Raw genomic sequence first — 43,241 nt, forward strand, 5'->3', positions numbered from 1 at the left:
CGATCAGCAGCAATGGAACAGGGGATTCGTGGCTCGCGGCACCGTGACTATGAGCGACGTGGCCGAGCTCGCCGGCGTCTCGAAGATGACCGTCTCGAACGTCGTCAACGACCGGCCCGGCGTCTCGGGCGAGGTCCGCGAGCGGGTGCTCAAGGCGATCCGCAAGTCCGGCTACCGGCTCAACGTCTCGGCCCGGACCCTCAAGTCGGGGCGCACCGGGGTCATCGGACTGGCGGTTCCCGAGGTCGACCGGCCCTACTTCGGACTGCTCGCCGCCCAGGTGATCGCCGAGGCCGACCGGCGCGGCTTCCACGTCGCCGTCGAGCAGACCGGCGCCGCCATCGCGGGTGAGCTCGACGCGATCGCCCAGTCCCACCGGCTCCAGTTCGACGGCCTCATCCTCTCGGCCGTCGGGTTCGACCCCCGCACCTGGCGCCTGCCGAGCGGCGACCTGCCGCTGGTCATGCTCGGAGAGCAGGATCTCGGCATGAGCATCGACCACGTCATGATGCCCAACGAGGAGGGCACCGAGGCCGCCACCGGCCACCTGGTCGAGGCCGGATGCCGCAAGATCGCGATCGTGACCGGCGCCTCCGGCGACGAGGACACGAACGCCTCCTCTCGCCGTTACAAGGGCTACCTGTCCGCGTTGGAGCGCCACGGCCTCACCCCGGACCCGGCGCTGCGGGTGACCGCCCCGGGTTGGGACCTCGAGGGCGGCCGCGCCGCCGGACACCGGCTGGCCGAGGCCGGAGCGGCCGTCGACGGCGTCGTCGCGGTGACCGACACGGTCGCCCAGGGCGTGCTGCGGGGCCTCGCCGACAAGGGCGTGCGGGTCCCGGACCAGGTGCGGCTCATCGGATTCGACGATATCCCCGAGGCCGCCTACATGACCCCTTCGCTGTCGACCGTGGCGCCCGACCACCAGTGGATGGCCGCCAAGGCCGTGGAACTGGTGGCGGCCCGGATCGCCGATCCGGACCGCGAAGCTACCCAGCACACCGCCCCCTACGCGATCATGGCTCGCGAAACCACCCGCTGAGAGTCCTTGTGGGACCGGATGGGTGGTCGCCGATTGGGGAGGTCCGCAGTGCCCGAGGATATTTTTCCGCTCCCGCGGCGGCCGAACGTCCGCCTACCGAAAGTTGTAAACGGACGTTCGATAACAACGGGAGCGGAAAAATAGACCGGGCAATGCTCCTGCGCAATCGGCGACCACCCATCCAGCATTCCCGGCATTAGGGACATCGACAGGCGTCGCTTGAGACGGGGTCATGGGATGAATTCGGGGACTGAGTGGAATACTCCTCGCAAACCCCGGTTCTGCGTAAGGAGCAACCCCGCCATGCCACTCGACCGCCGATCCCTCCTCTCCACCTCAGCGGCGGCCGCCGCCGGCGCGGGCGCCGCGTTGGCCGCCGCCTCCCCCGCGTCCGCCGAGTCCGACCGGCGCCAGTCCAAGCGGTACTCGTTCACCGTCCTGGGCACCACCGACCTCCACGGTCACGTCTTCAATTGGGACTACTTCGCCGACGCCGAGTACTCCGACGCGAACGGCAACGCCAAGGGCCTCTCGCGCATCGCCACGCTGGTGAAGCGGATCCGCGAGGAGGAGGGCCGCGAGAACACCATCCTCATCGACGCCGGCGACACCATCCAGGGCACGCCCCTGGCCTACTACTACGCCCGCGTCGACCCCATCACCGGTGCGGCCGGGCCGGTCCACCCGATAGCGCAGGCCATGAACGAGATCGGCTTCGACGCCGCCGCGCTGGGCAACCACGAGTTCAACTACGGCCTGGACACGCTGCGCGTCTTCGAGTCGCAGCTGGACTTCCCGCTCCTGGGCGCCAATGTCATCGAGACCGCCACGGGCGAGCCGGCCTTCCCGCCGTACCACTTCGTCAAGCTCGATGCCCCTCACGGCCGCGATGTCAAGGTCGCGATTCTGGGCCTGTGCACGCCCGGCGTCCAGATCTGGGACAAGGCCTATGTGGAGGGCGTGCTGGAGTTCCCGAGCCTGGAATCGCAGGCCGCGTACTGGGTGCCGAAGCTGCGCGAGATGGGCGCCGACGTCGTCATCGTCTCGGCCCACTCCGGTACCTCCGGCACCTCGGCCTACGACCCCGAGGTCGTGCCCGCGATCGAGAACGCCTCGAAGCTGGTGGCCGAGCAGGTCGCCGGGATCGACGCGATCCTGGTGGGCCACGCGCACATCGAGATCGAGGAGGAACTGGTCACCGGCCCCGACGGCGGCACCGTGGTCATCTCCGAACCGCACTTCCACGGCCAGCGCCTGACCCGGTTCGACTTCGAGCTGGAGTGGAAGCGGGGCTGCTGGAAGGTCGAGTCGGCCGGGGCGACGATCCTCAACTCGAACAGCGTCGAGGACGACCCGCGCATCACCGAGATCCTCTCCGACGAGCACAACGAGGTCGTCACCTACGTCAATCAGGTGGTGGGCCAGGCGACCGAGGACCTGGACACCGTCGCCGCCCGCTACACCGACGCGCCGATCATCGACCTGATCACGACGGTGCAGGCCGAGACGGTCGCGAACGCCCTGGCGGGCACCGAGTACGCCCAGCTGCCGGTGCTGGCGCAGGCCTCGCCGTTCTCGCGGACCTCGAAGATCCCCGCCGGCGACGTGACGATCCGGGCCCTGTCGGGCCTGTACATCTACGACAACACCCTGGTCGCGAAGCTGCTGACGGGCGCGCAGGTCCGGGCCTACCTGGAGTACTCCGCGGAGTACTACGTACAGACGGCACCCGACGCGGCGGTCACCCCCGACGCGATCACCAATGCGGGCGGCAAGCCCGACTACAACTACGACTACGTCTCGGGGCTGACCTACGAGATCGACATCGCCCAGGCGGCGGGTTCGCGCATCGTGAACCTCCAGTTCGAGGGCGCCGAGGTGGACGACGCGCAGCAGTTCGTGCTGGCGGTGAACAACTACCGCGCCAATGGCGGCGGCGCGTTCCCGCACGTGGCCGATGCCGAGGAGCTGTGGAGCGAGTCGATCGAGATCCGCACCCGGATCATCGAGTGGGCGACCGCCAAGGGCGTGCTGGATCCGGCCGACTTCGCCTCGTCGGACTGGTTCCTCACCCGCGAGGGCACCCCGATCGAATTCGCGTAACGGCGAGCCGAGGCCCGCCCGGCCCACTAGGTCCGGGCGGGCCTTTTGTATTCGCGGGACGCTACCTACCGGTCGGCTAGTCGGCGTGGCACTATTGCCGGGAACCGACCCCGTTTCGACGATGCCGCTAAAGACGCCCAGGAGCGCAAATGAACCTTCGCGAAGAGGCCGCCGCGATCGCCCCCGAGCTGATCGCGCTGCGGCGAGCGCTGCACCGGATCCCCGAGATCGGCCTCCACCTGCCCGAGACGCAGGCGGCCGTGCTCGAAGCGCTCGAGGGCCTGCCGCTGGAGATCAGCACCGGGACGAACTCGACGTCGGTGACGGCGGTACTGCGCGGCGGTAAGCGCGGTCCGGCCGTGCTGCTGCGCGGGGACATGGACGCCCTGCCGGTCACCGAGGAGACCGAGGTGGACTTCGTCTCCGGGCACGTCGGGACCATGCACGCCTGCGGCCACGACCTGCACACCGCCGGCCTCGTCGGCGCCGCGAGGCTGCTCAGCGCCCACCAGTCCGAGCTCGCCGGGGACGTCGTGTTCATGTTCCAGCCCGGCGAAGAGGGCGATGACGGGGCCGGGCACATGATCGCCGAGGGCGTGCTCGAAGCGGCGGGCCGCCAGGTCGACGCCGCCTACGGGCTGCACGTCCTCTCGGACATGGTGCCGCGCGGGGTCTTCACCACCAGGCCCGGCCCGATGATGGCCGCGTCCTCGGGACTGTTCGTGAACGTCATCGGCAAGGGCGGACACGGCTCGCGCCCGCAGGCCACGCTCGACCCGATCCCGGTCGCCGCCGAGATCGTCACGGCGCTCCAGAACCTGATCACGCGCAGGTTCTCGGTGTTCGAGCCGATCGTGATCACCGTGGGCACCTTCCACGCCGGGACGCGGTACAACATCATCCCCGACAACGCCAGGTTCGAGGCCACCGTCCGAACCTTCTCCGAGGCGGCCCTCACGCAGGTCGAAAAGGAGTCGGTGAGGCTCGCCGAGGACATCGCGACCGCCCACGGCCTCACCGCCGAGGTGCGGTTCGACCGCGAGTACCCCGCGACGGTCAACAATGCCGACGAGGCCGCCTTCGTGGCCGAGACCGTGGCCGACCTGTTCGGCTCCGAGCGCTACACCGAGATGCCCGATCCCGTCATGGGCTCGGAGGACTTCTCTCGGGTGCTGGAGGCCGTGCCGGGTTCGTACCTGTTCTACGGCGCCACCGTCCAGGACGACCCCGCCGAGGCGGCCTCGAACCACTCGCCGCGGGCCGCCTTCGACGACAGCGTCCTGGCCGACGGCGCGGCGCTGCTGGCGGAACTGGCGGTCCGCCGCATGAATCGCGGCTGATCACCGCGCAGAGTCCGGATTCGGGTCAGCTCATCTCGGCTGTCGCCTTCTCCATTCGCCGCTGCATCTCCTCAGGCGGCACGTCCTCGACGTGTGAGGCGACGCTCCAGCGGTGACCCCAGGGGTCCTCGAAGGTTCCTATCCGGTCGCCGTAGAACTCGTTCTTGACCTCTTGCAACTGCTTGGCGCCGGAGGCCAGCGCCGATGCGAAGACGGCGTCGACGTCCTCGACATAGACGTGGAGCATGACCGACGTGCCTCCGACGTTCTTGGGGCCGATCGCCCCCATGTCGGGGAATTCGTCGGCCATCATGACGACCGATTCACCGAGTTTGAGCTCGGCATGGCCGACCTTGCCTCCCGGCGCTTCCATCCGCATCCGCTCCTCGGCCCCGAGCACGCTCTTGTAGAACTCGATGGCGTCGGTGGCGCCGTCGATGAAGAGGTAGGGCATTACTCGCGGAGAGTCGGTGGGGATCGGTTGCACTTCTGGCATGGCTGTTCCTCCTTGGTCGATTGGACGGTGCGCCGGGTCTGGGCCGCGGCGTCTTTTCCAGAAAACCATCAGGACCGGCAGGGCGCAGCCGACCGGGCAGGAAAGCGCTCTACCGCTTTCGCGCCGGCGTGGCCACGGATGGATGACGTCAGACCTGCCGGTCGATGGCTATAGCGCGCCGTTTTCCAGGGCAACTCGGGCAAATCGCTACCCACCCTGGACATCGATGTTTCTATGTCTGTAACTTTGTTGGAAGGTGTTCGCGCACGTCCCCGGCAATGCGCGCGGCCACCGCTCCGCCATTCGAACGCATTGGAGCGAACATGCGAAAACTGAAGCGCCCGAAGCTCATCGCGCTCGCGGCCGTGGCCGCCCTCGCCACGGCGAGCCTGCTCACCACGCTGCCCTCCCAGGCCGCCGAGCCGGATGATGACGGCCCCCAGGCCAGCCAGACCGGCGGCTACCTCTTCACCTACTTCACCGGCGAGGGCAGCGCCGACGGCGAGCAGGTCTACTTCGCGCTCAGCGACGGCGAGAACCCGACCTCCTTCACCGAGCTCAACGGCGGCCAGCCGGTGCTCACCTCCACCCAGGGCGAGCAGGGGGTGCGCGACCCGTTCATCATCCGGGCCCCCGAGGGTGACAAGTTCTACCTCATCGCCACCGACCTGAAGATCCACGGCAATGGCGACTGGGACGGCGCGCAGCGCCACGGCAGCCTCTCGATCATGGTGTGGGAATCGGAGAACCTCGTCGATTGGGGCGAGGGTCGCCTCGTCCAGGTCTCGCCCGAATCGGCCGGCAATACCTGGGCGCCCGAGGCCTACTGGGACCCGGAGCAGAACGCCTTCGTCGTCTTCTGGGCCTCGAAGCTCTATGAGACCGAGGACCACTCCGAAGACACGTACAACCGGATGATGTACGCCACGACCACCGACTTCGTGAACTTCTCGCAGCCGCAGGTGTGGGTCGACAAGGGCTACTCCACCATCGACTCGACCCTCATCGAGGATGACGGGACCTATTACCGCTACACCAAGGACGAGCGCAGCGGCACCTCTTGCGGCAAGTTCATCATGTCTGAGACCTCGACCTCGCTGACGAACACCGAATGGGACTTCCAGACCGAGTGCATCGGCTCCGGATCCATCAACCAGGGCGAGGGCCCGCTGGTGTTCAAGTCCAGCACCGAGGAGAAGTGGTACCTGTTCATCGACGAGTACGGCGGCCGGGGCTATGTCCCCTTCGAGACCACCGACCTCTCCAGCGGCGAGTGGACCCCGGCGTCGGACTACGACCTCCCGGCGAGCCCGCGCCACGGCACCGTCCTGCCGATCACGGCGGATGAGTACGAGGCGCTGACGGAGGTCTACGCCGACGTCGATTAGCGGACGAGACAAAGGAACGCCCGGCAGGACCGAATGGCCTTGCCGGGCGCTCCCCCGCCGCTTGACGTTTCCTATGCCGCTCCGGCGACCACGAAGATCACGCTCGCCAGGCCGAAGCCGATGACTCCGACCAGGGTCTCCAGGACCGTCCACGTCTTGAGCGTCGTCTTGACGTCCATCTCAAGGAACCGGCCGACCAGCCAGAAGCCGGAGTCGTTGACGTGGCTGGTCATCACCGAACCGGCGGCCAGCGCGAGCACGACCGCGGCGAGTTCGACGCCGTTGTAGCCGGCGTCGGCCACCAGCGGCTGGACCAGGCCCGCGGCGGTGATGAGCGCGACGGTCGCCGAGCCCTGGGCGATGCGCAGCGCGGTGGCGATGACGAAGGCGGCCACGATGACCGGCAGTCCGATGCCCTCGAGGGCGTCGGAGAGCGCGTCGCCGATGCCGCTGCCGCGCAGGACGCCGCCGAACATGCCGCCGGCGCCGGTGATGAGGATGATCGCGCAGACCGGGGCGAGGGCCTTGTTGAGCAGGTCGTCGATGGTCTCGCGGGTCTTGCCGCGGCGGGTGCCGAGGACGTAGCTGGCGACGAACACGGTGACCAGGAGCGCGACGGTGGTCGAGCCGAGAGTCCGGGCGACCCAGAACCAGGTGGCCTCGTCGTCGACCCAGCCGGCGGAGCCGGCGGCATTGAGGCCGGTGTCGGCGAAGATCATGACCAGCGGGAGCAGGAGCATCGCGACGATGGTCCCGGCCTTCGGCGGGTTCTCCTTCTCATCGACCTGCGGGCCGCCCGAGAGGATGTCGGGGACGGGCAGGACGATGCGCCTGCCGGCCCACAGGCCGAACAGGTAGCTGGAGAGGTACCAGGTGGGGATGGCGACGAGGAGGCCGAGGGCCACGACGAGGCCGATGTCCGCGCCGAGCAGGCCGGTGGCGGAGACCGGTCCGGGGTGCGGGGGCACGTAGATGTGCATGACGGAGAACGCGCCCGCGACGGGGAGGGCGTACAGGAGGACGCCCCCGCCGAGCCGTCGCGCGACCGCGAAGACGATGGGCAGCATGACGATGAGCCCGGCGTCGAAGAAGATCGGGAAGCCGAAGATCAGCGAGGCGACGCCGAGGGCGAGCGGGGCGCGCTTCTCGCCGAAGCGCCGGATGAGCGCGTCGGTGAGAGCTTGGGCGCCGCCGGAGGCCTCCACGAGTCTGCCGAGCATGGCGCCGAGGCCGACCAGGATGGCGACGCTGGCGAGCGTCGTCCCGAAGCCCTCGGAGAGGGTCGGAAGGATGAACTCGGCCGGGATCTGGGCCGCGAAGGCGGTGGCGATGCTGACGGTGATGAGCGCCAGGAAGGCGTGCACGCGCAGCTTGATGATGAGGAACAGCAGCACGGCGATCGCGGCGGCCGCGATGCCGAGCAGCGGCCCGGTACCCAGGGTCTGGGTCCATTCGGTTTCCATTGAGGCAAAGCTCCTTTGCTTTACGGGCGGACGGGCGCCGATGGGTTAGCGCGCGTCCTCTTGCAGGCCTAGCGCCCGCAGGGCGGTGTCGGTGATCTGCTCGGGGGTGCCGCTGACATCCACGGCGGTCCCGTCCTCGTCGTCGGCGAGGGGTTCGAGGGCATCGAACTGGGACCCCAGCAGGCCCGGCGGCATGAAGTGGTCGCTGCGCTCGGCGAGCCGGTCGCCGATCACTTGGCCGGTGCCGCTGAGGTGGACGAACCGCACCCGGGCGGTGGACTCGCGGAGGAGGTCGCGGTACCGGCGCTTGAGTGCCGAGCAGGCGACGACGGTGTCCTCGCCGTGCTCGTCGTGCTCGGTGATCCAGTCCCGCAACTTCCGCAGCCAGGGCTCGCGGTCGTCGTCGGTGAGGGGGGTGCCCGCCCGCATCTTGGCGATATTGGCTTCGGGGTGGAACTCGTCGGCCTCGGCCATCTGCCAGCCGAGCCGGTCGGCGAGTTCCCGGGCGACGGTGCTCTTGCCCGAGCCCGAAACGCCCATCACCACCAGGCAGGTCGTGGTCATTCGACCCCTCCTCCTCGAAAGGTACTATCTTTGCTCGGAAAAGGTAGCACCATTAAAACCCGGCTGCAACACGGTCCGGATAGCATTCAGACATGAGCGACAGCGGACGGCCGATCGGCACAGGACTCCACGATCCGGTCCTGGAGACCATCGGCATGGAGATCACGTGCGGAGAGCTGCCCGCCGGCCACGTCCTGACGCTGGACGGGATCGGCGAGCGCTTCGGGGTCTCCCGCACCGTCGCGCGCGAAGCCATGCGGGTGCTGGAGTCGATGTGCCTGGTCCAGTCGCGGCGGCGCGTCGGGATCACGGTGCGACCCCGCGAGGAGTGGAATGTCTTCGACCCCAGGGTGATCTGGTGGCGCCTGTCGGGCTCGGACCGCGACGCCCAGCTGCGTTCGCTGACGGAGCTGCGCATCGCCGTCGAGCCGCTCGCCGCCGCCTCCGCGGCCCGGGGGGCCTCGGCCGCGGAGCGCTCACGGGTCGTGGAGCTGGCGACGAGCCTGCGCAAGCTCGGTGAGGCCGCCGAACTGACCGAGTTCATGGAGGCCGACGTCGAGTTCCACACACTTCTACTGCGGGCGGGGGGCAACGAGATGTTCGCCGCTCTGTCCAACGTGGTCGGATCGGTGCTGCGCGGGCGGACCCAGCTGGGCCTGATGCCGCACCAGCCGGTCCCCGAGGCGCTGGACCTGCACGAGGCCGTCGCGGAGGCGGTGGCCGCCGGACGGGCCGCCGACGCCGAGGACGCGATGCGCAAGCTCCTCGCAGAAGTGCGCACAGCGGTACTTCCGTCGTGAATCCCAGTACAATCCGTCACGACTTAACATGGCTCACAACTGCATCAGAACCGCACCCCGGTTCGTCATCCAGATCGGACAGCCATGCCCGAGTTCGACCCGGTTCCGCTCCCCCGCTACGACGGGCCCGAGACCGCACCCCAGTCCCTGATAGCGGACATCACCGCGTGGATAGGTTCAGATGCGCTCCGGCATTTGGTGAACGCGTTCGGCGGTGACCCGCTGGGCCGCGACCCGGATTCCTATCTGGACTACCTCGACGCGTTCTCGGCCGAGCACTGGGACTTCCGGGCCGGTCGGGAGCGCTTCGAGACTCGCGCGAAGGAGCTGTCCGCGCCGTGCGAGGCCGAAGTTCGGGCGGCCGCGCGGGCGCTCGGACTGGGCGGCATCGCGAGTCCTAATTGGGAGCGCTATACCCATGTGCTGGTGCTGGGCGGTCTTGCCGGCTCCTGCCTGCTGCGCGCCGACTTCGCCGCGCGGCTGCTGAAGTCGGGCGTCACCGCCGACCGGGTGACCGGGGTGGGCGGGTTCCGGCCGCTGACGGAGGCGGAGGTCGAGTCCGCCGCTCGGACCGGTCTGGACTGCGGCCGCTTCGAGGTCGACGCCATGGCCGCGGGACTCAAGCGCGCCTTCGGGATCGCCGCCGAGCCCGAGGTCGAGATCGGCGGTGATCCGCACCGCGAGCCCGAACGGGCCTGGCAGGTGGCCGCGTACGCCTCGGAGGGCCGCACGGTCCACGTGATCGCGGCGCCGTCCTCGCAGCCCGAACGGCGCCGGGCCGACACCGTCGACACCTGCCGGTTCTGGGCCGACCGGGTCGCGGGGCTCGTTCCGGGCGATCGCATCCTGGTCGTCACCTCGGCGCCGTTCGTGCCGTTCCAGCACTGCGAGGCCATCGCCCACATGGGACTGCCCCACGGATGCGGCATCGACACCGTCGGCGTCGACCACGCCTCGGCCCCCGAACCCCATCTGCGCCAGGAGTACACCGCCAGCGCCTATCTCCAGGAGGTCCGCTCGGCGATCAGGTCGATGCGAAGGCTCCACAGCGCCGCACAGCGGCATCGTTAAAGGGCAAAAGGCGACCCCCGGAGCGCCAGCATTCCGGGGGTCGCCTTGGAAGCCTCAGCACAAGAAGCGTGCGTAGGCCGGGAGGGTGAGGAAGGTTGGGTAGTCCTCGCCGAGTGCGACTTCGGTGAAGACCTCCTTCGCGTCGTCGAAGCGGTCGCCCTCGAACCGGTCGAGAGCGCCGAACTCCTCCTCCACGAGGGTGCCCACCCACTCACGCGTGATGGTGCGGCCGGTGTCGGTGCGGGCCTCGGAGTTGATCCACTGCCAGATCTGGGAACGGGAGATCTCGGCGGTCGCGGCGTCCTCCATCAGGTTGTTGATGGCGGCCGCGCCGTTGCCCCGCAGCCAGGACTCGATATAGCGGACGCCGACCTCCACATTGGCGCGGATCCCGCGCTCGGTGATGTCCCCTTCGGTCCCGGCGACATCGAGCAGCGCCGCCGCGTCGGGCACGACGTCCTCGCGGAGCCGCTCGATCTGGTTGGGGACGCCGCCCAGGGCCTCGTCGAAGACCGCCATCGCGACCGGGACGAGGTCGGGGTGGGCCACCCAGGAGCCGTCGAAGCCGTCGCCGGCCTCGCGGGTCTTGTCCGCCCGGACCTTCCCCATCGCCACCTCATTGGCCTCGGGGTCGCGTCGGCTCGGAATGAACGCGGCCATGCCGCCGATGGCGGAGGCGCTGCGGCGGTGGCAGGTTCGCACCAGCAGCTCGGTGTAGGCGCGCATGAACGGCGCGGTCATGGTGACACGGTCGCGGTCGGGCAGGACGAACCTCGGGCCCCGCTCGCGGAAGTTCTTGATCACCGAGAAGATGTAGTCCCAGCGGCCCGCGTTGAGCCCCGAGGAGTGGACCCGCAGTTCGTAGAGGATCTCCTCCATCTCGAATGCGGCGGTGATGGTCTCGATCAGGACGGTGGCCCGGATGGTCCCCTGGGGGATGCCGAGCAGGTCCTGGGCCAGGACGAACACGTCGTTCCACAGCCGCGCCTCGAGATGCGATTCGAGCTTGGGCAGGTAGAAGTACGGCCCGCGCCCGAGTTCGATGAGCCGCTTGGCGTTGTGGAAGAAGTAGAGCCCGAAGTCGACCAGGCTGCCGGCGATCGGGACGCCATCGATCTGGAGGTGCCGCTCGGGCAGGTGCCAGCCACGGGGGCGCACGATGATCGTCGGCAGGTCAGTCAGGGCCTGGCCGCCCAGGCGGTATTCCTTGCCGTTGTCCGCGGTGAAGTCGATGCGCCGCTCGATCGCGTCGATCAGGTTCACCTGGCCGCCGATGACATTGGACCAGCTGGGGGTCGAGGAGTCCTCCAGGTCGGCCATCCAGCACTTCGCGCCCGAGTTGAGGGCGTTGATCGTCATCTTCCGATCGCACGGGCCGGTGATCTCGACGCGGCGGTCCTCCAGGCCCGGAGCGAGCGGCGCGACGGACCAGGAGAAGTCGTCGCGGACCTCGGCTGTCTCGGGCAGGAAGTCGGGGTCGACCCCGTTGGAGATCCTGCCGCGCCGCTCCTGCCGGCGCTGCAGCAGCTCCTGACGGCGGCCGACGAAGGCCCGGTGCAGCTCGGCGAGGAACGCCAGCGCCTCGGGAGTCAGGATCTCCTCCTGTCGCTCGACTGCCGCTGCGGTGACGGCCACGGCCTCGCCGGTGCGGGCTTCGACGGTTGAACTCATTGCAGCCTCCTAATGGAGAGGTGGTCGTCGGATGAATGGTAATGGCCGCGGCGGGGCAGCGTCGCTGTTAGCGCGGACAAAATGCCCGACCTCAGTGGCTGCGGCCCTGTCGTCTCAGACAAATTGTCCGGCCTCGGTCGATCCCGCCAGGGCGAGCGTCGAGCCTTCGGGGTTGAGCGCGGACGTCACGTGGTCGAAGTAGCCGGTGCCGACCTCTCGCTGATGCTTCGTCGCCGTGTACCCGCGGTCCTCGGCGGCGAACTCGCGCTCCTGGAGGTCCACATAGGCGCTCATGCCCTCGCGGGCGTAGCCGTGGGCCAGGTCGAACATCGAGTAGTTGAGCGCGTGGAAGCCCGCGAGCGTGATGAACTGGAAGGTGAAGCCCATCGAGCCGAGCTCGCGCTGGAACTTCGCGATGGTGTCGTCGTCGAGGTGACGGCGCCAGTTGAACGAGGGCGAGCAGTTGTAGGCGAGCATCTGGTCCGGGTACTCGGCCTTGACGGCCTCGGCGAAGGCCTGGGCAGTCTCCAGGTCGGGCGTGCCGGTCTCCATCCACAGCAGATCGGAGTACGGCGCGTAGGCCTTGGCGCGGGCGATGCACGGCTCCAGGCCACCCCGGACCCGGTAGTAGCCTTCGGCGGTCCGCTCGCCGGTCAGGAACTCCTCGTCCCTCTCGTCGACATCGGAGGTCAGCAGCGTGGCGGCCTCGGCGTCGGTGCGGGCGATGATGAGGGTCGGGACGTTCTCGACGTCGGCGGCCAGCCGCGCGGCATTGAGCGTCCGCACGTGCTGCGAGGTCGGGATGAGGACCTTGCCGCCCAGGTGCCCGCACTTCTTCTCGGAGGCGAGCTGGTCCTCCCAGTGGACGGCGGCGGCGCCGGAGTTGATCATTCCCTTCATGAGCTCGTAGGCGTTGAGCGGGCCGCCGAAGCCGGCCTCGGCATCGGCGACGATCGGCACCAGCCAGTCGTCGACGGACTGGACGCCCTCGGCGGACTCAATCTGGTCGGCCCGCATGAGCGCGTTATTGATGCGGCGCACCACCTGCGGAACCGAGTTGGCCGGGTAGAGCGACTGGTCGGGATAGGTCTGGCCGGCCACGTTGGCGTCGGCGGCGACCTGCCAGCCGGACAGGTAGATCGCGCGAAGCCCGGCCTTGACCTGTTCGACGGCCTGGTTGCCGGTGAGCGCGCCGAGCGCGGCCGTGTAGCCGCCGGTGGCACGGTCGTCGTTCAACTGCATCCAGAGCCTCTCGGCCCCGCGGCGGGCCAGGGTGTGCTCCTCGGTGACGCGGCCCCGCAGACGGACCACGTCCTCGGGCCGGTAGTCACGGGCGGTGCCCTCCCAGCGCGGGTGGGTGGCCCAGGTGGCCGCCAGGCGCTCGGCGGCGAAGTTGGGGTCGCTGCTTGATTCGGACATCGTCTGCTCCTCGGTCGCGCGGGCCGTCCCACAGAACGGCGGTTACTTGCAGGTAATAGAAATCTTTCACCTTGATCAAGCGAAAGAAAGCCATTTGCTGTGGAAAGAACGGCCGTTCTTCGCTAATAATGAAGAAATGGCAAAGCAATCTCCATCCGAAGCCGCCGAGCACCGGCCGTGGGGCGCGGCCGAGGCGGCCGAACTGGCGGCCGCGGCCGACACCGCGATCGACCTCATCAGCCTGGGCAAGCAGATCAGGCACCTGCGCAAGCAGCGCGAATTGAGCCTCGACCAGCTCGGCGAGGCCGTCGGCACGGCGGCCTCGCAGCTGTCGCTGATCGAGAACGGCAAGCGCGAACCGAAGCTCTCGATGTTGCGGGCCCTGGCGCGCGAGCTCGGGGTGACCTCCGACCAGCTGCTGGGCGCCGACCCGCCCAACCGCCGCGTGGCCCTTGAGATCGAGCTCGAACGGGCGCAGCGCAGCGCGCAGTACGCGTCGCTCGGACTGCCCGCCGTCAAGCCCTCCTCGCGGCTCCCCACCGAGGCGCTCGAAGCGCTCGTCGGCCTCCACCACGAGGTCGACCGGCAGGTCAACCTCCACACCGCGACCCCCGAGGAGGCGCGGCGGGCCAATACCGAACTGCGCCGGCGGATGCGAGAGAAGGACAACTACTTCGGCGAGATCGAGGCCGAGGCCCGCTCGCTCCTCGCGCATGTCGAATACGAGTCCGGTCCCCTGTCCCAGCACCAGATCGCCGCGCTGGCCGCCTACCTCAGGTTCACCCTCCACCACGTCGACGACCTGCCGCACTCCACCCGCTCGGTCACCGACCTGCGCAATCGGCGGATCTACCTGACGCAGAACAAGTCCAGCTCCCACGACCCGCGCATGGTGCTGCTCCAAGCCCTCGCCAGCCACATCCTGCGCCACGAGGTCCCCCAGACCTACCTGGAGTTCCTGAGCCAGCGCGTGACCGCGAACTACCTGGCCGCGGCCCTGCTCATTCCCGAATCCAGCGCGGTCGAGCACCTGCGGCAGGCCATGGGCGAGAAGGAGATCGCAGTGGAGGACCTGCGGGACAACTTCGCGGTGTCCTATGAGGCCGCCGCGCACCGGTTCACGAACCTGGCCACGCACCACCTGGGCATCCGGACCCACTTCCAGAAGGTACACAAATCGGGGATCATCTTCAAGGCCTACGAGAACGACGACGTGGCCTTCCCGACCGACGCGACCGGCGCGATCGAGGGCCAGCCGATCTGCCGCAACTGGACCAGCCGCCAGGTCTTCGACGTGCTCGACAAGTTCTCGGCGTTCAACCAGTACACCGACACGGCCACCGGCACCTACTGGTGCACGGCCCGCACCGAGCGGGGCCCGGACGGGGAGTTCTCGCTGTCGATCGGCGTGCCGTACGAGTCCGCGAAGTGGTTCCGCGGCAAGGAGACCCAGGCCCGCTCGGTCTCGCGCTGCCCGGACCCGGAGTGCTGCCGCAGGCCTCCGCGCGAACTGGCCGAGCAGTGGGCGGGCCAGGCGTGGCCCACGGCCAGGGCGAACTCCTCCCAGCTGGCGGCCATGCCGCCGGGTTCGTTCCCGGGGGTGGACGAGACGGAGGTCTACCAGTTCCTGGAGAAGCACTCTCAGCACTAGGCGGGTGGTCGCGGATTGGGCAGGAGCCGCGAACGTCGCCGAACGGCGATCGCCCACCGCGGGCATATATTGACATTCTTGACTTTATGCCCCGGCTGTGGATACGGTGGCCGACAAGCGTTTGCACAAACGCTTTCCAATCGGCACCGGCACAACCGAGAGGCACCTTCCATGCAACCGAACCGATCCGCCCGCCGCGCCCTCGGCGCGGTGGCCCTGACCGCCGCGACCGGCATCGCCGTCACCGCCACCGCGCTGGCCTGGGCCGACGAACCCTCCGCGGAGCAGGACTCCACCCTCACCGTCGCCACGGACGGGGACGACGCGAACCCCGGCACCGTCGAGGCCCCGCTCCAGACCATCCAGGCCGCTGTCGATCTGGCCGAACCGGGCACCGTCATCCAGATCCGCGAGGGCACCTACGACCCCGAGACCAATGTCCAGATCCTCTCCGACGGCACCGCCGAAGCCCCGATCACCATGCGCCCCTTCGAGGGCGAGCAGGTGATCATCGACGGCGAGAACATGCCCCACACCCCCGCTCCACTCGACGGCTCCATCCCGCGCGCCGAACGGGGCGCGTTCCACATCGAGGGCGATCACTGGGTGTTCGAGGACCTGGAGATCATCAACGGCCCCTACGCGATCTTCGCGCTCGACTCCAACGGCAACGTCTACGACGGACTGACCACCCGCGACAACTACGAGTCGGGCCTGCACATCCAGGGCGCCTCCTCGAACAACCTCGTCCAGGACCTCGACGCCTACGGCAACCGGGACCCGCGCAAGAACGGCGAGAGCGCCGACGGTCTGGCCATCAAGGAGGGCTCGGGCGAGGGCAATACCGTCATCGGCGCCCGCCTGTGGGACAACTCCGACGACGGCTTCGACGCCTGGGAGTTCCTGTCCCCCATCACGATCCAGAACTCGGCCGCCTGGGGCAACGGCTACAACCGCTGGGACCTGCCCGATTACCAGGGCGACGGCAATGGCTTCAAGATGGGAGGCGGCGGCGAGGACACCGACCCGGCGGCCGACCACATCGTGGAGAACTCCGTCGCGTTCGAGAACTCCCAGCACGGCTTCACCGACAACGGCAATCCCGGCAACCTCTCGATCGAGCGCGGCACCGCCTGGGCCAACGAGGAGACCGGCTTCGACTTCGACGCCTCGACCTCGACCCTCCACGCCAATCTGGCCGTGGGCAATGCGGTCCCGGTCGCGCTCGGCTCCTCGACCGGCTCGGGCAACTCCTGGGACCTGGCCGACGACTGGAGCGACGCCGACCTGGCCTCGACCGATCCGGCCGAACTGACCGGGCCGCGCGAGGCGGACGGCTCGATCCCGGCCACGGACTTCCTGCGTCCCACCGACCATCCCGACCTCGGAGCCGACTTCGGCTAGGTTAATGCGAGGATTCCTCTATGAAACAACCGACGTTCGTGCTCATCCACGGCTCCAACGCCAACTCGTTCTCCTTCGCCCCGCTCCAGCGCGAACTCGCGCTGCTCGGGCACCGGTCCCTCGCGGTAGACCTGCCGGGGCACGGATTCGGAGCCACCTTCCCGGTGTCCTATCAGGCCCCGCAGGATCCCGGCGAGCTCGCCTCCGCTCCCTCCAATGCGGCGGGCAAGACGCTCGCCGACAATGTCGAGCATGTAACCGGAATCCTGCGCCGGGTCCGCGAGCACGGACCGGTGATCGCCTTGGCCCACAGCCGGGGCGGAATCACCCTGACCGCAGTCGGGAACACCTCGCCCGAGCTGCTCGACCACATGGTCTACGTCTCGGCCTGGTGCTGCGTCGAGAAGCAGCCGCAGGAGTACATGGCGGAGCCCGAGGCCGCCTCCAGCGTGCTGGGCGAAACGGCCGCCGTGCTGGCCACCAATCCGATGGAGCTGGGCGCGCTGCGCATGAACTGGCGCACCGCCGACAGCGGCCTGCTGTCGATCCTGAAGAAGTCCATGCTCCCCGAGGGCACGGACGACGAGTTCCGGACGTTCCTGAACACCCTCGAACCCGACGAGAGCCTGGACGCGGGCGGCCCCGACGACCGGGCCCAGGCCGACACCTGGGGGCGCATCCCCCGCACGTTCATCCGCCTGACCGGCGACACCTCCCTCCCGGCCCCGCTCCAGGACCGCTTCATCAAGGAGGCGGACGCCCTCACCCCGGACAACCGCTTCAACGTCCACTCGCTCGACAGCGGCCACGTGGGTTTCCTGGTCCACCCGGAGAAGGCGGCCCGGCTGCTAGCGGGACTGGCTTAGCGAACACCGCCCGGCCTCGTTGGCCTGGAAACGACATCGCCCCGGCGGACCTCGGTGAGAGGTCCGCCGGGGCGATTCGCGTCGTCGTCAGTCGTTGGCGAGCCTTGCCAGCCGCTCCGGAGTGGGCCACTTGACGTGCGAGACCCACTTGGCCTTCTCCAGGAACCAGATGATGCGCGCCGAAGTGTCGATCTGACCGCGCTTGACGCCGTGGCGGGCACAGGACTGATCGGCGTGGTGGGAGTTGTGCCACGACTCGCCGCCCGACAGCAGCGCCAGGGGCCAGAAGTTCGCGGCCTTGTCGCGGCTCTTGAACGGCCGCTCCCCGATCATGTGGCAGATCGAGTTGGTCGACCACGTCGCGTGGTGCAGCGCCGAGACGCGGACCAGCGAGGCCCAGAAGAACGCCGTCAGCGCGCCCGCCCACGACATGGTGATGAGCCCGCCGAGGACGGCCGGCAGGAAGAACGTCAGCACCGTCCACAGCCAGAACAGTTTGTCAATCGCGACGAGGTCCCTGTCCCGCAGCAGGTCGGGAACGTAGCGCTCCTGGTTGGTGGTGTTCTCGCGCTCGAACATCCACCCCATGTGCGCGTGCCAGAAGCCCCTGGTGAGAGCCCAGATCGATGTACCGTACCGCCACGGCGAGTGCGGGTCGCCCTCCTTGTCGGAGAAGGCGTGGTGACGGCGGTGGTCGGCCACCCAGTTGATGACCGGCCCCTGCACCGACATACTGCCGAGGATCGCCAGGGCGATCTTCACCGGCCGGTTGGGGCGGAACGAGCTGTGAGTGAACAGCCGGTGGTACCCGACGGTGACGCCGTGGAGGGTGAACGCGTAGAAGCCGATGGAGAGCCACACATCGGTCCAGCTGAGCAGCCCGGTCGTCCAGGCGATCGGAACCGCGGCGGCCAACGCGGCCATCGGCACGATCAAGAAGAGGTAGACCAGCGACTGGCGTCCCGCGTCGCGGCGCTCGCCCATCACGGGCTTGGCCCCGGCCTTCGTCTGGACCGGTATCTTCGCGTCCGCCACTACCGTCATCGCACTCCCTAGCATCCGATTCGTCTCACGCCTCCATACTCGTCGCGACGGGGCGCCGGCGCACGGGGCCGGAACGGTGCATCTCGGACGACATTGCCCCCCTGCAAGTAGGGGGTCTAGGGGGTGTGGGTTCCAACCGGATGCGGCGCCCCTGGCGGCGGCCTAGTTGCCGTCGAGGTAGGCGAGGACGGCCAGGACGCGGCGGTTGTCGTCCTCGGACTGGCCGAGTCCGAGCTTGCGGAAGACGTTCGCGGAATGCTTGCCGACGGCCTTCTCCGTGATGAACAACTGCGCGGCGATCGCGGCATTGGTGCGGCCCTCGGCCATGAGACCGAGCACCTCCAGTTCGCGGGCGGTCAACGCGTCGAGCCGGTTCTGCTGCTTGCCGAGCAGGCTCGCCACGACCTCCGGGTCCATCGCCGTGCCGCCGGCGGCCACGCGCCGCAGCGCCTCGATGAACTCGCTGACATTCGAGACCCGGTCCTTGAGCAGGTAGCCCACGGCGCCGCGCCGGTCGCCCAGCAGTTCGCGCGCATACAACTGCTCGACGTACTGCGACAGCACCAGAATCGGCAGGCCCGAGATGGTGCGGCGGGCCTCGATGGCGGCGCGCAGTCCCTCGTCCTTGAACGTCGGGGGCAGCCGAATGTCGACCACGGCGATGTCCGGTCTGTGCTTGAGCAGCGCCGCCGTCAGCGACGGGCCATTGTCGACCGCCTCGACCACGGTGCAGTCGTGGGCCTCGAGCATCCTGGTGAGGCCATCGCGCATCAGCGAGTGGTCCTCGGCGAGAACGACATCCATGGTGCTCCTCAACTTTAAAGAACGACTTGGTCGGCGATCCGGCCGCCCGCGGCAGGGATGGACATGGTGACGACCGTGGGTCCGCCCTCGGGGCTGGACACCTCCACGGTCCCGTCGAAGGCCGACAGGCGCCGCCGCACCCCGTCCAGCCCGCCGCCGGGGGCGACCTTGGCGCCGCCGCAGCCGTCGTCGGTGACCTCGATGGTCAAGACACCGGCGACGTGCTCGACGATGATGCACACCTTGGAGGCCCTGGCGTGCTTGGTGATGTTCGTGAGGATCTCGTTGGTCGCGAAGTAGGCCGCGGCCTCGACCGGCGGGGGCAGCTTGCCGGGAATCCGGTCCACCACCGTGACCGGCAGCGGATGGTCCAGCGACATCGCCTGGAGCGCACCGGAAAGACCCCGGTCGGCCAGGACCGGCGGGTGGATGCCGCGCACCAGCTGGCGGACCTCGGTGAGCACCGCCGAGCACTCCCCGCGGGCCTCGCCGACGAGCTTCGCCGCCTCCTCCGGCTTCGAATCGCGCAGCAACTCCTCGGCCATCCCCAGGGTCAGACTCAGCGCGGCGATGCGCGCCTGCGCCCCGTCGTGGAGATCCCGCTCGATGCGGCGCAGCTCCGCGGCAGCGTAGTCGGCGGTCTGGTCGCGGGCCTCGCGAAGCTCGCTCACCCGCGCCGTCAGCACCGTCTTCGCGGTCGGGCCCAGCAGCACCACGCCCAGGTACGAGTACCAGCGAAGCAGCAGCTCTCCCCAGCGCCACCAGGCGACGCCGCAGGCCAGCGCCAGCGGCACCAGCATGAGGGTCTTCGCGGCCGTGTCGAAGTCGTAGAAGCCGAAGTTGTTGACGACGGGGCTGCTGGTGTGCCGGAACACGGTCGCCAGCAGCAGCGGCTGCACCAGGTAGTAGACGGCGATGCCGAACACGCTCAGGTAGAGCAGGTTGACCATGAAGCCGAGGGTCGCGTCGATCGCGAGCCAGGCGACGTCGCGCCACGTCGCGGCCTCGCGGACCATCGAAAGCGCCTGCTGGTCGAGCCGGCCCTTGACGCGGGGCTTGTAGGGGGCGGGGATGACGATGCCGAGCTGCCCGCCGATGACGCGGCGCTGCGCGTTGGCCCAGGCGCGGATGGCGAGGAGCACGAACACGGCGATGGGTACGCCGACCCAGAAGACCACGAGAGCGCCGGTGACGAGCGCGGCCGCCAGCAGCGCGCCGGCGACGATCGTCAGACTGAAACTGAGCACCGACCAGCCCGGCAGGGCTAGGCGACGAGTCAGCCTGGTTATCGGATTTGATGGTGGCAGCGACATAACACTGCAAGCCTACCTGGGGTTATTCCACGCTCTGGCATGGTGGATCGCACGACACCGGCATCGCGGGCGCCTGGTTAGAGTTGCGCGAGCGGGATTCTCAAGGAAGGGGGCCGGGATGGTCGATCGACGCTGGGCGCTGGTCACCGGCGCCTCCTCCGGCATCGGCGAGGAGTTCGCCCGGCAGCTGGCGCGCGCGGGATACGACATCGCGCTGGTCGCCCGTTCCCGCGACAGGCTGGAGGCGCTGGCCGCCGAACTGGAGTCCGCCCACGATGTCGAGACCGCCGTCATCGGGCAGGACCTGGCGGAGCCGGACGCGGGCGCGCGGGTCGCCGCCGCCGTCGCCGAGCGCGGCATCACCGTCGAGATGCTGGTGAACGATGCCGGCATCGGAACGCTCGGTCCCGCCGCCACCGCGGACGCAGGTTACGAGCACGACGAGGTCATGATCAATGTCGTCGCGGTGACCGACCTGGTGAACCGCTTCCTGCCCGGCATGACCCGGCGACGCTCGGGCGCGATCATCAATGTCGCGTCGATGGCGGGCTTCCAGCCGCTGCCGAACATGGCCGTCTACGCCGCCTCGAAGGCCTACGTGCTCAATTACAGCCTCGCGCTGTGGTCGGAGCTGCGCGGCAGTGGCGTGAAGGTCCTGGCGGTGTGCCCGGGCCCGGTCGGCACCGGCTTCGCGGGGTCCAACGACATCAAGTACAACCGCGACAAGCTCGGCTGGGCCCTCAGCCGCGCCGAGCCGGTCGTGTCGCAATCCCTCGCGGCCCTGGAACGCGACCGCGGTTACATCGTCCCCGACTGGCGCTTCAAACTCGGCGCGCACGTCCTACCGAGGCGCCCGCGCAAATTCTGGACCCGCGTCACGGGCCGGTTCATGCACTACCTGGACGAGCACCAGCCGCGCTGAGATTCGTGAGTCGAGACCTCAGGAGTCCAGGCGGGCGATCGAGAGTCCGTCGTAGCCCTTGACGCCGACGGTCTGGATGACGGTCCCGTCCAGCCGCGGGTTCGCCGCCACCGCTTCGAGGTAGGCCCGCACCCCCTGCACGTTCGGGTCGCGGCTGAGCGAGTCGGCCACGGCTCCGCCGCGCACCACATTGTCGGCGACGATGAGGGCGCCGGGCCGCGAGAGCTTCACGGCCCAATCGAGGTAGGCGGGGTAATTGAGCTTGTCGGCGTCGATGAAGACCATGTCGAACGGCTCGACGCCGGATTCGGCGAGTTTCGGCAGGCTCTCCAGGGCGGGACCGACCTGGATTTCGACGATTCCGACCAGTCCGGCGCGGGCGACATTGGCGCTGGCGACCTCGGCGTGACGGGGGCTGAATTCGAGGCTGACGAGGTGGCCGTCGGAGGGCAGGGCCCGGGCCATCCAGATCGCGCTGTAGCCGCCGAGCGTCCCCAGTTCGAGGATGCGCTTGGCGCCCTGGATCTTGGCCAGCAGGTGCAGGAATTTGCCTTGGGAAGCGGAGACCTGGATGGGGGGCAGGCCCGCCTTTTCGCTCGCGGCCACGGCCCCTGAGAGCACCTTGTCCTCACCGACGACGAGCGAGTCGAGGAATGCGTCGACTGCGGTCCATTGCGCTTGGCCCATGATGTCCCCTTCGCGGAGTTCGAGAACTACGATGGAACGCTATCACCCGCGCGGGAGACCGGTCACTTCCAATTAAGGGCGTCGAATCGTTGCGACAGTTCGCAGAGAGCCCGCGAATAGTACCCCTAAAGTATGAAGAACGTTGTTGTAATTACTACATTCCAGCAAAATTGACCGTGGTCTTTTGTCTGTTTTTGCCCCCGTATCGGGGGAACGCGCCCCGCTCGGTCTTGCAGATCATCGTACGACGCAAGAGCTTGAATGATAGACCTGATTCACAGACGATTCATCGCCGCGATACCGGGCCCGATCCGGGGCGGCGATGGAATGGAAGGACGACCGACTTCGGGGGAGGCGGTCGCACACTGGGGGGTATCGCTATGAGCATGGCACGATCGGCAACTGTCGACATCGGCACCACCATGCGTCTCGTCGCGCCCGATTTCGCGACCGTGAGTGTGCGGGCGAGTCTGCGCTATGACCCGGAAGACCCGTACGCGGTCTGCGTCATGTTCCATCCCGACGGCACCGACTCCGACCAGGTCGCGTGGTCGTTCTCGCGCGAGCTGCTCGCGAAGGGCCTGGAGGAGCCGACCGGGATCGGCGACGTGCGCGTATGGCCGTGGACCACGCCCCGGGGCGAATCGGTCGCGCTGGCACTGTCCTCTCCGGACGGCAATGCGCTGTTCGAGATCAATCGCGGCGTGGTGCAGCGATTCCTTAGACGCGCCTACAGCCTGGTGCCCAGGGGCCGCGAATCGGGACATGTGGACCTGGATACGGCGCTCACGAAACTCCTCGCCGGGGGCGTTTGAGACAACCGGACTTCAAGGAAGGGGCGGACCGAACCGGTCCGCCCCTTCGTCAAGTTCAGAGGTATTTCTGTCGGGCACCCCGGCGCCACCAGACGCCCCTGAGTCAGGAACGGAGCAGGGTCGTCGTCTGGCGGGCGATCTCGCCCTCCTCGTTGGTCGGGATGACCAGCGCGGTGATCGGCGAGTCCGACGTGGAGATGACCGGGCCGCCGGCCTCGTTCGCCTCGTCGTCCAGCTTGACGCCCAGGGCCACCAGCGACTCCAGGACGCGGGCGCGCACCTCGGGGCTGTTCTCCCCCACCCCGGCGGTGAACGCGATCGCGTCGGCGCCGCCGAGCGCGGCGATGTAGGAGCCGATGTACTTGCGGATCCGGTAGCAGTAGACGTCAAGGGCCACTTCGGCGTCGCGATCGCCGCCCGTGGCCGCCTGCTCGATCGCGCGCATGTCGACCTGGCCGGTCAGGGCGTACATCCCCGACTCCTTGTTCAGGGCCGAGTCGAGGTCGGCGAAGGAGGCACCGGTCTGACGGTGCATGTGGAAGATGATCGCCGGGTCGATGTCGCCCGAGCGGGTGCCCATCACCAGGCCCTCGAGCGGAGTCAGGCCCATGGACGTGTCGATCGAGCGGCCCCGCTCGACGGCGGAGACCGAGGCGCCGTTGCCGAGGTGGGCGACGATGACGTTGACTTCCTTGGGGCTCTTGCCGAGCGCGGCGGCGGCCTGCCGGGAGACGTAGGCGTGCGAGGTGCCGTGGAAGCCGTAGCGGCGCACCCCGTGCTCGGAGCGCCAGTCCTGGGGGACGGCGTACAGGTGCGCCCGCTCGGGGACCGTCGCGTGGAAGGCGGTGTCGAACACGGCCACCTGCGGCAGCTTCGGGAAGAGCTTGCGCGCCACCTGGATGCCCTCCAGGTTGGCCGGGTTGTGCAGCGGCGCGAGCGAGGACAGCTCCCCGATCGCGGCCATGACCTCGTCATCGATGACGACCGGCTGCACGAAGCGCCTGCCGCCGTGGACGACGCGATGGGCCACCGCGATCAGACCGGTCTTGGACAGGGGCGTCCCGAACTCGTCGAAGGCGGTCACCAGCGCTTCGAGTCCGGCGGCGTGGTCGGGCAGCTGCTCGTTCCACACGTGCTTCTCGGCGCCGGTCTTGTGCGTGATCGTCGACTCGGACTGGCCGATCCTCTCGATCAGCCCCGAGGTCGAAGCCACCAGGGTCTCGCCGTCGATCAGCTGGTACTTGATGGACGACGACCCGGAATTGATCACCAGGACCGGTGCGCTCATTTACTAGTCCCTTTCTGCGGCTTGAATGGCGGTCAAAGCGACCGTGTTCACGATGTCGGGCACGGTGGCGCCGCGCGACAGGTCGTTGACGGGCTTGCGCAGCCCCTGGAGCACCGGGCCGACGGCGATGGCGCCGGCCGAGCGCTGCACGGCCTTGTACAGATTGTTGCCGGTGTTCAGGTCGGGGACGATGAAGACGGTCGCCTTCCCCGCGACCTGCGAGTCCGGCATCTTGGTGCCCGCGACGCCGGCGTCGGCGGCGGCGTCGTACTGGATCGGCCCCTCGACCGGCAGGCCCGGCCTGCGGGAGCGGACGATCTCGGTGGCCTCCCTGACCTTGTCGACGGCCTCGCCGTGGCCCGAAGTGCCGGTGGAATAGGAGAGCATGGCCACCCGAGGTTCCACGCCGAACTCGGTGGCGGTATCCGCTGAGGATAGCGCGATGTCCGCCAGTTGCTCCGCATTGGGGTTGGGATTGACGGCGCAGTCGCCGTAGACGAGCACCCGGTCGGCCAGGCACATGAAGAACACCGAGGAGACCACGCCGACCTCGGGCCGGGTCTTGATGATCTCGAACGAGGGCCGGATGGTGTGCGCGGTGGTGTGGACCGCGCCGGAGACCATCCCGTCGGCCATGCCGGTGTGGACCATCATGGTGCCGAAGTAGGACACGTCCGCGACGGTGTCGTAGGCGGCGTCGACGGTCACGCCCTTGTGGGCGCGCAGATTCGCGTACTCCTTGGCGAAACGTTCTCGGATCTCGTGGTCGCCGGGGTTGAGGATGCCCGCGCCCGAGACGTCGACGCCCAGCTGCGCGGCCTGGGAGCGGACCTCGGACTCCTCGCCCAGCAGCGTCAGACGGGCGACGCCACGGTGCAGCAGGATCTCGGCGGCTTTGAGGATGCGCGGCTCGGCGCCCTCGGGCAGCACGATGTGCTTCTCGAGCCGCTTGGCGCGCTCCACCATCGAGTGCTCGAACATGATCGGGGTGACCACCGACGGCGCGGACAGGCGCAGCCGGTCCATCAGGTCGTTCCCGTCGACCCCGGCGGCGAAGCCCTCCAGGGCCAGCGCGAGCTTGCGCTCCCCGCCGGCGGCGAGGGTGCCGGAGACATCGCCGACGAGGTTGGCCATGTCGAAGGTGTCGTGCTCGACCAGGATGATCGGCAGCCGCGAGTCGAGCCCGGCGACGATGTTCATGATCTGCGCCTCGGGCCGCAGCCCGCCGGTGAGGAAGACCGCCGAGAGGCTCGGAATGCCTTCGGCCTGGTGGGCGGCGAGGAGGCCGAGCAGGACTTCGGAGCGGTCGCCGGGAAGGATGACGGCCTTGTCGTCGGCGAGGCGGGTGAGCAGGTTGGGGAGGGTCATCGCGGCCACGACGACGTCGCCGACGGTGCGGGTGAGGACGTCGGTGTCGCCGGAGATCAGGGTGCCGTCGGCGGCCGCGATGAGCTCGGCGACGGTGGGCGCGGCGATGGCGGGCTCGTCGAGGATGACGCCGCTGTCGGGATGGGCGGCCTTGACTTCCTCGCCCTCGGCGGGGTCGACGCGGTTGACGATGGTGCCCAGGACGGTCGCGTGGGCGGCCTCGGCCTGCGCGGTGCCGAAGCGCAGCGCGGCGTCGATGTCGGCGGGTCGTTGCTTGAAGCCGGAGATGACCAGCAGCATCGGGGTGGCGAGGTTGACCGCGATGCGGGTGTTGAAGCTGAACTCGACGCTGGCGGCCACATCGGAGTAGTCGCTGCCGACGACGAGGACGACGTCGTGATCGTCGGCGAGGGCGTGGTAGCGCTCGACGATGTCGCTCAGCGCAGTTTCGGCGTCGTCCCGGACCTGCGCGTAGGTGACGCCGACGCTGTCTTCATAGGGGTCGGTGAGGCGGTAGTAGTCGCGCAGGAGCGTGATGACCGGGTCCCCGGACTCCGTGTGCTCATCGCGCACCACCGGGCGGAACACGGCCACCGAGCCGGAGCGCTTGGTGAGCAGGTCCATGACGCCGAACGCCACGGACGATTTGCCGCTGTTGGTATCGAGACTGGCGAGATACAGACTTTTGGCCACGTTCCAACGCTATCCATCTCCACGGCGCCGCGCAGGTCATCTGCGCGGCACCTCACCTGTGACCTTGGGCCTGACTGAGCTCACTCTTCGGGGATCTCGACCGGTTGCGGCGGTGGCGGGCCGATGTAGCGGGCGCGGGGCCGGATGATCTTCGAGTCGTGCGCCTGCTCAAGGATGTTCGCACTCCAACCGACCACGCGGCTGGAGGTGAACGTCGGCGTGAACATCTGGCGCGGCACACCGGCCAGCTCCATGACGACGCCCGCGAAGAACTCCACATTGGTGTAGAGCTTGCGGCCGGGCTTGACCTCGGCGAGGATCTCGACCACGCGGCGCTCGACGGTCTTGGCGAACTCGACCAGTTCGCCGTCGAAGTCGGTGGCGACGTCGCGGAGGTGGACCGAGCGGGGGTCGTCGGTCTTGTAGACGGCGTGGCCGAAGCCCATGATGCGGCGCCCGGCCTCCAGTTCGGTGCGGATCCAGGAGTCGATGTTGTCGACCGAGCCGATGGCGTCGAGCGCGTCGAGGGCGCGGGAGGGGGCGCCGCCGTGCAGCGGGCCCGAGAGCGCGCCGACCGCGCCGACCAGGGCCGCACCGAGGTCGGCGCCGGTGGAGGCGATGACGCGGGCGGTGAACGTGGAGGCGTTGAAGCCGTGGTCGATCGTGAGGATCATGTACTGCTCGATGGCGCGGGCCAGCTCCTCGTTGGGGACCTCGCCGGTCATCATGTACAGGTAGTTGGCGGCGTAACCGAGGTCCTCGCGCGGTTGCAGCGGCTCCTGGCCCTGGCTGAGCCTCCACATCCCACAGAGAATGGCCGGCGTTACGGCGCAGGCGAAGAGCGCGTCGTCGCGGCGGGTCTCATCGTCGATGTCGAGCACGGGGCGCATGGGGCGGGCGGCGCAGGCGGCCGAGAGGGCGGTGCGCAGGCCGTCGAGCGGCGAGGAGCCGTTCAGGTGCGGCAGCAGGTCCAGCAGTTCGGCGGTGAGGGGCCGGTAGGGGGCGACGGCGGCCTTGAAGTCGGCCAGCTGCTCGGCGGTGGGGAGGGCGCCGTGGATCATGAGGTGCCAGACCTGCTCGAATGAGCAGCGCCGGGCGAGCTCCACGGCGTCATACTGGCGGTAGTGGTAAAAGCCTTCTTCGCCTCGCACGTCGCCGATCTCGGTGTCGGCGACGATGACGCGGTCGAGGCCCCGGGGAACTTCGATGAACTCGGGCATGTGGTCCTCCCTAGGCTGTTCGAATGTCGCTCCGTGCAGCCTACGTGACTTGCGGCCGGGGCCGACCCGATCCCCGGCGCCCGAAGTCGAACGGGCAGACTGACACCGAGCAGCTTTCTAGAACAGAACTCTGGACCTGGCATGCCTTCCCTAGGCTGGGACCGGCATCCCCCCAACCGACGCCCGGACGAGGATAGAGCGTGGAATCTGGAACCCTCATCGCAGGCCGGTACCGGCTCGACCGCCTGATCGCCTGGGGAGGCATGGGTGCGGTCTGGCGCGGGTACGACACCCGGCTGGACCGCGAGATCGGCGTGAAGGTCCTGCACCGGGGCCTAGAGGTGACACAGAACCCGCAGGACCGCTTCGAGCAGGAGGCGAAGACCCTCGCGAGTCTGAAGGGCCCGGGCTTCGTCGAAGTCTACGACTACGGCGACGACCGCGACGGCGACCTGTCGATGGTGTACATCGTCATGGAATTCGTCGCGGGCGTCTCGCTGGCGGAGCTGCTGCACAGCGAGGAGCGATTGTCGGCGAACCGGACGATGAAGATCGTCGCCGAGGCGGCCGAGGCATTGGCCGTCGCACACGGGAAGGGGGTCGTCCACCGCGATATCAAGCCGGCGAACCTCCTGGTGGACGCCGACGACCACGTGCGGGTCATCGACTTCGGGATCTCGAAACTCTCGAACGGCGCCAAGCTGACCTCCACCGACGCCGTGCTCGGCACCGCGTCCTATGTGTCTCCCGAACAGTTGAAGAAGATCGAGGTCACCGGCGCGGCGGATCTCTACGCGCTCGGCGCGGTGGCCTACGAATGCCTCACCGGTGCCCCGCCGTTCGACTCGATCGAACGCGAGGTCATCACCCACGACCACCTGTGGACCCCGCCGCCGGACCTCCCCGACGACGTCCCGCGCGACGTGGAGGCCATCGTCATCCGGTGCCTCCAGAAGTCCCCCGCGGACCGCTGGGGCTCAGGGACGGAGCTCGCCGAGGCCTGCCGGGCCGCCATGCGCGGGGAGCCCTCGCCGTGGACTCACATTCCGTCGCTGGCGGCCGCGGGCGCGCAGGAGCCGTTGACGCCGGAGTCCATCCCGATGCCGGTCTCCGAACCCGAGACGCCGGGGTTCATCCAAGAGTCGGCCGAGAAGGCGGCCCCGACGCCGCCGGCCGGTCCGCCGACTCGCAGGCAGCGGCGCTCCGACATGTGGTCCTGGCGGTTCGGCTTCGTCGCGGTCGCCGTGGTGGCGATCCTCCTGCTGACGACGCTGTTCGCCTGGTCCCCCTGGTCGGACCCGGACGACCCGCTGGGCTTGGACGACGCGGCGACCCTCCAGAACACCGGCCAGACCGAGGACGGCACCGAGACGCCTGCGGACTCGGGCTCCGAATCGGAGTCCGCGGAGGAGTCCCCGTCGACCGAGGAAGGCGAGACCTCCCCCGGCACCGACGCGCAGGAAACCGGCACGGACGGGAACGCAGGCGACTCGGACGGCGAGCCCGGTGGCGGCGGTTCGAGTGGTTCCGACGAAGAGAACGCCGACGAACCGGCCGATACCAGCGGCGAGGTCCCCAGGGTCATCGGCAAGACCACCTTCGATGCCCGGGATTACCTGTACAGCCTGGGCTTCACGAACGTGACGCCGGTCCAGGGCATGTTCTTCGTCGAACACGACGACGTCCACTGCGAAGTGGGCGAACAAAGTCCCGCGCCCGGCACGAACGCCGAGTACTCCGACGAGATCGTCCTGGAATACAACTACGAGGACGAGGCCAACGGCGGCGGCACCTCCTGCGTGTGGTGAGTCCACACGTGAGCGGGTTGACCGGTCAGCCCCCGACCTGAATGATTAAGTAGACGGGCTGTGGAAAGATCGGCAGACGGTCGGCCTCCGATGTGATTGGGCTTGTGAGATGGACGAAGGTTTGAGCGCCGCTCCCGGCGTCGTGGTCGGGGCACTCCTCCTCGTCGCCGCGGTCATGTGGTTCTCCCCCGGGGCGCGCCACAAGTTCCGCAAGGCGACCATGTGGCTGGTCCTCGCGGCGGTCGCAATGATCATCCTGGTCGGCTACCTCAACGTGGGCCAGCAGAGCTGACCCGAGACCGGCTGCGCCCGCGGGCGCAGCCGAAACCTCGTCCCGCAAGCTCCGGTTTCCGGCACGTTTTTCGAGGTCACGGCTCCTTCCGCAATCTCATCCGGGAATTCCTTCCCCCTAAAACGGAACGGATTATTCTGGTCTGTTATAGTGGAATCAAACATTCCGTTCCGACTTCTCGGAGGTCCGCGTGACTACCGTCGAAACCCTCTCCCCCGCCAAGCCCCTCACCGAACCCACTACCGCCCCAAACGAAACCACCGTGCCGGCCGCCTTCCCCCGCCGGTGGTGGGGACTCATCGCGATCCTCGCGGCCACGCTCCTCAACCTCCTCGACGCCTCGATCGTCAATGTCGCGGCACCCTCGATCCGCACCGAGCTCGGCGGCACCGCCGCCACCCTCCAATGGCTCGCGGCCGGCTACACCCTCCCGCTGGCGATCGGCCTGCTGACCGGCGGACGTCTCGGAGACATGTTCGGCCGCAAGCGGGTCCTCATGGTCGGCCTCGTCGGATTCCTGGTCGCCTCGCTCGCCTGCGGCCTCGCCGGATCGATCGAGCTGCTGCTGGCCGCCCGGGTCCTCCAGGGCGCGTTCGCGGCGGTGATGGTGCCGCAGTGCTTCGGGCTCATTCGCGACATGTTCGGCCGCGAGCTCGGCAAGGCCTACGCCCTCTTCGGGCCGATGATCGGTCTCGCCACCATCGGCGGCCCGATCGCGGCCGGGCTGCTGGTCGACGTCGACCTCTTCAGCACCGGCTGGCGCTCGATCTTCCTGATCAACCTGCCGCTGGGTCTGGCCGCACTCGTCTTGGGCGCCAAGATCCTCCCGTCCGGTGCCCCGACCGCCAAGGGACTCAAGCTGGACCTGGGCGGGGCGCTCATCGCCGCCGCCGGAATGTGCCTGCTGCTGGTGCCGCTGGTCGAGGGCCACGAATCGGGCTGGCCCGCCTGGTCGCTGGTCATGCTGGTCGCCTCGGTCCCGGTCCTGGGCCTGTTCGCCGTCAACCAGGTGAAGCGCGCTCGTTCGGGCAAGATCGCGCTCATCGAGTTGAGCGTCTTCGCCAAGCGCTCGTACACCTCCGGTGTCGGCTTCTGCGTGGTCTTCTTCGGTTCGATCACCGGGTTCTCCCTCGCGGTCGGGCTGTTCCTGCAGCTGGGACTCGGCTTCAGCCCGCTGAAGGCCAGCCTCGCGATGGCCGCCTGGGCGATCGGCGCGTTCATCGGATCGGGCGCCAGTGCGGGCCTCGCCCCCAAGCTCGGCCGCAAGGTCCTCCACATCGGCCTGATCGGCATGGCGGTCGGCCTGGCCGTGCTGTTCTTCCAGTTCGGCGGTGACGCGGCCCCGGGTCCCTGGGCGCTGTTCCCGGCGCTGCTGGTCTACGGCATCGGCATGGGCCTGATCTTCGTGCCGCTGTTCGGGATCATCGTCGGCGACCTGGAGGACCACGAGATCGGGTCGGCCTCGGGTCTGCTGGAGTCCTTCCAGCAGGGCGCCGCCGCACTGGGTGTGGCCGGTCTCGGCACGATCTTCTTCAACCAGTTCGCCATCGGGTCCGGAGAGGGCCAGGCGATGTCGGCGGCGCAGTCGGTCACCGGGATCTCCATCGCCCTGACCGTCGTGGCATTCGTGGTCGTCTTCGGACTGCCGAAGCGGGCGCGCGAAGAGCAGTAGAGCGAAGGCGACCCGGCGGATTTGGCGCGGCCGCGGACTCGAGGGGTCCGCGGCCGCGCCGCCTCCCAATCAGAACAAACCGATCTGTTCCAGTTAAGGTGGGGCCATGACCGACAAGCCGATGAGCGGGCGCAAGGCGCAGGCCGCCCGCAATGACAAGCTCATTCTCGAGGCCGCGCACGAGGTGTTCGTGGCCGATCCCGAAGCGCCGATCGCCGAGGTCGCCAAGCGGGCCGGGGTCGGCATCAGCGCGCTGTACCGGCGCTACCCGAGCAAGGAGGATCTGCTCCGCAAGCTGTGCGGCGACGGCCTGACCCGGTACATGGAGCTGGTGCGCGAGGCGCTCGACTCCGACGCCGAGCCCTGGGAGGTGTTCCGCACCTTCATGAGGGAGGTCGTCCTGGCCGATACGCCGTCGATCACCGTCAGGCTGGCCGGGACGTTCACCCCGACCGCCGACATGTTCGCGGCCGGCGTCGAGGGCGATGCGCTCAATCGGGCGATGTTGGAGCGTTTCAGGTCGGCAGAGGTCCTGCGTGAGGATGTCGAGGCCGGGGATCTCCAGATGATCACCGAGTCGGTGGCCTCGATCGACATCGGCGACGCCGAACGGACCCGCGAGGTGCGGCTGCGCATCCTGGAGCTGCATTTGCAGGCGCTGCGGGCGCCGGGAGCCGAGCCCCTGCCGGGTTCGGCCGTGACCGACGAGGAAATGGGCGCTCGCTGGATCCCAAAGAACGTCAAGGAATAAGAAACGAGAAAACCCGGCAGTGATGCCGGGCTTTCTCTCTGGAGCGGACGACCGCCTCCGCTCAGGCCAGCGAAGCTGGGCAGAACCGGCGACCTACACCTTGGCAAGGTGTCGCACCAGCGCGAAGCGCTGCAACCAACACAGCCAACTGCGCTACGTCCGCCCCGAGGCGACCCCCACACCCGGGCAACAGAAAAGCCCGGCAGTGATGCCGGGCTTTCTCTCTGGAGCGGACGACCGGGATCGAACCGGCGACCTACACCTTGGCAAGGTGTCGCGCTACCAACTGCGCTACGTCCGCATTCATGGAGTTGCCTCCCTGAACGAGCATTACTGTATCGCATCGTTCATCGACCCTTCATAGGGCCTTGAGCCCGATTGGGGCGCGGCTCACGCCTGAGCCGCGCCCTTCGCGCTCATTCTTCGACGGCAGGGCCGAGGCCCATCATCTCCAGAACATCGGCGTCGAGCCCGTCGATCTCGACCTCGTGCCGGCGGTTCGCCTCCCAGTCCTCTCGGCTGAGCCGCCAGCGCCGGTCGAGGCGCCGCTCGCCCTGCACGACGTGGAACTCGATCCCGTCGGCCCGGTAGCCGAGCTTGCGCGAGACGCCCTGCGAGGCCTCATTGCCGTCGAACGAGGCGCTGATGGCCCAGTCCGCGCCGATTCCGGCGAAGGCGAAGTGGAGGACCGCCGCCCGCATCTCGGTGCCGATCCCCTTGCCGTGGTGCGCCAGGCCGATCCACGAGCCGGTCCCCACCTCGCGGTTGATCGCGAATTTCTTGCCGTCGATCTCCTGGATGCCGACCGGATTGCCCTCGAAGAAGACCGTGAACGGGATGGTCCACATGTCGGTCTCCCACCGGCCGATGACCCGGTGGTGCCAGAGCGCGACGCTGCGGGCGCGTTTCGCCGGCGTGGTGTCGGTCCAGGGGAAGAGGAACGGCATGAAACCGGGGTCGTGGACTCCGTCGGCGGCGACGTCCGCCAGCGCGGCGAGCTCCTCGGGGTTCGGCAGTCGCAGTTCGAGCCGTTCGGTGCGAATCCGGAGCTTGAGGACGGGGAGGTGGTCGGTCAGCATGTGTCGATTCTGGGCGAACGGCTGTGAGGCAGGCAATCGATTTAGGTATTGCACGCCAATGCTGACACATGTAAGGTTTTTCTTACACCGGACAGAGGCGGTTGACATGACAGCGAGAGAACCGACCGGCGCCGAACTGCTGGCCGCGCTCTCGGCGCTCGCCAACGCTCATCGGCTGCGCATCATCGGCGCGCTCGCCGACGGTCGCCAGTACGTCAGCCTGCTCGCTCGCGAGCTCGGCATGAGCCGTCCGCTGCTCCACATGCACCTCCAGCGCCTCCAGGCGGCGGGGCTGGTGACCGGTGAGCTCGAACTGACCGCGGACGGCAAGGCCGTCAAGTACTTCGAGGCGACTGAGTTCGCCTTCAGCATCACACCGCAGGCCATCAAGGAAATCGTGCCGACTCTGCCCGAGTCGGCCAAGGGAAGGGACACCGATTCATGACCATGAACTACGCCGGGATGCTGTTCGCATTCGGCTTCATGCTGCTTGTCACGGCCGTGATCATCGCCTGCATCGTCTGGGCCGCGTCCACCACGAAGGCGAAGGCCTCGGCCGCCCGCGAGGCGAACTACCGCGAACTGGCCGAGAAGGCGAGCCTGGACGCCGCCGAGATCAAGGCCTCCCTGGCGGAGATCAAGGGCAGGGTGTCCACCATCGAACGAATGATGCGCGAGGTCGAGTAGGGCGAATGCCCCGGGCCGGGGCCTGCGGTGGGGCCATCGTCCCTAGACGAGGTCGCCAGGCGTCGGCAGCGCGAATAAATCTCCAGAATCGGCCGACAGCCCGACTTGGATGCGGCAGTCTCGGCTCCATGAGCACATCCGAGACCAGCCTTGCCACCAGTCCGCTCTCAGTGGACGAACTCAACCGGATCGACGCCTACTGGCGCGCCGCGAACTACCTCACCGTCGGCCAGATCTACCTGCTCGACAACCCGCTGCTGCGCGTGCCGCTGACGCCCGAGCACATCAAGCCCCGCCTCCTCGGCCATTGGGGCACCAGTCCCGGCCTGAGCCTCATCTACGCCCACCTCAACCGCTGCATCAAGGCCCGCGACCTCGACATGATCTACGTGATCGGCCCCGGTCACGGCGGTCCGGCCATTGTCGCGAACACCTGGCTGGAGGGCACCTACCCCGAGCTGTACCCGTCGGTCGGCCACTCCGAGGGCGGCATGAGGGAGCTGTTCCGGCAGTTCTCCTTCCCCGGCGGCATCCCCTCCCACGTCGCGCCGGAGGTCCCCGGCTCGATCCACGAGGGCGGCGAACTCGGCTATTCGCTCTCGCACGCCTACGGCGCGGCCTTCGACAACCCGGAGCTGACCGTCGCCTGCGTCGTCGGCGACGGCGAGGCCGAGACCGGCCCGCTGGCCGGATCGTGGATGTCGAACGTGTTCCTCAACCCGGTCACCGACGGCACGGTCCTGCCGATCCTGCACCTCAACGGCTACAAGATCGCCAATCCGACCGTGCTCGCCCGCATCTCCGACGAGGACCGGATCTCGTTCTTCCGCGGATGCGGCTACGAGCCGTACCTCGTCGAGGGCGACCACCCGGCCGACGTCCACCAGCAGATGGCCGCCACGCTCGACGTGTGCTTCGACCGGATCGCCGAGATCCGCACCGACGCCCGCCGCCATCCGAATGTTCCGCCGCGTCCGCGCTGGCCGATGATCATCCTGCGCACGCAGAAGGGCTGGACGGGTCCATCGGAGGTCGACGGGGCCCCTGTCGAGGGCACTTGGCGGGCCCACCAGGTGCCGCTGCCGCAGGTGCGCACCAATGCCGAGCACCTCGCTCAGCTGGAGGCGTGGATGCGCTCGTACCGGCCCGAGGAGTTGTTCGACGCGACGGGCAAGCCGGAGCCGGAGCTGCTCGGGCTCCCGCCAGAGGGGACCGCGCGAATGAGCGCGAACCCCCACGCCAATGGCGGCCTGGTGCTGCGCGACCTGGTGTTGCCCGACTACCGCGACTACGGCGTGGACCCGCGGGGACACGGCACGACGCTCGGCGAGGCGACCCGGGAGCTCGGTGCATGGCTGCGGGACGTCATCGGCTCCAACCCGGACCGGTTCCGGCTGTTCGGGCCCGACGAGATCGCATCGAACCGGCTCGGCGCGGCCTTCGAGACCACCGATCGGCAGTGGGAGGCGGAGCTGCTGCCCACCGACCTCAACCAGGCGCCGTACGGGCGGGTCATGGAGGTGCTGTCGGAGCATCAGTGCGAGGGTTGGCTGGAGGGCTACCTGCTGACCGGCCGCCACGGCCTGTTCACGTCCTACGAGGCGTTCATCCACATCGTCGACTCCATGTTCAATCAGCACGCCAAGTGGCTGGACTCGTGCAACCACATCCCATGGCGCCAGCCGATCGCGTCCCTCAACTACCTGCTGTCGAGCCACGTGTGGCGCCAGGACCACAATGGCTTCTCGCACCAGGACCCCGGGTTCATCGACCACGTGATGAACAAGAAGCCGAGCATCGTGCGGGTCTATCTGCCGCCGGACGCCAACACTCTGCTCTCCACGATGGATCAGGTCCTGCGCTCGCGACAGTACGTCAACGTGGTGGTGGCCGGGAAGCAGCCGGAGCTGCAGTACCTGAACATGGAGGAGGCTGTCCGCCATTGCGAACGGGGCCTTGGCATCTGGGAGTGGGCCTCGACCGATGACGGCGAGTCCCCGGACGTGGTGCTCGCCTGCGCCGGCGACGTCCCGACGCTGGAGGTCCTGGCCGCGGCCGACCTGCTGCGCGCGCACCTGCCCGATTTGAAGGTCCGGGTGGTGAATGTGGTCGACCTGATGCGGCTCTCGCCCGACACCGAGCACCCGCACGGCTTGGGCGACCGGCAGTTCGACACCATCTTCACCGCCGACAAACCGGTCCTGTTCGCCTACCACGGCTACCCGACCCTCATCCACCGCCTGACCTATCGGCGCACCAACCACGAGAACATCCACGTGCGCGGGTACAAAGAGGAGGGCACCACGACCACGCCGTTCGACATGGTGATGCTCAACGATCTCGACCGCTACCGGCTGGTCATGGACGTCATCGACCGGGTGCCGGGCCTGGGGGCGAACGCGGCCGGGCTGCGGCAGCAGATGGTCGACGCCCGCCATGCCGCCCGCGAGTACACCCGCTCCTACGGCGAGGACATTCCGGCGGTGGCCGGCTGGTCGTGGCCGCACTGAGGCCGGCCTAAGGCCTGTCCTGTGAATCCGGATTCAGCCTCGCCCGGATTCACAGGACAGGCCCTAGTGGGTCAGGCCGTTGCCGGGCAGCCGTTGTAGACGATCTTGTCGCCCATCCTTACGCCACGTGAAGGGCATTCGTTAATCTGAGGGGTAGCGATTTTCCCACCCCCCTTGGAGGTCCGCACGTGGCGGTGCCAGATAGCGGTTCCCGAACTCGCCGTGGCAAGGTCCGACCCGGCCGCATGGTGGTGGATTACGAGGGGGACCTGGTCGTCTTCACCGTCGGTATGCGGATCAATAGGCTCTGGAAGCTGAACAAGTGGTGGCCGGTGTTCACCGCCATGCCCCGAATGCTGCGCGAGCTGGAGGCCGACCCCGAACTGGGGCTACTGGACTCACGGACCATGATCGGCGGCAGGGTCATCATGGTCATGCAGTACTGGCGCAGCGCCGACCATCTGGAGCGCTTCGCCCACTCCCAGGACCACGTCCACCGCGGCTTCTGGAAGTGGTTCAACCGCGAGATCAAGAGCAATGGCGATGTGGGCCTGTGGCACGAGCTCTACAAGGTCAAGGCCGGTGAGTACGACACCTCGTACATCAATATGCCGCCTTATGGACTCGCCCGGGCCACGGCCGACAAGGAAGCAGAGCGCACCGATCCCGACGACCACGACCACGACCACGACCCGGTTTGAGGCGAACCCCACCGGATGACGCTTCCCCATAGGGTGGAACAGGGACGAATCCACCGAATGGAGTCGGATGACCGCAACGCCACGCCGCCGCAACCTGATCCGCAGCCTCGTCACGGCCGGGATCGCCGGCGCGGTGGCCACCGGCGTCTTCGGAGTGTCCCTTAAGGATATTCCGGGGCAGCTCCCGTTCAGCCTCCCGGCCTTCTCCGGGGCCGGCGGCATCGTCGTGGGACTCCTGGTCGGCTTCGGCCTCTTGATGTTCGAGGAGATGGAGCGCTCCTGGGCGCAGCAGCTGCTCAAGCGGCTCGACCCGGTCCGGGGACTGCGCCGGCGGACGCAGCTGCGCCACTATGCCGAGCACCTGACCGACCACGCCTCCGAGATCCAGCTGTACGGGGCCGCCACCCGCGGCCCGCACGCGATGCGCCTCCCCGCGCTGCACATCAGTTCCGAACTCGGCCGACCCGGCGCCGCCCGCCGCCAGTCGCTGCACCGGATGGTCGAACGCGACGAGCGGCAGGCCTACATCGTCATCGGCGAGCCCGGCAGCGGCAAGACGACCCTGTTGCGCCACACCGCATTGCAGCTGTGCCGCGACCGGCGGCGGATGCGCAGGCGGACACCGCTGCTGCTGTACCTGCGCGACCATGTCGAAGCGATCCTGGCCGATCCGGTGCAGACGACCCTGGAGACGCTGCTGGAGGACAATCCCTCGCTGCGGCATCACTCCATCGAGAAGGCGGTTCGCGAACAGCTGCAACAGGACCGGTGCGTGATCATGCTCGATGGACTGGACGAGATGGCCGGTCCCGAGAAGCGCCAGGAGGTGGCCCGCTGGATCAAGACGCAGATGGAGTGCCACCCGCGCAGCGACTTCATCATCACCGCCCGCCGCCAGGGCTACGACAACACCGTCCTCGCCGACCTCGACACCCTGGAGATCCAGCCGTTCGACTGGGATCAGATCACCCAGTTCACGCGGCAGTGGTGCCGGACTGTCCAGCGCCAGGAGAGCGAGCGACCCGACTCCGAGGCCGCCGACCGGGACTCGGCACGCCTGCTGCGGCTGTTCCGCGACAACACCGAGCTGGGCGACCTCGTGTCGAATCCGCTGCTGCTCATCATGGCGTGCAACGTCGACCGCTACCGGGGGCACCTCTCCGACAGCAGGGCCGAGCTGTACCAGGAGATGTGCGAGATGCTCATCCACCGGCGGCGGCAGCAGACCGGGGTGCGCAGCCGCTTCGACCCGCTGACCGGACGCCAGAAGGTGCTGCCCCTGCGGAGCCTCGCACTGTCGATGATGGACCAGCGGATCCGCCGCATCGACGGGGCCGGCGCCATTGCGGTGTTCGGCGAGGAACTGCGGCTGCTCCCCCGCCGCATCGAACCCGAGGACTACCTCGCCCAGGCCGTGGAGAACGGCATCCTCCGCGAGGACGGGCGCGACTCGTACTGCTTCGTGCACGCCACCGTCCAGGAGTACCTGGCCGCCGTGGCACTGCGCGACACCGGACAGAGCGACTTCCTGGCCGAACAGGTCGAGCAGCCGTGGTGGCGCGAGACCATCCTGCTGTGGGCCGCCGAGTGCGACGCCAGCGCCGTCGTCCGGGAATGCCTGCGCCTGCGGGACGCCGACGCGCTGGTGCTGGCCGATCAGTGCGTGAAGGTGGCGCGCCAGGTCGAGCCGGAACTGGCCGCGGAACTGAAGCGGCTGCTGGACAGCGACACCGCCAGTTCGAAGGAGCGGTCGCTGGTGGACGATTCGCTGCTGCGGGCCTACCTGCAAGCCGGGGTCGACTTGAGCGGCGGCGTCAGACTGGCGACCGATCCGCTCCCGTACCGGCTGTGGTCGCGGTTCCTGACCGACCTGCGGTTCAACGACTGCCTGGACCCGCCGGGGCGGATCCACGACGGCGAGGACGCGGTCAGAATGTGGCCGGTCTATGTGGACCGCTTCATGTCCTGGGCGGCGAGCTACGCACCACCCGGGCAGCGGTACCGCCTGCCGACGCCGCAGGAACTTGAGGAGTACGCCTCCCGGCTCCCGCCGGAGGCGGTGGACTTCCCGATCTGGGTGGACGGACCGGAGCATCCGGTACTGCACTGCCTGGACGGGGTGCCGAAGGTGTTCCACGCCGAGCGCGCGGCCGTGGTGGAGGCGATGCGGGTGGACCGGGCCCGCACGCTGGGGCACCGGCTGGTGGCGATCGCGGTGCACACGGCCATGCGGCGCGGCAGCGCCGAGGTCTCGAACCCGCTCCAGTTCCGGACCTCGTTCGACTGGGCGCGGGCGGTCGACCACGGGACGCCGGCCCATTCGATCCTGGATCGGGCCTTCCGGCAGCTGCTGAGCCAGGTGCGGGCGTTCTCGGACATGTCGGGCTGGCATCCCCAGTTCGATTGGGAGGACTACCTGGTCCGGGTGGGGGACACCGAGTTCGTGCGAGCGCTGGAGGCGCGCGGCGACTTCCCCGAGCAGCTGGGCGAGTCCGATGTGCTGGCGGTGCGGGCCGGACTGGTGCTGGCGTCGGTGTGGACGAAGGAGGCGGCCGACCAGCCCGCCTCGGACCTGACGTTCGCGACGGCGGTGCGGCTGCTCGACGACATGGGCGCGCCACCGGACGGCGAGGGCGAGACGGTCTACCCCGACCAGGTCGTCTCGGAGGTGCGGGCCGCGGCGGAGCGGATCGCGGGCGGCAGCACCGAGGACGAGCGGTTCGCCCCGCTGCTCGGCAAGACCGGCGACCTGCTGGACGACTGTGCGGACCTGCTGGGGCCGGTGCTGCGGCGCCAACGGCGCTTCGATGCCCAGGTGGTGTCTTGTGCTCGGACCGCGTTGGTGTCGGGCACGGCGGTCGCGCTGATCCTGTTGGAGGACGACGAGGCTGCCCGGCTGCTGCGTCGGGCGATCGCGGGCCTGACCGTATTGGAGTCCCGGGTCGGCCCGGGCGAGACGCCGCCCGACCGGCTGCTGTTGGCGGTCGAGCCGTTCGACCACGAGCAGGCTGCGGCGGTGCCGGTCCCGGTGAGCGTGCCGCCGGGAGCGTGGCGGCGGCTGCGTCAGTGGCTCAGGTCGTTGCGTCAGTAAGGCTCGCACGCTTCCGACTCCGAGATACCGACGAGGGACGCGGGCAGGTGGCACCGCGCGGATCACCTGTCTAGGGCCTGTCCGGTGAATCCGGGTGAGGCTGGATCCGAGTCCATTTGTTCGCTCGCGAGGCGGAAGGGCCTCCAGATCCAACACCGGGATCTGGAGGCCCGACAACGAAGCGACCGGGCAAGGAGTTGCCGCCGCGAAGCGGCGTCCGGTCCGGGTGGTGGCGGGCGACGGGCGGGCGGGCCGGATACGGCCCGTTCGGGATCACCGGACAGGCCCTAGGCCTCCAGTGCGCCCAGATCCTTCACCAGGCCCTCGGTGGCCCACTTGACCTGTCCGGCCGTTCGCTCGGGTTCGTAGCCGCGCACGTCGCATTCGACAATGAGGATGAGCCACAGGTAGATCCGATAGAGACACAGCCGCCGCTCCTCCGCGTCGGTCAGCGCCCGACCCAGGAACCCGTCGACCACGGCCGCCGCTTCGGCGGGCGGAATGAACGTGATCAGGGAGACGAGCTCAGCCAGCGGATCGCCGTAGAGGGCGCGTTCGCCGTCGATGAAACCGTCGACGTGCCAGCCGTTCTCGCCCCGCTGCACGAAGATGTTCCCGTCCCACAGGTCGAAGTGGACCAGGGCGGGGCGGTCGACCTCGTCCAGGAGCGCCCGGTCGCCGGTCACCAGGCGGCGAATCTCATCGGCGGAGCGCGGGAGCGGGGCCTCGCGATCGGCGATATCGGCGAGGATGTCATCCACGATGGCCGTGAACGACTCGGCCCAACTGCCGGACCGGGTCCTCCCGTCCTTCCTCGGATAGCCGAAGCGCTCGCCGCTGACGGTGACGATGCGGGCGCTCAGCTCTCCGATCTCGCGGCGCAGCACCAACTTCTCGGCCTCGTCAATGCCTTCGGCGGTCTGGGCCAGTGAGACGCCCGTGAGCCTGTCCATGATCATCAGTCCGGCCTCGGCGTCGGTGTGCCAGACCTTCGGCATGGGCACCCCGGCGGCGGCGGCGCGCTCGAAGAACTCGATCTCGGCGGCCATGAGGTCCACTTCGTACCGCAGCAGCTTCAGGCCCGGGTCGGGGGCGACCTTCACGACCAGGTGGCGCCCGTCGGCGAGGGCCAGCGCGTGGGCGGCGTTGAAGAATCCGTCGGTGAACTCCTCGTGGCCGACCACATCGATATCGCCGAGGCGCTCACGCGCGATGGCCTCGACATCGGCCCGGTTCAGCTGAGGGCGAATCGCGATTTCCATGCGGTGATTGTTTCCGGCCCGGAGTGCCGCCGCAAGCGCGAATCCGCGCAGCGCAGGGTGGTTTGAAAAAAATTGAATGACTTTGGCAAGTATTATGATTGACAAAGTCATTCAATTTTTTTCGAAGCATCCGGAGATTGCCATGACGCATATTCCGTTCGACGATGCCATCGCGTCTATGCGGGCCTTCAACCGCATGTACACCAACCATCTCGGGGTCCTCTCCGACCGGCTCCACGGCAGCGCCTATTCCCTCACCGAGGTCAGAGTCCTCTTCGAACTGGCACATCGCGACGACCTCGCTGCGATCCACCTCGCGGGTCTGCTCAACCTCGACTCCGCGTACGTCAGCCGGATTCTGAGCCGCTTCAAGCAGGAGGGCCTGATCGAACGCAAACCGTCCGACCAGGACCGGCGCAAGCGGGTCATCCGGCTGACCGACCGGGGCCGTGAGGTATTCGCCGACCTCGACGAACGGTCCAACGAGCAGGTCAGGGAGCTGCTGCAGGTCTTGAGCCACCCGGAACGCGACGATGTCGTGAACTCCATGGACCGTATTCGCAAGCGATTCGGCCGCGAGCCGATGTCCCCGCGGATACGGCCGCTGCGGCCGGGCGACCTGGGCTGGGTCGTGTACAGCCAGGGGAAGGGCTACTGGGAGCAGCTGGGGTGGAACGGCGAATACGAGGCGCTGGTGGCGCGCATTGTCGCGGATTTCGCCGCCGATCACGACCCCGAACGCGAGGCGGGCTGGATCGCCGAGATCGAGGGGGAACCGATCGGATCGATCTTCTGCGTCAAGGCGGACAAGACCACAGCGAAACTGCGGCTGCTCTGGGTCGAACCGTCCGCCCGAGGTCTGCGCATCGGGAGATCGCTGGTGTACCAATGCCTGCGTTTCGCCCGCGAGGCGGGTTACGACCGCATGACCCTGTGGACCACCAGCATTCTCGGGCCGGCCCGGCGGCTGTACAGGGATGCGGGGTTCACGCTGGCGAGCGAGGAACCGGCGCGACTTTTCGGCCATGACCTGATCGGCGAGGTGTGGAACCTGGACCTGCGCGAAGGCGCCCCGAGGAGTTGAGGCGCGGACGGACCGCCGACCGAGTCGGCGGTCCGTCCGGGCCTTCTCGGAGGTCGGTTCGCTGCGGCAGAACAGGACCAAGGGCGTGGTCTGCCTCACGAGTGAAATATTCACGGGCCGCCGAACGTCGTATCTGGCATTAGCACTCTCAAGCCTTGAGTGCTAATCCTTCGGAAGGAGACAGCCACCATGATCGTTCGCTACCAACACCCGTATTCGGCGTTCCGGCACTTCGACCGCGAGTTCGACCGCCTGGTCCGCCGCGGTTTCGGCCGCACCGCGACCCAGCTCTCGCTGCGCGCCGACGTGTACACCGAGGGCCGGGACGCGGTCATTACCGCCGCAGTCCCGGGGATCGCGCCCGAGGACGTCTCGGTGACGCTGGAGGGCCGACGCCTCTCCATCGGCGCCGAGCGACGCGAGCGCGAGACCGCCGAGGGCGACCGGTACCTCATCCGGGGCTTTGCCACGGGCACGTTCCGCCGCGAGTTCACCGTCCCGGAGGGGACCGAGTCCTCGCAGGTGAGCGCGGACGTCGCCGACGGCATCCTCACGGTGCGGATCACCGGCGCGCTCAAGCCGGAGCCGCAGGCCCAGCAGATCCCGGTCGGAGGCGCACAGCCCTCGGCCGAGGTACAGGTTGAAGAGGAAGCCGAGACGGACATCGAAAACTAAAGAGCCACAACAGAGGCAGGGGTCGGATTCGTTCCGGCCCCTGTCGCCGTATCCGGTGGATGCGGCCCGGACCTGGCAGGACGCTACCATCGTAGTGACGACACACTCTCACGTTCACTCATACTGCGGTACAACAGGACTAGAATGCACATAGGACCCGGAACCCCGGAACCCCGGAACCCCGGAACCCCGGAACC

At 68.4% G+C, this 43,241-nt stretch carries 35 protein-coding genes, 2 tRNA genes and 1 pseudogene; 22 read left to right on the top strand and 16 right to left on the bottom strand.

The window, feature by feature from the left end; translation table 11 throughout:
* From FAB82_RS09900 to FAB82_RS09910, 3 genes are all read left to right on the top strand, one after another.
* A partial coding sequence (locus FAB82_RS09900) for a LacI family DNA-binding transcriptional regulator (RefSeq protein ID WP_211116494.1) occupies positions 1-1,042 on the top strand: 1,042 nt, incomplete at its 5' end.
* Between the two features lie 303 nt (positions 1,043-1,345).
* Positions 1,346-3,145 carry a bifunctional metallophosphatase/5'-nucleotidase gene (locus FAB82_RS09905; RefSeq protein ID WP_136534383.1) on the top strand — a complete coding sequence of 600 codons (1,800 nt, stop codon included), beginning with the start codon at positions 1,346-1,348 and terminating at the stop codon, positions 3,143-3,145.
* Between the two features lie 149 nt (positions 3,146-3,294).
* Positions 3,295-4,485 (top strand): M20 metallopeptidase family protein, encoded by a 1,191-nt coding sequence (locus tag FAB82_RS09910; RefSeq protein ID WP_136534384.1) that lies wholly within the window; start codon positions 3,295-3,297, stop codon positions 4,483-4,485.
* 25 nt (positions 4,486-4,510) lie between these two features.
* On the opposite strand, the gene FAB82_RS09915 is transcribed toward FAB82_RS09910, so the two are convergent.
* Complete coding sequence (locus FAB82_RS09915) at positions 4,511-4,981, bottom strand: VOC family protein (RefSeq protein ID WP_136534385.1); 471 nt, start codon at positions 4,979-4,981, stop codon at positions 4,511-4,513.
* Positions 4,982-5,304: 323 nt separating this feature from the next.
* On the opposite strand from FAB82_RS09915, the pseudogene FAB82_RS09920 reads away from it, so the two are divergent.
* A pseudogene (locus FAB82_RS09920) lies at positions 5,305-6,354 on the top strand (glycoside hydrolase family 43 protein); the annotation flags it as partial.
* Positions 6,355-6,440: 86 nt separating this feature from the next.
* On the opposite strand, the gene FAB82_RS09925 reads toward FAB82_RS09920, so the two are convergent.
* Together FAB82_RS09925 and FAB82_RS09930 are read right to left on the bottom strand one after the other, a co-directional pair.
* Positions 6,441-7,832, bottom strand: coding sequence for a GntP family permease (locus tag FAB82_RS09925; RefSeq protein ID WP_136534387.1), 1,392 nt, complete (start codon positions 7,830-7,832; stop codon positions 6,441-6,443).
* Positions 7,833-7,877: 45 nt separating this feature from the next.
* Positions 7,878-8,396, bottom strand: a complete 519-nt coding sequence (locus FAB82_RS09930) for a gluconokinase (RefSeq protein WP_136534388.1) — start codon at positions 8,394-8,396, stop codon at positions 7,878-7,880.
* 92 nt (positions 8,397-8,488) lie between these two features.
* On the opposite strand from FAB82_RS09930, the gene FAB82_RS09935 reads away from it, so the two are divergent.
* Together FAB82_RS09935 and FAB82_RS09940 are read left to right on the top strand one after the other, a co-directional pair.
* A complete protein-coding gene (locus FAB82_RS09935; protein ID WP_136534389.1) occupies positions 8,489-9,196 on the top strand; it encodes a FadR/GntR family transcriptional regulator in 708 nt (235 codons plus the stop codon).
* Between the two features lie 84 nt (positions 9,197-9,280).
* Positions 9,281-10,267, top strand: a complete 987-nt coding sequence (locus FAB82_RS09940; RefSeq protein WP_136534390.1) for a hypothetical protein — start codon at positions 9,281-9,283, stop codon at positions 10,265-10,267.
* A gap of 54 nt (positions 10,268-10,321) precedes the next feature.
* Here FAB82_RS09940 and aceB read toward each other — a convergent pair whose 3' ends face one another.
* Together aceB and aceA are read right to left on the bottom strand one after the other, a co-directional pair.
* Positions 10,322-11,938 carry a malate synthase A gene (gene aceB / locus FAB82_RS09945; protein ID WP_136534391.1) on the bottom strand — a complete coding sequence of 539 codons (1,617 nt, stop codon included), beginning with the start codon at positions 11,936-11,938 and terminating at the stop codon, positions 10,322-10,324.
* Positions 11,939-12,052: 114 nt separating this feature from the next.
* On the bottom strand, positions 12,053-13,357 hold the full coding sequence (aceA, locus tag FAB82_RS09950; RefSeq protein ID WP_136534392.1) for an isocitrate lyase: 1,305 nt from the start codon (positions 13,355-13,357) through the stop codon (positions 12,053-12,055).
* A 136-nt stretch (positions 13,358-13,493) separates the two neighbouring features.
* On the opposite strand from aceA, the gene FAB82_RS09955 reads away from it, so the two are divergent.
* From FAB82_RS09955 to FAB82_RS09965, 3 genes are all read left to right on the top strand, one after another.
* Positions 13,494-15,008: a helix-turn-helix transcriptional regulator gene (locus tag FAB82_RS09955; protein ID WP_136534393.1), complete on the top strand. Its 1,515-nt coding sequence runs from the start codon at positions 13,494-13,496 to the stop codon at positions 15,006-15,008.
* A gap of 171 nt (positions 15,009-15,179) precedes the next feature.
* Positions 15,180-16,412 (top strand): right-handed parallel beta-helix repeat-containing protein, encoded by a 1,233-nt coding sequence (locus tag FAB82_RS09960; RefSeq protein ID WP_136534394.1) that lies wholly within the window; start codon positions 15,180-15,182, stop codon positions 16,410-16,412.
* A 20-nt stretch (positions 16,413-16,432) separates the two neighbouring features.
* Positions 16,433-17,278: an alpha/beta hydrolase gene (locus tag FAB82_RS09965; protein WP_136534395.1), complete on the top strand. Its 846-nt coding sequence runs from the start codon at positions 16,433-16,435 to the stop codon at positions 17,276-17,278.
* Between the two features lie 87 nt (positions 17,279-17,365).
* Here FAB82_RS09965 and FAB82_RS09970 read toward each other — a convergent pair whose 3' ends face one another.
* From FAB82_RS09970 to FAB82_RS09980, 3 genes are all read right to left on the bottom strand, one after another.
* Positions 17,366-18,322: an acyl-CoA desaturase gene (locus FAB82_RS09970; RefSeq protein WP_136534396.1), complete on the bottom strand. Its 957-nt coding sequence runs from the start codon at positions 18,320-18,322 to the stop codon at positions 17,366-17,368.
* 162 nt (positions 18,323-18,484) lie between these two features.
* Positions 18,485-19,126: a response regulator gene (locus FAB82_RS09975; protein ID WP_136534397.1), complete on the bottom strand. Its 642-nt coding sequence runs from the start codon at positions 19,124-19,126 to the stop codon at positions 18,485-18,487.
* Between the two features lie 14 nt (positions 19,127-19,140).
* Positions 19,141-20,373 carry a sensor histidine kinase gene (locus FAB82_RS09980; protein ID WP_168801519.1) on the bottom strand — a complete coding sequence of 411 codons (1,233 nt, stop codon included), beginning with the start codon at positions 20,371-20,373 and terminating at the stop codon, positions 19,141-19,143.
* Positions 20,374-20,557: 184 nt separating this feature from the next.
* Here FAB82_RS09980 and FAB82_RS09985 point away from each other — a divergent pair, with 184 nt between their 5' ends.
* The gene (locus FAB82_RS09985; RefSeq protein WP_136534399.1) at positions 20,558-21,361 is read left to right on the top strand and encodes an SDR family NAD(P)-dependent oxidoreductase; all 804 of its coding nucleotides are present in this window, start codon (positions 20,558-20,560) and stop codon (positions 21,359-21,361) included.
* Positions 21,362-21,379: 18 nt separating this feature from the next.
* Here FAB82_RS09985 and FAB82_RS09990 read toward each other — a convergent pair whose 3' ends face one another.
* Positions 21,380-22,048, bottom strand: a complete 669-nt coding sequence (locus FAB82_RS09990) for an O-methyltransferase (protein WP_136534400.1) — start codon at positions 22,046-22,048, stop codon at positions 21,380-21,382.
* A 380-nt stretch (positions 22,049-22,428) separates the two neighbouring features.
* On the opposite strand from FAB82_RS09990, the gene FAB82_RS09995 reads away from it, so the two are divergent.
* On the top strand, positions 22,429-22,863 hold the full coding sequence (locus FAB82_RS09995) for an SsgA family sporulation/cell division regulator (protein ID WP_136534401.1): 435 nt from the start codon (positions 22,429-22,431) through the stop codon (positions 22,861-22,863).
* A gap of 103 nt (positions 22,864-22,966) precedes the next feature.
* On the opposite strand, the gene FAB82_RS10000 is transcribed toward FAB82_RS09995, so the two are convergent.
* The 3 genes from FAB82_RS10000 to FAB82_RS10010 form a co-directional block, all read right to left on the bottom strand.
* A complete protein-coding gene (locus FAB82_RS10000; protein ID WP_136534402.1) occupies positions 22,967-24,151 on the bottom strand; it encodes an acetate/propionate family kinase in 1,185 nt (394 codons plus the stop codon).
* A 3-nt stretch (positions 24,152-24,154) separates the two neighbouring features.
* Positions 24,155-26,212, bottom strand: coding sequence for a phosphate acetyltransferase (gene pta / locus FAB82_RS10005; RefSeq protein WP_136534403.1), 2,058 nt, complete (start codon positions 26,210-26,212; stop codon positions 24,155-24,157).
* A gap of 80 nt (positions 26,213-26,292) precedes the next feature.
* Positions 26,293-27,432: a citrate synthase/methylcitrate synthase gene (locus FAB82_RS10010; protein ID WP_136534404.1), complete on the bottom strand. Its 1,140-nt coding sequence runs from the start codon at positions 27,430-27,432 to the stop codon at positions 26,293-26,295.
* Positions 27,433-27,632: 200 nt separating this feature from the next.
* On the opposite strand from FAB82_RS10010, the gene FAB82_RS10015 reads away from it, so the two are divergent.
* The 4 genes from FAB82_RS10015 (at position 27,633) to FAB82_RS10030 (ending at position 31,955) form a co-directional block, all read left to right on the top strand.
* Positions 27,633-29,240, top strand: coding sequence for a serine/threonine protein kinase (locus tag FAB82_RS10015; protein ID WP_136534405.1), 1,608 nt, complete (start codon positions 27,633-27,635; stop codon positions 29,238-29,240).
* Between the two features lie 109 nt (positions 29,241-29,349).
* Positions 29,350-29,532, top strand: a complete 183-nt coding sequence (locus FAB82_RS10020) for a hypothetical protein (RefSeq protein ID WP_136534406.1) — start codon at positions 29,350-29,352, stop codon at positions 29,530-29,532.
* 190 nt (positions 29,533-29,722) lie between these two features.
* Positions 29,723-31,204 carry an MFS transporter gene (locus tag FAB82_RS10025; protein ID WP_211116495.1) on the top strand — a complete coding sequence of 494 codons (1,482 nt, stop codon included), beginning with the start codon at positions 29,723-29,725 and terminating at the stop codon, positions 31,202-31,204.
* A gap of 106 nt (positions 31,205-31,310) precedes the next feature.
* Positions 31,311-31,955 carry a TetR/AcrR family transcriptional regulator gene (locus FAB82_RS10030; protein ID WP_211116496.1) on the top strand — a complete coding sequence of 215 codons (645 nt, stop codon included), beginning with the start codon at positions 31,311-31,313 and terminating at the stop codon, positions 31,953-31,955.
* Positions 31,956-31,994: 39 nt separating this feature from the next.
* On the opposite strand, the gene FAB82_RS27025 is transcribed toward FAB82_RS10030, so the two are convergent.
* The 3 genes from FAB82_RS27025 to FAB82_RS10040 all read right to left on the bottom strand — a co-directional run bounded on the left by FAB82_RS27025 (position 31,995) and on the right by FAB82_RS10040 (position 33,034).
* Positions 31,995-32,118 (bottom strand) — tRNA-Gly (locus FAB82_RS27025).
* A 62-nt stretch (positions 32,119-32,180) separates the two neighbouring features.
* Positions 32,181-32,256 (bottom strand) — tRNA-Gly (locus FAB82_RS10035).
* A 115-nt stretch (positions 32,257-32,371) separates the two neighbouring features.
* Complete coding sequence (locus tag FAB82_RS10040) at positions 32,372-33,034, bottom strand: GNAT family N-acetyltransferase (protein ID WP_136534407.1); 663 nt, start codon at positions 33,032-33,034, stop codon at positions 32,372-32,374.
* Between the two features lie 106 nt (positions 33,035-33,140).
* On the opposite strand from FAB82_RS10040, the gene FAB82_RS10045 reads away from it, so the two are divergent.
* The 5 genes from FAB82_RS10045 (at position 33,141) to FAB82_RS10065 (ending at position 40,023) form a co-directional block, all read left to right on the top strand.
* Positions 33,141-33,479 (top strand): ArsR/SmtB family transcription factor, encoded by a 339-nt coding sequence (locus FAB82_RS10045; RefSeq protein WP_136534408.1) that lies wholly within the window; start codon positions 33,141-33,143, stop codon positions 33,477-33,479.
* Positions 33,476-33,721, top strand: coding sequence for a hypothetical protein (locus FAB82_RS10050; protein WP_136534409.1), 246 nt, complete (start codon positions 33,476-33,478; stop codon positions 33,719-33,721). Before FAB82_RS10045 ends, FAB82_RS10050 begins: the two co-directional genes overlap by 4 nt.
* 128 nt (positions 33,722-33,849) lie before the next feature.
* On the top strand, positions 33,850-36,231 hold the full coding sequence (locus FAB82_RS10055; RefSeq protein ID WP_136534410.1) for a phosphoketolase family protein: 2,382 nt from the start codon (positions 33,850-33,852) through the stop codon (positions 36,229-36,231).
* 245 nt (positions 36,232-36,476) lie between these two features.
* Complete coding sequence (locus tag FAB82_RS10060; RefSeq protein WP_136534411.1) at positions 36,477-36,932, top strand: DUF4188 domain-containing protein; 456 nt, start codon at positions 36,477-36,479, stop codon at positions 36,930-36,932.
* Positions 36,933-36,999: 67 nt separating this feature from the next.
* Positions 37,000-40,023 carry an NACHT domain-containing protein gene (locus FAB82_RS10065; protein ID WP_136534412.1) on the top strand — a complete coding sequence of 1,008 codons (3,024 nt, stop codon included), beginning with the start codon at positions 37,000-37,002 and terminating at the stop codon, positions 40,021-40,023.
* Positions 40,024-40,310: 287 nt separating this feature from the next.
* Here FAB82_RS10065 and FAB82_RS10070 read toward each other — a convergent pair whose 3' ends face one another.
* Positions 40,311-41,285: a phosphotransferase family protein gene (locus tag FAB82_RS10070; protein WP_168801520.1), complete on the bottom strand. Its 975-nt coding sequence runs from the start codon at positions 41,283-41,285 to the stop codon at positions 40,311-40,313.
* A gap of 142 nt (positions 41,286-41,427) precedes the next feature.
* Between FAB82_RS10070 and FAB82_RS10075 the strand changes: the two genes are divergently transcribed.
* Together FAB82_RS10075 and FAB82_RS10080 are read left to right on the top strand one after the other, a co-directional pair.
* Positions 41,428-42,369, top strand: coding sequence for a bifunctional helix-turn-helix transcriptional regulator/GNAT family N-acetyltransferase (locus FAB82_RS10075; protein WP_136534414.1), 942 nt, complete (start codon positions 41,428-41,430; stop codon positions 42,367-42,369).
* Between the two features lie 189 nt (positions 42,370-42,558).
* Positions 42,559-43,044 carry an Hsp20/alpha crystallin family protein gene (locus FAB82_RS10080; RefSeq protein ID WP_136534415.1) on the top strand — a complete coding sequence of 162 codons (486 nt, stop codon included), beginning with the start codon at positions 42,559-42,561 and terminating at the stop codon, positions 43,042-43,044.
* Positions 43,045-43,241: the final 197 nt, after the last annotated feature.

This window comes from Glycomyces buryatensis (genome assembly GCF_004912275.1).
Taxonomy (GTDB): domain Bacteria; phylum Actinomycetota; class Actinomycetes; order Mycobacteriales; family Micromonosporaceae; genus Glycomyces; species Glycomyces buryatensis.

Coding starts and splice junctions, on each gene's coding strand:
- FAB82_RS09905 (WP_136534383.1), top strand. CDS start 1,346: ATGCCACTCGACCGCCGATCCCTCCTCTCCACCTCAGCGGCGGCCGCC.
- FAB82_RS09910 (WP_136534384.1), top strand. CDS start 3,295: ATGAACCTTCGCGAAGAGGCCGCCGCGATCGCCCCCGAGCTGATCGCG.
- FAB82_RS09915 (WP_136534385.1), bottom strand. CDS start 4,981: ATGCCAGAAGTGCAACCGATCCCCACCGACTCTCCGCGAGTAATGCCC.
- FAB82_RS09925 (WP_136534387.1), bottom strand. CDS start 7,832: ATGGAAACCGAATGGACCCAGACCCTGGGTACCGGGCCGCTGCTCGGC.
- FAB82_RS09930 (WP_136534388.1), bottom strand. CDS start 8,396: ATGACCACGACCTGCCTGGTGGTGATGGGCGTTTCGGGCTCGGGCAAG.
- FAB82_RS09935 (WP_136534389.1), top strand. CDS start 8,489: ATGAGCGACAGCGGACGGCCGATCGGCACAGGACTCCACGATCCGGTC.
- FAB82_RS09940 (WP_136534390.1), top strand. CDS start 9,281: ATGCCCGAGTTCGACCCGGTTCCGCTCCCCCGCTACGACGGGCCCGAG.
- aceB (WP_136534391.1), bottom strand. CDS start 11,938: ATGAGTTCAACCGTCGAAGCCCGCACCGGCGAGGCCGTGGCCGTCACC.
- aceA (WP_136534392.1), bottom strand. CDS start 13,357: ATGTCCGAATCAAGCAGCGACCCCAACTTCGCCGCCGAGCGCCTGGCG.
- FAB82_RS09955 (WP_136534393.1), top strand. CDS start 13,494: ATGGCAAAGCAATCTCCATCCGAAGCCGCCGAGCACCGGCCGTGGGGC.
- FAB82_RS09960 (WP_136534394.1), top strand. CDS start 15,180: ATGCAACCGAACCGATCCGCCCGCCGCGCCCTCGGCGCGGTGGCCCTG.
- FAB82_RS09965 (WP_136534395.1), top strand. CDS start 16,433: ATGAAACAACCGACGTTCGTGCTCATCCACGGCTCCAACGCCAACTCG.
- FAB82_RS09970 (WP_136534396.1), bottom strand. CDS start 18,322: ATGACGGTAGTGGCGGACGCGAAGATACCGGTCCAGACGAAGGCCGGG.
- FAB82_RS09975 (WP_136534397.1), bottom strand. CDS start 19,126: ATGGATGTCGTTCTCGCCGAGGACCACTCGCTGATGCGCGATGGCCTC.
- FAB82_RS09985 (WP_136534399.1), top strand. CDS start 20,558: ATGGTCGATCGACGCTGGGCGCTGGTCACCGGCGCCTCCTCCGGCATC.
- FAB82_RS09990 (WP_136534400.1), bottom strand. CDS start 22,048: ATGGGCCAAGCGCAATGGACCGCAGTCGACGCATTCCTCGACTCGCTC.
- FAB82_RS09995 (WP_136534401.1), top strand. CDS start 22,429: ATGAGCATGGCACGATCGGCAACTGTCGACATCGGCACCACCATGCGT.
- FAB82_RS10000 (WP_136534402.1), bottom strand. CDS start 24,151: ATGAGCGCACCGGTCCTGGTGATCAATTCCGGGTCGTCGTCCATCAAG.
- FAB82_RS10010 (WP_136534404.1), bottom strand. CDS start 27,432: ATGCCCGAGTTCATCGAAGTTCCCCGGGGCCTCGACCGCGTCATCGTC.
- FAB82_RS10020 (WP_136534406.1), top strand. CDS start 29,350: ATGGACGAAGGTTTGAGCGCCGCTCCCGGCGTCGTGGTCGGGGCACTC.
- FAB82_RS10030 (WP_211116496.1), top strand. CDS start 31,311: ATGACCGACAAGCCGATGAGCGGGCGCAAGGCGCAGGCCGCCCGCAAT.
- FAB82_RS10040 (WP_136534407.1), bottom strand. CDS start 33,034: ATGCTGACCGACCACCTCCCCGTCCTCAAGCTCCGGATTCGCACCGAA.
- FAB82_RS10045 (WP_136534408.1), top strand. CDS start 33,141: ATGACAGCGAGAGAACCGACCGGCGCCGAACTGCTGGCCGCGCTCTCG.
- FAB82_RS10050 (WP_136534409.1), top strand. CDS start 33,476: ATGACCATGAACTACGCCGGGATGCTGTTCGCATTCGGCTTCATGCTG.
- FAB82_RS10055 (WP_136534410.1), top strand. CDS start 33,850: ATGAGCACATCCGAGACCAGCCTTGCCACCAGTCCGCTCTCAGTGGAC.
- FAB82_RS10060 (WP_136534411.1), top strand. CDS start 36,477: ATGGTGGTGGATTACGAGGGGGACCTGGTCGTCTTCACCGTCGGTATG.
- FAB82_RS10065 (WP_136534412.1), top strand. CDS start 37,000: ATGACCGCAACGCCACGCCGCCGCAACCTGATCCGCAGCCTCGTCACG.
- FAB82_RS10070 (WP_168801520.1), bottom strand. CDS start 41,285: ATGGAAATCGCGATTCGCCCTCAGCTGAACCGGGCCGATGTCGAGGCC.
- FAB82_RS10075 (WP_136534414.1), top strand. CDS start 41,428: ATGACGCATATTCCGTTCGACGATGCCATCGCGTCTATGCGGGCCTTC.
- FAB82_RS10080 (WP_136534415.1), top strand. CDS start 42,559: ATGATCGTTCGCTACCAACACCCGTATTCGGCGTTCCGGCACTTCGAC.